Below are 54,276 nucleotides of genomic sequence, written 5' to 3' on the forward strand. Positions count from 1 at the left end.
AAAGTATGTAAAGAAGAGTGAAAAAGACAAAGTAGACAAGATAAAAGAAGAAGGTATAAAGCAGCTTAAGAGGTATAGAGAAAGCAGAGGGCTAAAAGAGAGAAAAGATGTAAAAGAAGCATTGCTTATATTCATAGGAAAAGATGAGTACCAAGTAATTGAAGTGTAGATCAAAACGTATGTTCCAATTTCTCATTAAAATTTCATATGATGGCGTGGCTTTTTATTTTCAAAAAATATTCCACCAAAAGGTGGGAATATTTTTTTAAAGCTATGAAAATTTTCCTCGAAAAAGAAGGAAAAAGTTGTTTTATGTTGAATATTATCAAATAGTCGATAATTAGTCGATAATTTTTGACATATTAGAGCCAAGGTTTATAAGGCTTGATGTTTCCTCAAGCAATAAGGGAAAATATTAAAAGAAAATATGTGTTTGTAAAGATAGATAATAAATAAGGCAAGCATGTTATAGGAGGTACAGAATACAAAATGATTAATGTAGGAATTGTCGGCGGCGGTAAAGGTGGTACAGCTATCCTAAAAGCAATACATGGGTTACCGGAAGTTTCTATTGTTGGAATTGCTGATATAGATGAAAATGCGCCTGGAATAAAATTAGCAAAAGAAAGAGGGATAAAAACCTTTCACGATTGCGTGGATTTATTAAAAATACCAGGACTAGATTTGGTTATCGAGGTAACAGGTAATCCTAAAGTACAAGAAATACTGTATACACAAAAACGACAAGAAACAGTAATAATTGATGCCAATGCTGCTAGACTGATGATGATTATTGTTGAAGCTAAAGAAGATATTGCAAAAAAGCTTTATATACAAGCGCAGGAATTAGCTGGTACAGCTGAAGAACTAAGTAATACTATTAAAGAAATCAAAAATGCAGCTAAAGAAGTCGCTGATGGTGCTGAAGAACTTGCCGCGAGAGGTTTAAACTTAAACGATTCTGCAAGTAGTGCCAGAGATTATGCTAAAAACATAGGCGATGTTCTTGCATTCATCAAAAGAGTAGCTACTGACACAAAACTTTTAGGCTTGAATGCGGCTATTGAAGCAGCACGTGCAGGTGAACAAGGAAGAGGCTTTGCTGTTGTTGCTGATGAAGTTCGTAAATTAGCGGAAGACAGTGCACAAGCTGTGGAACAAATTAGCAATATTTTGCAAAATATTGAGCAATCGGTTGAAAAAATTGTCGAAGAAATTAGTAAAACTGCTCAGGTTACCGAAGTTCAAGCAGGTGCAACACAACAGATTGTAACTGAAATTGTACAATTAGAATATGCTGTCGAAAATTTAAGGAAAGTAGCGCAGCAATTAGTAAACTTAAGCTGATGGCTATTTAACCACAAAAAATTATAAAAAATTTCCTTAAAAAAGAAGGAAAATATTATTTTATGTCGAATATATACTAATTGGATTGGTTTATCCATTTTTTTGACATGATCCGATAGAACTTATGAGGCTGTTTCGGCGCCCATAAGTTCTATCGGTGGTAATATAGATACAGAGAGCGGAGGCGGTGCTTTTTTTAAGCACTTGCGCCCGTAAGGTGTGTTTTTATCTTTTTTATTTCCTGCAGTAGTCAAAAATGATATGATATAATATAGGTGTGAGATATGATGGAAACTGATAAAAATAAAAAGAATTTAAATACTCCTCATGATAAAGGTTATAAATACCTACTTTCTCATAAAAAAGTATTCATACAGCTTTTAAGAAGTTTTGTCAAAAAAGATTGGGTAAACGAAATAGACGAATCTAAAGTAATACGAATAAACAAATCCTTCATATTGCAAGATTTCAAAAATAAAGAGGCTGATTTGGTTTATCAAGTAAAATTGGAGGATAAAGAAGTTTTCTTTTATATATTGTTGGAATTACAATCAAAAGTTGATTTTCAAATGCCATATAGATTGTTATTGTATATAATTGAAGTGTGGAGAGAAATTCTTAAAGATACATCATTAAACCAGCAAAAAAGGAAGGACTATAAATTACCAGCAATTATTCCTATTGTGTTGTATAATGGTGTTAATAGATGGACTGCTTCTTTGAGCTTTAAAGAAACGATAGATTCATATCAATTATTTGGAGTAAATATAATAGACTTTAAATATATTCTCATTGATGTGAATAGATATAGTGAAGAAGAACTTTTACAATTATCTAATCTTATAGGTAGTGTCTTTTTGCTAGACAGAAGGATAGACAGAGAAGAGTTAATAGAAAGATTAAAAAAATTAACAGATGTGCTCAAAAATCTGTCTGAAGAAGAGTTTATATTATTGAGAAACTGGTTTATGTCTATTATATCCAGATTTCTACCCGAAGGCAAAAGAAAAGAGGTAAAGAAAATATTCGAAAAGAGTGAGGGGGTGGAAAAAATGATTTCCAATTTAGAACGTAGTTTAAAAGAGGAATTTAAAAAAACTAGAAAAGAAGGAAAAATAGAAGGAAAAATAGAAGGAAAAATAGAAGGAAAAATAGAAGGAATACGAATGGTGCTACTTGAACAATTGAAAGAAAAGTTTGAAGACATACCTTTTGAATATATACGTGGACTTGAAAAGTTAGATGACAAAGCATTACTTGCTTTAGCAAGAGATATTTTGAAAATTGAAAAATTAGATGACTTAAAGAAGTATATAAATTAGTTTTACGAGGCATGGCCTTTTATTTTTTGGCGTAATAATGGACTAATTGTACGAAATCATAATTTCGTATAATTGGGTGGATAGGGGTTTTTTTTATTTTTATGAAAATCAATTTAATAATCTGACAGAGGAGAGAGAGAAATTGAGCACAAACAAGGGAATGAAAATAGTAATTGTTGGCACAGGCTATGTCGGTTTAACGACAGCTGTTATGCTTGCTTATATAGGGCATAACGTTGTTGGAGTAGATATTGATGAAAAAAAGATAGAACTGCTCAAAAAAGGGAAAAGTCCAATACATGAGGCTGGTGTAGAAGAACTATTAACTAGTTTAAAAAATAATATTACTTTCACTACCGATTTAAAATCTAATGTAGGCGATGCAGATATTATTATGATTGCTGTTGGTACTCCAGCAAAAGCTAATGGAGAAGCAAATACACATTATGTAGAAGAAGCTGCTTGTACCGTTGCAGAAGGGCTAATAGATGGGCGTAAATATACTGTTGTTGTAAAGTCTACTGTGCCAATTGGCACTAATAGGCGTGTAGCCCATGTAATTAAAAAAACACTAGAAGAAAGAAATGTTAAAGCTACTGTATATGTTGCTTCAAATCCTGAATTCTTACGTGAAGGAATGGCGCTTTATGATAGCTTTTATCCAGACAGGATTGTTATTGGATCAGAAGATCCAGAAGCTATTGAAATGCTCAGAAGAATGTACAGACCAATTTTAGAACAAACTTTTGATCCACCTCAAGCTATTCCTAAGCGTGATGGTTATAGCCTTCCACCCCTTATCACAACTGATCCTGTAAGTGCTGAAATGATAAAATACGCTGCTAATGCCTTTTTAGCGCTAAAGATAAGCTTTATCAATGAAATTGCTGGCCTTTGTGAAAAAGTGGGCGCTGATGTTACTGAAGTTGCTCGTGGCATCGGATTAGATACGCGTATTGGAGCCCGTTTTTTAAACGCAGGTATAGGATGGGGAGGGAGCTGTTTTCCAAAAGACACTGCTGCCCTAATTGCTGTAGGCAGAGAATACAACTATGAGATGCCTATTGTGGAAGCAGCACGGAGAGTCAATCAGCTTCAGAGGGAGCGCACTGTTGAAAAATTACAGTCAGTGTTAAAAGGTGTACGAGGGCGTACAATTGCAATTTTAGGTCTATCTTTTAAACCAGGAACTGACGATGTAAGAGAATCTCCGGCAATTGATATTATTAGATTACTCATAGAAAGGGGAGCACATATTCGTGCACATGACCCTGTTGCCATAGAAAATGCGCGTAAAGCTTTTACTACTGAAGAACTTCAAGAAATAACCTTTGTAGATGATCCATACCTAGCAGCAGAAGGAGCAGATGCTGTAGTAGTTGCAACGGAATGGCAGCTTTATCGTAAGATTGATTTAAAACGCCTAGCTTATGTGATGCGCACCCCCATATTACTTGATGGGAGAAATATTTATGCACCCAAAGAAGCAAGAGGAGCAGGATTTATATACATGGGGGTGGGCAGATGAAACATGCTTTAGTTACTGGAGGAGCAGGGTTTATTGGAAGCCATTTGGTGGACAGGCTATTAAAAGAAGGATGGCAAGTCACTGTAGTGGACAATTTTGACCCATTTTATGACCCTGCCATCAAAAGAAAAAACATTTCTGCTCATTTTGATTATAAGACGTATCGGCTATTTGAAATAGATATAAGAGATATGGAAGCACTTCACGAAAAATTAACTGATGACTATGATGTTATCGTTCATTTAGCGGCAAAAGCGGGGGTACGCCCATCAATTCAAGATCCAATTGGCTATCAGGAAGTAAATGTTAGAGGAACGCAAAACCTTTTAGAATTTGCACGGCATAGAGGAATAAAGCAGTTCGTTTTTGCTTCTTCCTCTAGTGTTTATGGTATAAATCATAATGTTCCTTGGAAAGAAGATGACTGTGTGTTAAAGCCAATTAGCCCTTATGCCTCTACAAAAGTGAGTGGTGAATTATTAGGCCATGTATACAGCCATCTTTATGGGATTCGCTTTATTGCACTCAGATTTTTTACAGTATATGGGCCTAGACAAAGGCCAGATCTAGCTATTCATAAATTTGCTCGATTGATGCTAGAAGGAAAGCCTATACCCATATACGGCGACGGTTCAAGCCGCAGGGATTATACATATATAGACGATATTATTGAAGGTGTACGTAGGGCTATGGATTATACTGCCACATTGTATGAGGTAATTAATCTTGGTAACAATCAAATCGTTAGCTTATTAGAAATGGTGAGAACATTAGAAGAAGCTTTGGGGATAAGGGCTCATCTTGAGTTTTTGCCTTTACAGCCAGGTGACGTGCCGCAGACCTGGGCGGATATGGAGAAAGCAGAAAGGCTTTTAGGGTTTAGGCCGAAGATAGAGTTTAAGAAAGGGATACATAATTTTGTGGAGTGGATAAAGAGGTCTTAGAATAGCTAGAAAAGGATTTAATCAGTTTTTTGGAAATAGAATAATAATTCTGAAAAGGATGAAGGAAATGAAATCTAACTTTGAATTTACCTTTACTGTATTTACTCCGACATTTAATCGAGCTTATGTGCTTGAGAGATTATATAATAGTTTGAAAAAACAAACTTTTCGCGATTTTGAATGGATAATAATAGATGATGGATCAGAGGATGGTACAAAAGAGTTAGTTGATAAATGGAAAAAAGAAGCATGGTTCCCTATCAATTACATATGGCAACCTAATAGCGGAAAACACGTTGCAATAAATAGAGGAGTTGAGGTGGCGAGAGGTTTTTTGTTTTTAATTGTAGATTCAGATGATTGGCTTGGACCTAACGGATTAGAACGTTTGCTTTATTTATGGGAAACAATTCCTGAAGAAGATGCCAATAATTTTGCGGGTGTAGGTGGATTGCTTGCTTTTCCAAATGGTGAAATAATAGGCGATGTTTTCCCAACACAAGTATGGGATTCTAATATGCTTGATCGCTGGCTCAAATGGGGAATAAAAGGTGACAAAATGGAGTGTTTTCGAACTGATGTGCTGAGATTGTATAAGTTTCCTGAGGATATAGGTAAATTCGTTCCAGAAGGAATTGTATGGAATAAAATAGGAAACAAGTATAAAATGCGATATTTTAATGAAATAATTGCTTATACAGAATATTTACCCGATGGTCTATCATCAAAAGGATTATCTTTTGCTATGAAAACTGCATTAGCCCGATGGTTATATTTTAAAGATTTGTGTGCGCTTGTTTCAAAACGAAGGGATGTAAGTTTTTATAAGAAGATTAGATTTTGTGTCAGTTATACACGGTTTGCGTTGCATGCACGGGTGTCAATTGTTAAGCAGTTTCTTGAATCGTCGCTTAAAATATGGTGGATTATATCTTTCCCAGTGGGTTTAGGGGTGTTTATATGGGACCATATAAGAGTAAAAATAATGAATCAAAACTGAAAGAATTTAAAATAGCATTATTTATTCCATCCCTTCGTGGTGGTGGAGCAGAACGGGTTATGTTAAATTTGGCAAGAGGATTTGCTGAAAGAGGGTATAAAGTAGATTTAGTTCTTGCTAAAGCAGAAGGACCTTATCTTTCACAGGTTCCCGATAATATACGAGTGATTGACCTCAAGAGCCGGCGAGTTCTGTATAGTTTACCTGGACTTATTCGCTATTTACGCCAAGAAAGACCAGAGGCTTTACTATCGGCTTTAGATCACGCAAATATTGTAGCCTTGTGGGCTAAAAAACTCTCCCAAGTACCAACACGTGTAGTAGTAAGTGTTCATAGCACTCTCAGTAAAGCTAGTACAAATGCAACGAGTATACGTGCCAGACTTATTCCTTTATGGGTGCGTGTCTTTTACCCCGGGGTAGATGCGGTTGTTGCTGTTTCAAAAGGAGTAGCCGAAGACCTTATACGGCTTACCAATTTACGTCGAGAAAAAGTCCATGTAATATACAACCCAGTAATAACTCCTGAACTTTTTGCTAAAGCTGATGAGCCTTTAGATCATCCTTGGTTTGACCCGAGTGAGCCTCCTGTAGTACTAAGCGTAGGTCGATTGACTCCTGCAAAAGATTATTCTACCCTCATTCGTGCTTTTGCTTTAGTACGCAAAGAGATTCCAGCACGTCTTATGATTTTAGGTGAAGGAGAAGAGAGGCCTAAACTTGAAGCCTTAATTAAAGAACTTAGATTAGAGCAGGATGTTGCTTTACCTGGATTTGTAAATAATCCTTATAAATATATGAGACATGCAACTGTGTTTGTTTTGTCATCTCGATGGGAAGGATTTGGAAATGTGCTTGTGGAGGCGATGGCTTTAGGAACGCCAGTAGTATCAACAGACTGTCCGAGTGGGCCTTCGGAAATATTGGATGGTGGAAAACATGGGAAATTAGTACCCGTTGGAGATCCAAATTTAATGGCTAAAGCTATTTTAGAAACATTAGAAGATAGGAAAAAAGATTTATCTAAAATTAATCTAACACTATTTTCTTTAGAATACGTTATGAACGAGTATGCGAAAATTCTTATAAGCGAGTAATATAGTATAAGGAGTGCTAAAACTAATGAGGAATTCATCTAAAAATTATAATAATCATAATCAGCAGTATTTCGATAAAACTTTGTTATTGCGATTTGATATAACAGGTTATATATTGGGATTTTTCATTATTGCTTCTATTTTGTCGCTAATGGTTCACAACGTATTTAATCAAAATCATACTTATACAAATATTTTCTTTGTTTTTCCTATATTATTAGTATTGTTATTTGTTTTTCTTAGAGAATTAAGATCCATATTCTTAGTACCAGAGCTCAAGATTTTAATCCTTTTTCTGGTGTGGATTTTATTTGTTTATTTTATTCGTATACCTGTAAATACTTAGTCTTTGATAAAGTCTTCAATAAGGCTTTCCTCACTCTTATTTCAAATTTTGTTATATTTTATTTCTTTTAAATACTTTTATCGTAATTCAAAAGGTTTATATCAGATATGGTTATATACAGCAACGTCAAGTATATTTTTTCTGATTATGTCTAATTTTTTTAATCGCAACATAAATGTTTTAGATGTTATAAAAGGAGTTACAAGATACGAAGGTATTTCTGGTCCAAATGCACATGGCATCATTTCTGCGTTAGCAATTATAAGTTTAACAGCACTTTTGACAAATAAAAAAAATATTTTAAAAAAATTTATAATATTTTTCTTTATTAGCTATGCGTCATTTAATTTGTTGATTACTGGCTCTCGCTGGAGTTTATTTATTATCTTTGTTTATATAATGACATATTCTTTTAAAATTAAATATTCACTTTTTGTAATATTCATAACAATTGGTACAGTGTTGCTAATAGGTATTGATGCTTATTTGGGTAGCAGTATGTTAAGAACCGTATTTGTTAGTATTTATCACATGTTTCCCTACTTCCGTTTAAGCGAATATAGTATAATAAGACGCATTGTTCCTTTTATATGGTGGTTTGAAAAGGCAAAGCGAAATTTTTTTATGCCATATGGATTGAATGTGTTTGACAAAGAACTACTAAAGTTACAACCTTTAGACGGAAGTTATCTTGCTTTGTTATTGGAGCTTGGATTACCTGGTTTGATTTTAATATTAGCATTTATCAGGCTAATTGTACTACATGGGAATGAAGTACTTAAAGTGAATATTAAACAAGACGAAGATGATAATTACAAGTTTGTAAAAATAGCGTTAGCAGCTTTTCTTGCCATATCATTACATGGAATAGGGGAAACGTATATTTTTGTTGGGATTCAATTAGGAAACATTTTATTTTGGGTAATAGCAGCTAATTTATCTGCAAATTATTATAAACTGAAATTAAAAAATAAGGGGAGTTTTTACAGTAAAATTTAATTATAATTAACAATTATTTTTCAAATGGAGTGAGTTTTTGTGCTTAAAACTAAGGTAATTACTTTTCTCACTACAGGACTTAATTACGGTGGTGCAGAGACACAGCTTGTGCATTTAGCTACTCGTCTTAAGAAACGAGGCTGGGATGTGCAAGTAATTTCCATGATCCCTCCTGTGGCTTATGTGGAAGAACTTAAGAGAGCAGGAATACATGTTTATTCTTTGGAGATGCGACGAGGTGTGCCGGATCCAAGAGGACTCTTTCGCTTGGTAAAGATTTTGCGACGTGAAAGACCTCAAATTCTTCACTGCCATATGGTTCATGCTAATCTCTTAGGGCGAATTTCTAAAATTTTTGTTAAAACTCCCATACTCATCTGTACAATTCACAGTATTATCGAAGGTGGAAGGCAAAGGGAAATTGCCTATCGTATTACAGATTGGTTATGTGATTTAACCACCCAAGTTAGCCGTGCAGGATTGGAGAGGTATGTACAAATAGGCGCAGTGCCTCGGCATAAAGTAATACATATACCTAATGGGATTGATACTGAAATATTTAAACCTGATTTAGAAGCACGAATTCGTTTAAGAAAGGAATTAGGGATTGAAGACAAATTTGTATGGTTGGCTGTAGGGAGATTTGAGGAGGCTAAAGATTATCCTAATATGTTGAATGCTTTTGCTAAAGTAGTTTCAAAAAGAAATGATTCTGTACTTCTAATTGCAGGGCAAGGCTCTTTAATGGAAAAAGCCAAGCATTTAGTAGACGACCTGAATATTATATCTCATGTTTATTTTTTAGGAGTGCGTAAAGATATTCCTGTTCTAATGAATGCTGCTGATGCATATGTTATGTCCTCTTCTTGGGAAGGTATGCCTCTTGTGCTTTTGGAAGCCTCAGTTGTAGGTTTACCTATAGTAGCTACAGATGTTGGGGGGAATGGAGAAATTGTTATAGATGGAAAATCTGGTTTCCTTGTTCCCCCAAAGAATTCTGAAGCTTTAGCTCAGACTATGTTAAAAATGATGGACTTAGATGAAAATGTCAGAAAAGAGATGGGGAATTATGGGCGGAGGTATATAAAGGAAAATTATGATTTAGAAAGAGTAGTAGATCAGTGGGAAAGTTTATATTTAGAGCTACTTAAAAGTAAGGGGCTAAAAGTTGGAAGTATATAATTTTCTGTGGGATTTTAAAAGGTGTGTAAAAAAGAGGGGTAGTTATGAAATTAAAGCGTGTAGTCATTAAAAACTTCCGCTCAATCAAACATTTAGAATTTGAGTTTCCTGAAAGTAACTTACTTGTACTTGTAGGGCCCAATAATTCAGGAAAGTCAAATATTATACGGGCTATTAATTTAATTTGTGGAGAAGATTGGGTTAGTTCTGAGAGATTACAGGATTATGATTTTTATTTGAGAGACAAAAGTAAGGAAATAAGAATAGAACTTATTTTTGATAATGGTTCTTCTGCTATATTTTCTTCTTCTTCAAGATGGCCTGAGTATAGAGATGTTTTAGGGAATCTTATTCGAGATCAAAACATTAAAGAAGATTTTCCTTCTACTTATCTAGGAGCTGATCGGGCATTTGATCGCCATATATCTTTTTACGATTGGAGTTTATTAGGGAAAATTCGCAAAACATTTCATAAAAGGGCCTACAATCTTTCAGATAAACTTGAAGAAAGATTTAATGAAATTGTTGATCTATTTGACCAAGTTCCTGGTTTTTCAGAATTCAAAAAAGATTTTGGTAAATTTTTTGAAGAACTACAAGCAGATGTTCCACTAAAAATGTCAATAGACTTTAAGCCGTTTACTCCCAGTAATTATTTCAAAACTATGCATATTCTAGCATCTGATCCTAATCAAAATAGGAGAGATATTGATTTAGACGAATTAGGAGAAGGTACACGAAATTTGATTCTTCTTGCTCTTCTTAGAAGTTATGCTGTTAATTTAAGACAATATGGAGAAGAAATAAGAGGTATTTTAGCTCTTGAAGAACCTGAAATTTATTTACACCCTCAGGCACAACGGAATTTATTTCGCATTTTACGTGAGATTGTTAGCACTGGACTCCAGGTTATTATTTCTACACATTCGAATAATTTCGTTGATACGGAATTTTTTGATTCGATCGGTCTAGTGCGAAAAGTTGATGACCCAGAAAATAAAGGTTGTCAGCATACAACTTTAACTTTGGTTTCAAAAGCTGAGCTTGTAGAACATTGTTACAGAACAGGTGTACCAGAAGGAAAAGCTACTATCGAAAATATTACTGAATATTATAAGAGTACTTCAAATTACCGGCTAAACGAAGCTTTTTTTGCTAGATTTCTCATCCTTGTGGAAGGTGAAACTGAAGAATTAGCTTTACCAGAGTACTTAGCTGCGGTGGGCTTGAATTGCGACCAAAAAGGTGTGTCAGTTATTGCAGTGCAGGGCAAAAATCAGATTCCCAAATATTGGCGTTTGTTTGGTAAGTTTAAAATTCCGATGTTAGTGGTTTTTGACAACGACGATGACGGTGTGGATGCAAAAGGTAGTGATAATCAAAAAAGAAAGTCTAATAAAAACTTAGCAAGTTGTTTTGGTTTGCAATTGGAACAAATTTTACATGGAAAAGCGTGGGATGTTGTAACAAGCGAAAATGAGCCTGCAACACCAATCGTAATTCTGGGTAAAGAATTTGAAACAGCTGTAAAACAAGACTATGAAAACACTAGAACGGAACGAACTCCAACTTATGAAAAAATAGAAGAGGAAGCGCATAATATAATCAAACCAGTATCGAAAAACCAAGCAAAAGGGCTTATTGCTCGATACATAGCTCGGCGAATTCATAGTTTTATGCCAGATTATGCACCTCAATTTGTAAAGCGTATAGCTGAGATAGTAAAAGAAGAATTGGGATTCTATTAGAGGATTCATGAAGAAAATTATTTTTGTAAGTTAATCACGATTATGTACTTTACGTGTTATTTGTAAAGGTAAGAGAAGGTATTAAATGGTATCAGTATAAGGTTTTTTGTGCAAGGAGGCAAAGAAATGAAAATAGCCTATATAATTACACGTGCTGATGCTATTGGTGGTGCTCAGGTCCATGTGAAAGATTTGGCTTATTTTTTAAAAAAACAGGGTCATGAAGTAATAGTATTAGTGGGAGGAACAGGGTCTTTTACTGAGAAATTAAAAGAGTTAGATATACCGTATATTGCTCTAAGACATTTAGTTCGTCCTATTAATCCATTTAAGGATTTGCTTGCATTAAAAGAGATTATCGATGTTTTACGTGAAATAAAACCTGATATTATCTCTTTGCATTCATCAAAAGCTGGATGGTTAGGCCGATTGGCTGCAAAGTGGTTGAAAATACCTGTAGTTTTTACAGCCCATGGTTGGGCTTTTACGGAAGGAGTTCCCAAAAGAAAACAGGTGGTTTACAGATGGGCGGAAAAGTTAGTAGGTTCACTCGAAGATAAAATCATTACAGTTTCTAACTATGATCGTGAACTTGCTATAAGGTACAAAATTGCCCATCCAAGCAAAATTGTCACAATTTATAACGGGATGCCTGATATTGATAGTACTCTTTTTGCTAAACCTGAAGTTGAACCAGTACATTTAATTATGGTAGCTCGCTTTGAAGAACAAAAAGATCATATTTTATTGTTAGAAACTCTTGAGGAACTGAAAGATTTACCCTGGACATTAGAATTAGTAGGTGATGGGCCATTGATGGAAATAGTTAGAGAGAGAGCCGAAAAGTTAGGAATTTCAGATAAAGTTCAATTTTCTGGTGCTTGTGATGATGTACCTTCTAGATTGGCAAAAGCACAGATTTTTATTCTAACATCAAAATGGGAAGGATTCCCACGTTCTATTTTAGAAGCAATGCGGGCAGGACTTCCAGTTATAGCTTCTGAGGTAGGAGGAGTAAAAGAGGCGGTTATTGATGGAGTAACAGGATACATTATTCCAAGGAGAGACAAAGAGGAACTGAAAAAACGTTTGAAGGAACTACTATTAGATTCTCATAAGCGTATTAAGTTTGGATTAGCGGGGCGAAAAAGATACGAAGAATTTTTTACTTTTGAACGTATGGCCAAACAGACTATGGAAGTGTATCAAGAAGTCATTGGGCAAAAATCTAGCAAAATGTTATAATTTTTACGAGGAGTAAAGTAAAATGCTAGAAAATTTTAGCAATAGGGAGTTAGCAATTGGCTTTTGGCTACTCATATTATTGGTTTTAGTGATCTATAAAAAAGATACTAGGCACTCGTTATGGGATCTCCTCAAAGCATTTTTTGACAGAAAATTGATTGGTTGGCATATAAGTATGGTTTTATATGTATCATTAACAGTTTTTATATTGTTTAAAATTGGACTCTGGGAGTTTAAATTATTAAAAGATACTATTATATGGTATATAGTTACTGCTATTCCTTCTACTATAAAATCGATAAACGAAGCTAAAGATATGAAATACTTTAAAGAGATGGCAAAAAATAATCTCAGCATAGGTGTTCTGGTGGGATTTATTGTGGATTCATACAACTTTTCATTAATCTGTGAAATTATTTTAATTTCTTTGTTTGTTTTTTTATCTCTTATGGTAGGAATTGCTGAACACAAGGTAGAGTATGAAAATAAAGAGTACGAAGTAACAGCTAATCTGTTGAGACACACGACTGCAGGTGTTGGTTTGTTTTTAATATTTAGTTCATTAAACAGATTTTTAAGTGATATAAAAAATATTGTTCTTTTGGAACTTATAAAAGATTTTATTTTACCAATAACTCTTTCAATGATATTTATTCCATACATATATTTTCTCGTGTTATATTCATCTTATGAAAAACTTTTTATGAGACTGAATTTTAAAAAGACTATTGATGATAAATATAGAACTTTTCTGTATTTGAAGATATTATTGTTCTGTAGATTTAATATTAATAGGGTAAATAATTTTATCGATTATAGTGAAATAATGAAAAGTTATGTCAAAAGCAAAGATGATATAAACCGTTTGTTTAAAAATTATAAGATAAATGCACGTACCCAAAAAGCTTTAAATCTACAACGATAATTCTACCCAAGTGACAAATTATTTTAATAGGTGGTGTCTCTAATGCATACCCATTTTCATAAATTCTTTAAATTAAGCAAATTTATTGTTTTCATTGTAGATTTATTATTAATTCATACAGGATTTATACTTGCGTATACTATCAAATTTGGAACAAATCCGCCAATTGCAAACCTTGAGCCATATTATGAGTTAATTCCTGTGATCACATTGTCTGCTATTATTTTATTTCATATTTATGGTTTGTATACTATCTCACGGAAAAGCTATGGAGATATAGTGTTTTCTTTAATTCTTTCCTTACTGCTGCTGCAGGTTGTAACAGTAGCTTCAACATTTTTTATAAGACAGTTTGCATTTCCACGGAGCATATTTTTTATAGCTTTTGGAATTCAGCTTGTATTGTTGTCCCTGTGGAGATATTTAGTACAAAATGTAAGAAGATATGTGCATGGTGTGAAAAAGGTAATGATTGTAGGAGAAAAAGAAGTAGCAGAAAAATTGGCAAAGAAATTAATTTCAAGTTCCAGAGGTTGGTTTGATATAAGGTACATAATAAGTCCTCAAAGGTATGATGAGATTATTAATCACATTAATGAGATAGATGCGATATACATATGTAGTGGAGTTAGTGAGGACCTTAAGACCACTCTCTTTTACGATTCAATGAAATTTAAAAAACATCTTTTCATCGTTCCAAATTTAAGAGATATCCTTTTAGTGAGATCTCAATTTGTGCAATTTGATGATGTTCCTGCTATAAGTGTGAATTATCCTTCATTGACTAGTGAAGATAAGTTAATTAAAAGGCTTTTCGATATAGTTTTTTCATTTATTGGTATAGTAGTTACTTTGCCTCTAATGGTAATAATTGCTATGTTGATTAAAGCGACTTCACCCGGTCCAGTGATTTATAAGCAGTTAAGAGTAACAGAGAAAGGCAAGAAGTTTAATGTATATAAATTTAGGACAATGGTCAAAGATGCTGAAAAAATGACAGGACCTGTTTTGGCTACAGAGGATGATCCAAGGATTACAAAAGTGGGTAAGATATTAAGGGCAACTAGGCTTGATGAACTGCCCCAATTATTTAATGTTTTGAAGGGCGATATGAGCTTTGTAGGCCCCAGACCTGAAAGGCCATATTTTGTAGAACAATTTGAAAAACAATATCCTTCATACAAGTACAGGCATAATGTAAAGGCAGGGATAACAGGTCTTGCACAAGTATTTGGAAAGTATACGACAGATGTTGATGATAAGTTGAGATTGGACCTTATATATATCACAAATTATTCTTTGTGGCTTGATATTAAGATAATATTATTGACCCTAAAAACCATATTCATAAAAGAAGCATCTTCTGGTGTGAAAAGAGAGATGGAATTAGAAGAATTATTGAAATCTTTGAATTATAATGTCTACAGTGAGTTAGGAATTACGAAAATAGATAAGTGAGGAGATACATGTAATGAAAGTTTTAGTTACAGGTGGTGCAGGTTTTATAGGTTCAAACATAGCAGATTTGTTTATTGAAAATGGATATGAAGTCGTAATAGTGGATAATCTTTCAACAGGAAAAGAAGAATTTATAAATAAAAAGGCCATTTTTTATAAAAAAGACATCACAGATGACGACTTATGTGGAATATTTGAAAAAGAAAAACCTGATTATGTGATACATCAGGCAGCTCAAATAGATGTACAGAAATCAATTGATAATCCTGTATTTGATGCGAAAGTAAATGTACTGGGGACAGTAAATTTACTGGAATGCTGCAGAAAAAGTGGTGTTAAAAAGATTATATACGCTTCATCAGCGGCAGTATATGGAAATCCTGAGTATCTTCCCATTGATGAAGGACATAGAATAAACCCCATATCTTACTATGGCATATCAAAGCACACACCAGAGCATTATTTTGAGGTATACAGGCAATTGTATGGATTGAAATATACAATTTTACGTTATGCAAATGTATATGGAATAAGACAGGACCCAAAAGGAGAAGGTGGGGTAATATCTATTTTTATAGATAAAATGCTTAAAGGAGAAAGACCTGTTATTTTTGGAGATGGAAACCAAACGCGTGATTTTGTTTATGTAAAAGATGTGGCAAAAGCCAATCTTCTAGCACTGGAGAGAGGAGATAATGAGGTTGTAAATATAAGCACAGGTAAGCCTACAAGTATAAATGAGCTTGTTGAAATGATGAATAAAATCATGAATACCTCTTTGAAGCCTATTTATACAGAGCCTCGCAAAGGGGATATAATGCATAGTTATCTTGATAATAAAAAAGCATTGGATGTGCTTGGATGGAAACCGGAGTATAGTTTAGAAGAGGGATTAAAAGAGACAATTGAGTATTACAAAATGAAATATGCTGAGAATGGAGTTACGGTGACAAATGAATATAAGGAATAAGTTTAATTTTCAAAATGTGATAAAGAATATATATTCTTTTTGGATAGAATATCCAGAATTTTTTGAAGATGTTTTAGCTGTAACAAAAAAATATGAGGATGATAGATTTAAACTTTCTGGTTATTCATTAAATTATAGAAATTTATATAGAATACTGAGTGAAAGAGAAAGAGAGCCAGAATATATAAGTCTAGAAGAATATGAAAGAATGCAACTTGATGTTTATAATTTAAGAATTAAAGATCCAGAAGCATTTGATAAATTCTCTCGATTAATTAGGAAATATGTTGTTTTTGAAGAACATGGCCTTAACTATAGTGATTTTGTAAACTGTCTATATAAAGCGAATGAATGGATTAGTCAAAAATCAAGAAGTATAACAAGTAAGTTGTTAGATGCAATGAAAATAAATGATATTGAATTATTAGAAAATGCTATAATAAACTTTAATTCTACAAAAAGAGAACAATCCTAACTTATTGATTAAAATAATCAAACTTAAAGAATAAAGGCTAGAAGTTATTCCTAAAAAGTAGATTGAAGATGTCAAAAACGGAAAAAAGCAGATATTAAAATATTAAAAACGAAAATAGAAAAAGCAAAAGCAGGAGACAATCTTGTTACAATAGGTGTACTTGAAATAGATTTTTGGGGGATTATAAATTATGAATGATGATCTAACAAAAGGAATTGATGAATATCTGGGTAAGCATTTACCATCATTGAAAGGAAAAAAGTTTATAATTTATAATGGTGATTTAGAGATAAAAGACAAGGATAAAAATACATTATATACATTAAATAATGGAAGTGTTTATCTATCGTTATTACCTAGGCCTAAAATGCATTTTAAAGGAAATGTTGTAAAAGGTGAATTTGATCTAGTTTTGAATTCACAAGAGTTGTACTTGTATTTACCGGATTTCGATCCTGCTAAAGTTTTAATAACAAACTTCAAATTTTCATCCAATAGTGGCTCGTCATTAAGTGGCATAATTACAAAAACCATTGAAAAACCTAAGCAAGAAGTTGATAGACTATATTTTTATATATTGAATTTTGATGATACATTGGGCAGAAGTATCAGAGATGAAAATAGGTTTTATCTGGGCAGAATAGTCTTAAATTATGATATATGGAAAATAACTATTGATAAAAGACCAGATCATAAATCTATATTCAATTGGCTAAGAAATACAGGCTTGTATGAGATAACCCATGTAGGGGTGATTGAACGTACTGATAAACAGCTATTCAAGCCACAGGATGTTGATTTTTTGTTTGATGCATTGTTCTGGTTACTTTCATTTGCCAGGGGTAGATATGTAGGTTTAGATGTTATATTGGGCTTCAAAAATAGCTCATGTATATGGGAAAAAATCCAGGGTTGTAGGGTCTCAAATTGGGAAAAAGGAAAAATTACTTGGTTTTCAAAACAACATCCAGAGATGCTGGAGAAAATATTTCCTTTATTTGTGGATAAACTAAAAGATCCTCTATGGGAAGAGCCTTTAATAATGGCATTAGAATGGTATATAGATAGTTTAGAAGCTGATTTGATGGAAGAAGCGTTTATATGGGTTAGTACTGCTCTGGAATTAATATCATGGGTAAGATTTACTCAAGAAGAATTTATAATATCAAAAAGTAAATATGACAAGTTACGTGAATCGGATAAATTTCGCTTATTATTGCATTATTTTGGAATACCGTCTGAGATACCTTTTAGTACCAGTTCTGGATATGAAGATGGACCGCATTTGTTTACGGAGATTAGAAATAGTATTGTTCATCCGGTAAAAAAAGAAAAAGTCAAAGCTTTATCTTTTGAAGATAGGTGGAAAGCCCATGAATTAGGGTTATGGTATTTAGAATTAACAATATTATGTTTATTAGGGTACGATGGTGATTATGTAAACAGACTCAAGTCAATTGATCATGGTTTATGGGAAGGGAGCGTTGAAAAAGTGCCGTGGAGTAGGGAGAAGGGTGCAAAATTAGCTGCTTCTAGGCCTTGCAGCACTTCATACAGAAAGGCTTGATAAAGATTCTATAATGGTTGTTGTTCCTTCTGACCATGTCATAAAAGACGAGGAAGCATATATTGAAGTATTAAAAACAGCAATAGAGAAGGCAGAATCAGGAGATAATCTTGTGACAATAGGTGTTAAACCTACACGTCCTGAGACAGGATATGGTTATATAAAATTCAGGAAAGTAACGAGAGAAATAATAAATAAAAATCCTGTACATAAAGTAGAAAGATTTGTAGAAAAGCCTGATTATGATACCGCAGTAAAATATGTAGAAAGCGGAGATTATCTTTGGAATAGTGGCATGTTTATATGGAAGACATCATCAATATTAAACGCTATACAAAAATACATGCCTGAGTTATATAAAGCATTGGAGAATATAAGGAAAAATTTTGATGCGGATGATGTAGAAAAAGTGTTATACGATGAATACTCAAAACTTGAAAGCATATCAATAGATTATGGCGTAATGGAAAAAGCAAAAAATGCATATGTGGTACCAGGAGATTTTGGTTGGGACGATGTAGGAAGCTGGACATCTATTGAAAGGCTTTATGAAAAAGATGATAATGGCAATGTCATAAAAGGCAATGTAGTAAGTGTAGATACAAAGAAATGCATAATAACCGGTAACGAAAGGCTCATTGCGACATTGGGTATAGAAGATGTAATAATTGTTGACACCGAAGATGCACTTTTAATTTGTTCAAAAGATAAGGCACAGAATGTGAAAGAGATATTGAAGGAGTTGAAAGAGAAAAAGAGAGAATATTTGTAGGAGGTTAGAATAAGACTATTTTTGGAAAAAGCAGGAGGGTTATCTCTTGTTTTTATTTTTGTCGAAATATATCGAAATTTTCACAAGATTTATATTGATTTTTCAGGAAATAAAATGGTAAAATGAAGATGAAAGTAGAAACAGGGCAGATAAGTAAATTAAGGAACCAAAGTATATATGAACAAAACAATATAGGAAACTTGAGAAATTAAGAAGAAACAGCTTTACTACCAATGTTGGAGGGAGTAAATATATTCGAAAAATAAAGTTCAATAATTTTGATGCTTGCAAAATAATTTAGAAATACTAATGAAGACGCCCCCACTGTAATAATGGGAAAAATGATTCCGGTAAAACTTTCTCAGTTGATGTTATTAAAATAGCACTACAGTAAAAGGAAATTGAACTAGAGGATTTTGGCCATGGGGTTGGTGAAATGGTTTTTAGTTGTTTCAAAAATTAACTTAAGAAGTATAAAGAAAAGATTAAGGAAAACAAATTTAGGGTTTTAATTTGACTTGCAATTCAATTAGCTGGAGGTAATAAAAATGTTTAACTTGAGGGTTAAAACTCCTATTTGGACAGGAAACATTGATACGAAAAGCGATATACTTCAATCTACGAATATTATGGGCTCTATCAGATGGTGGTTTGAAGCAATAATAAGAGGACTGGACAAATATGCTTGTGATCCAACAGGTTATGGGAGATGCCCTAGGGAAGGCAAAGACAGAGGGGAAAAATATTACTGTCCTGTATGTATTGTCTTTGGTGCTACAGGAATGAGGAGGATGTTTAAATTGATCGTGGATGGAGGTGAGAAGGTATTTGGGGGAAGTTCAATAAACATCAAACCATCCGGAAGGAACAGGGGTTGGTATCTTGGGAGCGGGATTAAAGGCGAAATGAAAATGAATATAATAGCCTTAGATAAAGACTTTGACAAAAGTCTAATCTTAACTCCTTTGATTATTGCATCAAAATGGGGAGGAATAGGAGCTAAAATTCAGCATGGATATGGAGTTGTAGAAATAGAAAATTTTCCAGAGATTAATTTTAACGAATTCACAGATGCAGTTGAGAAAATCACAGAAGAAAGGCCCTCTAAATTAGGGATAATACTAAGACATGAAAATGATAATGGACTTCCTAATCTTAAAGAGATGTTTTTTGCTAAAGTTCAGTTTAAAGTAACCAATGATAATTGGTGGAAAAGTGTAGATGGGCTTGGTGCCTGTGCAAATGACCAGAGAATGATTGAATGGATAAGCTCAGGTTCTGTTCCTATTGCTCCGGCAATTAAAAACTGGCTGAGATATGGAAATGGAAGAGAATTATGGGAAAACAATAATAAAAATCAAGATAAAGGAATAGAAAACTTCTTGTTTGGAACAACAAATAGAGTTTGCCATAGTTGTTATGGGAAAGTACAAAAGGATAGGGACAATCCCCAAAATTTCTGGTGTCCAAATTGTAGAAAATCTATTAAAAAAGAAGAAACTTTTGAAAAGATAGCCTCGAAAATCAATATCTCCTGTGCTTATAGGGTGGGTGAGAACCTTTGGGAATTCAAAATCTGGGGATGGATTCCAAAGAACGACTTACCTGCAGAATTTGATAGAGATAGTTTTCTGGACAATTTTAAACAATCATTAACTGGTAATGATATTAAACAAACATCAACCGATAGTGGTTCCATATCAATTCCTTGGAATAACCTCTTAGGTAATCAAACAAAAAATCATGAGCTAAAAGTCTGGAGAGAGTTTGATTCTTTAAGGGATACAGTAAAACCTAATGAAAATAACATAAAGAATTATCTTCAAAGCCTTTTAAAAGGTGAAGGAGGATAAAAATGATTTATGATTTTTATGCAAGTTTCAGAATTGAAAGTAAGGATGATGTGGATGACCTCACAAGCGGTTCCGGCAAATACAAAGAAATTAGGAATGTATTACCAAGAATACTGCTTTTAGACACGGCCTATGGAGTCAAGGGGAAGTTTCCAGATAGACAAGGCAGACCTGATAAAATTGATCCTGATGTTTATGCTAAAGTTGGGGAAACGGATTACCCAATGGGCTTAAAGGCTCTTGTTCACTCAAACGGAAATTATAACGACTATATTGCTTGTAGGTTATCTGAGCTTGGTTTGTTGGGCATAAACTCCTCAGTAGACTTAAATGCACTCCCAAAAGGGAGCTGGATTCTTGAATTTTCAATTACTTTAAAAGAACCTTTTTTATCGCAGGATGATATTCCACTTTACATTATTGATATCCCCGTGAGGAAGGACAAAGTTTTTGGTGTTCCTTTCACATCAGCAATGGCATGGAAAGGGAATTTAAGATGGGCCATGATGAAGATATTTCTTGAACCAAAAGTAAATCAGCCAAATGAATTTGCAGAAGCACGATTTCAACATACTCTTTTATTTGGAACAGAAAAAGGGTGGGAGGAAAAGCCAACAGGATGGACAAGTCATTTGGACAACCTTTGCCCTGATGCAAAGTTACTTTATAGAGGGAAATTTAGAGAAGGGAAATTTAAGGAATTCTTTGGAAGGGAAAAAGCAGAAGATGTGCACCTTGAAGGTATGCTTTATTTCTATCCAACCTTCTGGGATAAAATAGACATGATGGTCATAAACCCACACGACAGAAAAACCAAGACTGGTAGAAATCCTATTTATTTTGAGGCTGTGCCAGCTAGTGCGAAGGGCGTTTTCAGACTTGTTTACGTTCCTTTTTACTATTACTGGTTTGACTTATCTGAAGATGAGTTTAAGAAAAGGGTTATTGAGGATTTAAAAGATATTATAGCTGGAGTTCGGGAAATGATGCTGACCTATGGGTTTTCAGCAAAGAAATCCTTGGGCTTTGGAGTGATTAAAGATGGTTGGAATAAGGAGGAAAGCAGAGTTGAGATAAGAGGATTTTATAATGCTCAAAAGTTCGGTAATTTTAAAGAGCTTGAGGAAGTGGTGAAAACTTGGAGGGGTGAAAGTGGATAGCATGCTTGATAAGCTTAAAGAAAACAGAACACCAATTCTCCTTGCCGAGATAGGGGCTTATTTACATTTAATCGGAAGATTTTCAGAGGATTTTATACGTGCCAATGCAGATGATACTGAAGATGCGGAGAAAAGCTTTAGCTATCAGAAGGTATGTAAGAATCAAGCTTTCTTTGAAGATACGGGGCTTGTCGAGTTGTTAAATGATGATAGTTGGGAGAAACTTATAAACGATTTCAAAAATTTAGGTAATGCTGGAGAATTATCAAGTAATAGAATAAAAAATTTCTGTGACTTTATTGAAAAACATACATGGGGAAATGATCCAAAGGGTCTTTGTAGAATTCTTGCCGATGCTCATGGCATTATATCTGGGATAGATAAGGGGTTGGCAGGGAGAGGAGAATCAGGGAAGCAGAAAAAAGCTTATACTTTCAGGGCCACAGCTTTTGGATGCGAAAAGGTAATAGAATTGATAGGTTCTAGAAATTTGAATAAAGTGGACAATGTTCAAGTGAAAGAAATCAAAAAAGAATTCTTCAAAACGGTTAAAGAGATTCTTGAAAATATAAAGCAAAGTGGAGTTGTATCTTTTGAAAATTATCTTGTGTTTACTTCTAAAGTAAAAGAATATTATCCCAAAACCATAGGCGAAACGAGAAGACCTATTAACGAAGTCTCTCTTTACGATTACGCACATACCATTGCGTCTCTTGTGAAATCTAATTTTGCCAAAATGGTTATTGATGGATGGTACGAGCCAAAAGGAAAATCGAAGTGGAGAATTTTAAGGATAAACGTAGATGTTCTTGGACTTTTATCAAAGGGTTTAAAGGTGGGGGACATTCTTGGCTATAAAAAGGAATTAGAAGAAACATACCACAAAATTAAGGAAGTCATAGAGTTTGAGCATCCTTTGGGAAATGAAATATATAGGGATTCCACGGGTATCTATTTCTCATGTCCTGATGTTGACGATATAGGCAAGTTAAAATCAGAAATAATCGAGAAATTAAAAGGCTTAAACAGGCTTGATTTCAGTTTGCAGATAGAAATTTCTGATAGCAGCAGAAGTATAGTTATTTTGGCAAGTGAGATAGAAAAATCTTTAAAGAGAATTTCTTATCCCCATATTGGTGATACGGAGAATCTAAAAAAAGAATTTGAAGAATCTCAAAACGCTGGTGGGGAAGATATCTGCCCTGTTTGTAGAATCAGGCTTAAGCCAGAGGAAGAAGACAGATGTGAAAAGTGCAAGGATAGATACGTGAAACGGGCTAAAACTTGGCTGAATGAAGAAAAAGCTCTAAGAGAAACCATGTGGTTGGATGAGGTAGCGGACAAGAATGATCGCATTGCATTGATAGTTGGACAGTTTGACCTGAGAAAATGGCTTTCCGGGGAGTTTATCGATACTTTTGTTTCCCAAACTTTTGATGAATGGAGAGATTCCTTATCTAAGGGAAATAGAAACTTTTTAGAAAAAAATATGAAAATTCAAACAACGGACGACTTAGAGACTTTTTTTAGAGATTTATTTTCTAATAATGTTAAACTTGTGGAGAAAACCTTAGAAATTATAGATAAACTTATATTCATAGAAGACGAAGAGGTTGCAGAAAAAATAAAAGACCCCAAAAATCCCAATCGCATCATAACAAAATACCATCCAGATAAATTTGATGCGAATAAACACATGTGGAATCCTATAGCCGAAAGAGATGCTACTGGAAAAGCGCTAACACTGACAAACAATTCTGAAAAAGCAAAACATCTTGTTAGGTTGTTATTTAGAAAACATCCGTCTCTCGCCCGTATTTTCCGTATCTGGAAGACAACACAGGAATTTATCAATGAGACAATTTTTAAAAAGATCTTAAAGAAATATGATTGGGATTCAGAACCAAGAAGACAGCGCATCCAGTTCAAAATAGAACCAAATCCAGACATTCCAGAAGGCTCAACATGTGATATAGATGTTGATGGTGTAAAGTTCAGCCCTGTCTGCATTGACAGACAAAACGGAATTTTTGTAAGCACGATAAACCTTGAGATTCTGAAAAAATTTGGGAACTCCGTTGACAGTATATCAAAGAATCTAAATGAAAGAGGAATGAAAGTAAAAACTGAAAGAGATAAAACCTGGAAAAACGAAAAGAATGGACAAGCTTTCAAAATAACTGAAGCAAAACCGGCTGACGAGAAGTACCAAGAATACTTGCCTTTTGTAAAAATCTATGATTTTCCTGACCAATTCATGGTGCTTGTACCTGCTTATGAAGCCCTTGATATTGCTGAGCAGATTTTAAATGAATATGAGATACAATTTTCAAAGGTGAGGGATAGATTACCTTTCCACCTTGGTATCATAGCCTTTCACAGAAGAACGCCTCTCTATGTTGTGATGGATGCGGGAAGAAGACTTTTAGAAGCTTTTAATCAAAAAACTCAAACTGTGGATGCCGAAGTGATTAAGATTAGAGAGAATAAAGATGAAAAGAGCATAGAATTGAAGATTAAAGCAGAGACCTACGCTTCTAGCCCATTCAAATGGAAAGTCTCTTACTCTACCGGTGATCCCGAACAGGAAGACCTCTGGCATCCTTATGTTAGATTTAAGGGTAGCAATCCTGGTAGAACTTTTTCTTTCGACTATACTGGGAATGGTAATTTTGTTGTGCATATTAAAGAAATTAGACCAGGAGATGTAATAGAAATTGAACCATCCTACTTCAAGTTACTTTACCTTGAAAATGCTGCTAATAGGTTTAATGTTGGCGATGATTTGAGACTTCTTCACGATATAACACGACTTCAAGAACTCTGGGAAGAAATAGAAAAAAGATTATCTTCAAAGACTCAGAATATAACTCAAAACTGGAATATGTCTCAAATCTATGCTTTCTGGGAAGATGTGAGGAAAAGACGAGATTATGGAAAAGATGAGTTCGAGAGATTTGTGAAATCTGATTTAGTCAATATTCTAAAAATCTATCCGCAAAGCGGTGAAAAAGCTGAAGAATTGTTTGACGATTTTTTGCAGGCAACAAAAGATGGCTTATTAGACTTATGTCTTCATTGGAATCTTCAAATCAGGAAGGTAAAGCCAATAAAGGAGGGAAAAAAATGTGTGAAAATTTGTATGAGGTAAAAACATATTATGCAATAGCCCTTGACCCCATACATGTGGGGGCTGGTGGGGCAAGGCTCGAAAGGGTAGATCTGCCGATAATCAGGGAACCAGGAACAAACATCCCCAAAATACCAGGCACAAGTTTGAGTGGATCTGCTAGAGCATATACGGCTATGAAGACAGAGAGGTACAGATGGAAAGATAGCGAGGGTAAAGAATACTCCTGTGCTGGAAGAGGTGGAGAAGGCGGAGAAAAACATTGTGGGAAAGTGAATCCCGCTTGTCCTGTCTGCGTCCCTTATGGTTTTTCAAGGGGAACAGGATCTAGTATGCAGGGTTTAGCTCAATTTTTTGATGCTCACATTCTATTTTTCCCAGTTGCGTCAATAGTAGGTCCCGTGTGGGTAACTTCTCCTTTAGCACGGGAGGGTTTGAGATTAGAGACTGATTTTCAGGTTCAGGATGAGGGATTTTATCCTTTAGGACAACAACTTCAAAATGAACAAAGATTAAATTTTGGCTGGCTAATGTTGAATAAAGGACAGGGCAGAGGAAACATAGATTCCCTTCCAATACCTGAAAAGATTAAACAAAGAGCAGTGCTTGTTTCTGACAAGGTTTTTTCATTCATTGTGAATAGCAACCTTGAAGTTAGAACTTCTGTAAGCATAGATCCTGCTACAGGAACAGCAGAAGAAGGTGCTCTTTTTACCTATGAGGCAATACCAAGAGGAACAGTTTTCAGATTTGATGTAGTTTACAACTCTGGCAAGTATTTCAATATTGGCGGTCAGGAACTGAAAACGGAAGGGGACGGCGATGTAGGGATTCAATGGGTAAAGGCTCAGGTAGAAAAGGGGTTAAAACTTTTTGAAACCCTTGGAATTGGCGGAATGGGAACAAGAGGAATGGGAAGACTTAAAGTGCTTAATCTCCAAAAGGGGGACTGTTAAAATGGAGAGCTTAGACCAACTCTGTGCAGAATATGGATATAAATTTGCAGAACAGGTTAGTCAAAGACTTGGTAATCCTAAAACTGCCGAAACACTTATTACTAAAGCATTGGGTGTTCTACAAGAACAGGGATTGTATGCATTTATATTATTTTGTGAGTCAAGAGGGAATGATGAGAAGCACGGTGCAGAGGAAATAAAAAGGTTGGCGAAGGAAGTGTTGAAGGATAAACTACAGCTTATTAGTAATGGAGATATTCTTGAAGAAGTAAGGAAGAAAGACGGACTTGCATCAAGACTGTATGATTTAATGCTTGCTGTTCAGGTGCTTGAGAAATCGCTGATCTATGCCAGATTTCATGCGAAAGCGATGAAAAAAGCGGGTGAGGAATAAATGAGCTGGCATCTTTATTCATTAACCTTTAGACTCAAATCCCCTTTGCATTTAGGTTTTCATAAGGTGATGCATCTTTTCAGGACAAGAGAGTATGTTACTGCAAAAGCCTTTTGGGGTGCTTTGACAGCTAAACTTACGCGTGGATTAGCTTTGGCAGATTATGAAAAAGTTGGGGAGTTTTTAAAAGCAGCTATGAGGTTTGGTTATTTTTATTTATATGATAGAGATAAAAATATAGTCTTTACTCCAAAGTATACAGATGATGGCTTGAAATTTGGTAATTCGGAAGAAAAGGGAATATCACAAAACGAATTTGAAAAAAGGTACATAAGTTCCTTGGCATCTACTTCCATTGAAGCATATTCTTTCACAGCAGAAGAAGGAATGCTACATGAAGTTGAATTCATCAGCCCTTATACTATGGATGAAGGAGAACCTATTTTCCTGAGAGGCTTACTGTGGGTATCGGAAATTTCGGATAATGAATTATCCGTTGTTGGTTTTGAAGAAAATGATTTTTCTATTGTGTACGGCAAAAGGCAAGTAAAGTTTTCTGAGCTAATAGATACTTTACAGGTTGGTGGTGAAAGAAGATATGGATTTGGACTGCTAAAAAGAGAGGGAAAACCTAAAAAGGAGGAAGATAGCGACTTAAGTAAATTAGGTTTTTGGGGAAGATGGGAAGGAAGAGAGAATGAAATTTACTTGGAGATTGAAAAAGATATCCCTATATGGTCTCATGTTAAATACACTTCTGATCTAAAGATAAAAGGGAGCATAGAACCCGTTGTAGGCAGAGATTGGAGTAACAAAGGTGCTGGTAGAGAATTGAGTACTTATGGTTTATGTTGGTCCCCAGGTTCAATTCTTATAGAAGAAGAAACATTCAAAGTGATGCAGGATTTTGGCATCTGGGTAAAAGAGTAAATTTTCGTGAATGTGAATATCCTGCGATACTTTGTACCTTGGCCTCTATTCTAAACCAAGATAGTTTTGATCGTATGTGGGTACTCTTATAGGAGAAATTTTGATATGAGAGAGAAAGAATTAAAGAGAAAAGATGAAAAAGTTGGCTTCAGAGAAAAATTGCAAATATAGGGTACTAATTTAAGAGCATTATTGGAAAAAACCTTTTTAAAAAATTTTAGAAACCATGAAGAGGAAGCATTAAATATAAAATTGTTACTGCTTTTATTTTTATCAAAATATGTCGTAATATTTTTAATATTTATGTTGTTTTTAAAGTACAAACTCAACATACGAGTCAATCTCAAAAAATTGAATATAACTTCTATTTTGTTAGTTAATATTGAGAATTTGCTTTGGAGGGATTCATGTTGAAAAAAGTAATAATTTTAGTTATGGTTCTCACTTTGCTAGCCATGAATTCTTCTGCTTTTGCATTTGTGAAGGAAGAAGGGATAATGAGCAAAGGGATAGTTGACTCACCTGCTGACCCGAAATTTGAAAAGAACGTGGAAAATGCAGTTAAAGCCCTTGAATATTTGAATGGTGTTGTAGTAAAACCTGGAGAAATATTTTCTTTTAATAAAGCAGTAGGGAAAAGGACAATCAAAAGGGGATTTGTGATAGGGTTGTATGGTTGGGGGATTACTATTATCCTGATGTGGGAGGTGGCGTATGTCAAACTGCTACAGGAGTGTATAGAGTGGCACTTAATGCGGGATTTAAAATCATAGAAAGACACAAGCATGTGTACGGTGCAATCTATGCTCCCAAAGGGGATGATGCAGCAGTAGACTGGGATGCTAAATGGGACTTAAAATTTAAAACATTTCTCCTTATGCGATTGTCATTCGCACTTATACGGCACCGGATAATAAAGCTATTGTTATAGAATTTATTAGGCAGAGGGATATTTCTGCTATGCCACCAAAAAGTTATAAAGTTAAAATCACTGCAAATGGCACTGATATTAATTACAACCAGGATACGGGTTTGGCATTTATATTAGGCGAGAGAACTTATGAACCTGTTAGAGCTACAATGGAGCATCTAGGAGCAGAAGTGAAGTGGAGCAAAGAAGAAAATATTGTAGAAGTAATTTACAATGGCAAAACAGTTAAATTTTTAATAGGAGAAGACCGTTATTTTGTCAATGAAGAGGAAAACATCTTGGATGCAGCTCCATTTATTTCTCCAGCAGATGGAAGGGTTTATCTGCCTTTAAGATTTTTAGCTGAAACACTGGGATTTCAAGTTAAAGTGGATATGATGGAAGACATGATACATATAGGGCTTGAAAATGCACAGAGTGCAGAAAATAGGAGTGAAGAAAATAGTTGAAAATAATAAGAATCTTGCCTTTTGTTCTAAGTTCATGTATCATGATAATTAGAGTTACTCTCTAGGATTGTTTATCTCCTTCTCTTCCTTTCTTGGATGTTTTTAGGTTATAAGGGATATTTTAACAGAAATATGGGTGGTTCTTCTTCGTCATTCCTAGAACGATTGTGTATAGCTAGTGATATGAGGGGAGTGTTTAATGTAGTATGGATGAAAACTACAATGTCAAATACGAAATAAAAAAGGATTGGTGGTTAATTGGCATTATCATATTAATATGGATTTTTACATTTGCCATTTTTGGACGTTTACCGGCTAAAATTCCAATGCATTGGAATATTTATGGTCAAGTAGATAGGTTTGGATCAAAACATGATATATTTATTTTGCCTGTCATTATTACAGTAATATACCTTATGATGCTGTTTATACCGCTTATTGACCCTAAAAGAGCTAATTACGGCAAATTTGCTGGAGCTTATAGGGTAGTAAGGGCGGTTATGGTAATTATTTTCATGGCAGTATATTTTGCTTCTGCATATTCTGCATTAGGTTATAGAATTGATGTAAATAGAATGGGCAATCTTATTATTCCTTTTATGTTGATTGGTTTTGGGAGTGTTATGGGTAAGCTTTATCATAATTATTTTGTAGGTATAAGAACTCCCTGGACGTTAGCAGATGAAGAGGTATGGAATAATACACATCAGCTAGCTGAGAAACTATGGCTCATTGCAGGTATTATTGGCTTATTTGCTTCCTTTTTCAAAGGTACATGGGTGACTGTTTTTATGTTTGTGCTGTTAATTACTGCTGTTATAGTACCGGTTGTGTATTCTTATATAATTTTTAAAAACAAAGGAGAGTAGAGGATGGATGAGATTAACAGTAAAGTTTTTTATGATATGGTTATAAGGGTAAGGGGACACAGGGACTTGTCTGAGAAAATTGAGATAAATAGAATTTTTATGTAGATTGGTGTGATAGGCTATGTTAATACAATGTACAAAAAAGTTGTTGGATGTGATAGAGAGAAAACCCGTTGCGTATGAAGAAGAAAATTTGTTATTTTCTTGGCATGCGGATTTGATCACCTTAAATCGAAGAAAGACTGTAGTCCTTGTAAATAAAATGAAAAATGAGATACCATAAAAGATATTGAAGCAGAATTTGCCTTAGGTATTTTTTTGGATGTAAGAGCTTTGCCACTTTGGTAAATAATTATAAAAAGAGGTCAACGCAAAAACACTGTTAAAAATTTATGCACCCAAATAGCTTATATCCGGTATACGCTCTTTTTTATAGGGGCTGCAGCATTTTTAATGTCAATATACTATAACAATTATTTTTAATTAATTTTTATTGTATTTATGGGAATACTGTTTAGGAATTACCGGAGAAGAGGGGGAACCTGCTAATTCATGGTGTGGAGAGTGCACAACAGTTATACTATTCATTATTATCTCTATCTCTTCCTCATTATCTTTTATCTTTTTTCTAAGCTCAACTCTTGGGACTACTACTGTTACTTCATGTGGAATATTGATATTTGTTTTTCTCTCGACACTTATATTAAGACCATAAAGGCTCAGTGTTATTTTATCGATGCCCTTACTTTTATTTTTCCAAATACCTTTTATGATGTTTGCTAATTTACCAAAACACATTATAGATATCCCCCTATATACATATTATGCATCAATATATATATGTGCTTCACAATAGGGGTCAAGTCTAAATTTTTGTAAAAATTTCTCTGGATAAAAGTAGGTAAAACATTACGCTTGATAAAATACGGATTTTACTTTGTATTGAAGGAACTGAAAGAGAGAATTTTTATTTTTGATAACATATGTTGGAGTCCGTAAGTGAACAGCAAAAACAAGCTACAAAGAAACACTAAATTCCTATGAAACCTTCGGAGAATATGCAGTAGATTTCAAATATATACTAATAGATGTAAATAGGTATACGAAAGAAGAATTATTAAAGTTGGAGAATTTAATAGCTTCTGTATTTTTATTAGAACAAAAAGTAGAAAAAGAGCGAGAAAATATAGAGAAAATAATAGATGAAAACAAGGAGGTGGATATAATGATATCAAATCTTGAAAAAACCATATTACAAGAAATGAAAGAACGTGAAAAGAAGGGAATAAAGAAGGGCATAAAGAATGGGATAGAAAAAGGAATTGAAGAAACGGTTATTAAATTATTGAAGAAAAAGTTTGGAGATGTTCCGGAAGAATATGTAAAGAAAATAGATGGTGCAAACAGAGAAACATTGATGGCTATTGTTGATAATATATTTGAGATAAATAAAATAGAGGATTTAGAAAGGTTTGTGAAGTAGAGGTACTCTTTATTTTTGTTGATATATTGATATAATTTTGCAAACAGAATTATTCCTGTTTTTATTTTTGCCGAGTAATGTCGAAATATTTTTAATGTTTATGTTGCTTTTTGAGGGATGAAATGGTAAAATAAGAAATGGATAAAAGCGCATTTTTGATTTTAAAGAAGAATTGTAACAGTTCTACATAAGAGGAGAATTTTTCGACGATAGGTAAAGGCACTTGAGGACTTTTACTGACCTCTGCTATAGAAAATATTGTTATATCTAAGATTATTTTGTGATATAAACCTTTATATGAGCTTATATTTATATAACGAACAAAAAAAGGAGAGGGGACTATGAAGGTTATAAAAAGGGACGGTAGATTACAGGAGTTTGATTTGGACAAAATTGTGAGAAGTATTGGGGCTGCATCAGATGATGCTGGGAAACCTTTAAATACATCGGATTTACATAATATAGCAAGGGATATAGAAAAAAGCATTAAAAAACTTGGAAAAGAACAAATTTCTTTTGATGAGATTAGGACAATTGTTATAGATACGCTTGAAAAAAATGGATTTAAAGATGTTGCAAAGGCATATATGAATTTTTAATGTTTTATAGTGCTTGTAAGATAAGTGGGGCTATTTTTTATATTTTAAAAATCTTTTACGAAAATTTTAAATATAAAATGCCTCAATTTTTATTGTTGTTAGGATATGTATAACCCTGGCTCTTTTGCCAGGGAACTTTTATATAATTTATTCTTTTTTTAGTTTTGCCTAAATATATCGGAATATTTTTAATTTTTGTATTGGATTTTAGGTAACAGAATGGTAAAATTAAAAAGAGAAAAAAGTGGAATTAATCTGAAAACATGGGGGTGAGTAAAAGCCATCCTAAATATGTAGACTTTATAGTATGGGGAACAATAGGGGGATATAGGGATTTTGATATTGAGATGATAAATAGAGAATTAAAAACGCTGTGGCCTTAGAGGGGACAAATTTTGGGTAAGATATCAAAAGCATTGGAGGTGATATTTTATGAAAATTGGTGTTATAAGTGATACTCATGGAGATTATAAGTCATGGATAAAAGCATGGAATTTTTTAAAAGATTCGGACATTATTTTACATGCAGGAGATGTATTATATCATGGACCACGTAATCCAATTCCCGATGGATATGACCCTAAAAAACTTGCTGAGGCGATAAATGCTTGTCCTGTTCCTCTTTTGATTGCGGAAGGGAATTGTGATGCTTATGTTGACCAAATGATGCTTGAGGTGCCTATACAAACACCCTATGTCTTTGCTTTCATTGAAGGGAAGAGATTTATGATTAATCATGGTCACAGTATTTCTGACGAAGATATACATAAGTTGATTATGAAGTATAAATTGGATTATTTTATAATGGGACATACACACATTCCTTTAATAAAGAAGATTGAAAATTGTGTGGTGATTAATCCGGGTTCTACATCTCTTAGCAAAAGGGAAGATAAGATTAATTCAGTAGGGTTTATTGAAGTTGAAAGTGGAAGTGTTCATATAATTGATTTGGAAACTGGAGTAGTTATATAAAATTTTTCCTTTTTTAGATAATAATATTAAGAATGGGGGATGAAGTATCATGATAATTTTGCATATTGCAAAACGCAAAGACTGGGAAGATGGCTTAGAAAAAGGCGAATATAGTCCTAGAAGTTTATCTTTCGAAGGTTTTATACACTGTTCCACAGCTGAACAAATAATAAATATAGCAAATGCTAATTTTAAAAACGAAAAAGGACTGGTTTTATTATGCATTGATTCGTCCAAAGTTAAAGCTGAAATTCATTTTGAGAAAGGTGGGCGTGAATATTACCCGCACATCTATGGACCACTTAATCTTGATGCAGTTGTAAAAACGTGTGAGTTCGAGCCTGGTTTGGATGGTAATTTTTCTCTTCCAGCAGGCGTAGAAGAACTTGTTAGATTATTCAAATAACGTAATTGTATTAAAAATGAAAATCACATAGAGAAATTACTGTACCTGTTACTCAATTTGTGCCTCTTGCAGTTGTAAAAGGTGCAGATTAAAATTTTAAGATGAGGTGAACAAATGATTACAAAAGTCAAAAATTTATTTAAAGGTAATCATCGCCCTAAACTTATGGCTTTAGATTTTATTAAATACATAGGACCCGGATTACTGGTTACTGTTGGTTTTATTGACCCGGGAAATTGGGCTTCTAATGTTGCTGCAGGGTCATCCTATGGTTACAAGCTCTTATGGATGGTAACTTTATCGACCATTATGCTTATTATACTTCAGCACAATGCTGCGCATCTGGGAATTGCTACTGGATACTGCATGTCTGAAGCTGCAACTAAATATTTAAAGCCTTTTACTTCGAGGTTAGTTCTTGTCTCAGCTGTCTTTGCAGCTATTTTGACAGCGATGGCGGAAATTTTAGGAGCTTCTATAGCTCTTCAAATGCTTTTTAATATTCCTATAAAAATAGGGAGTTTGATTACTGCTTTATTTGTATCATGGATGCTTTATACAAATTCCTACAAAAAGTTAGAAAAATGGATTATAGGTTTTGTATCTCTTATTGGCATTTCTTTTATATTTGAGCTTTCGCTAGTTGATGTGAAATGGGCAGAGGTAGCTTCAAGCTGGGTGAAACCAGAATTTCCAGGAGGTTCTATGCCTATAATTATGAGTGTACTTGGTGCTGTTGTTATGCCCCACAATTTGTTTTTGCACTCGGAGATAATACAAAGCAGGCAGTGGAATTTAGAAGATGAAAAAGTTATTGTAAAACAGCTTAATTATGAGTATTTTGATACTATCTTTTCTATGATAATAGGGTGGGGAATAAACAGTGCTATGATTATTGTTGCAGCATCGGCTTTTTTTACCAATAATGTAACTGTAACGGAGCTTAATCAGGCACAGCAGATGTTGAAACCTCTTTTGGGAAATGCATCAGCAGTGGTTTTTGCTTTGGCTCTTCTTTTTGCAGGAATTTCTTCGTCTATTACAGCTGGTATGGCAGGAGGAAGTATTTTTGCGGGGATATATGGAGAACCTTATGATATACAGGATGCACATACAAAAGTTGGTGTAGGAATTACATATATTTTTGCAGTGCTAATAATATTCTTTGTAAAAAGCCCCTTTCAAGGACTGGTTTATTCGCAGATGTTTTTAAGTGTACAGCTTCCCATTACAATTTTTTTGCTCATTTATTTGACTTCTTCAAAGAAGATAATGGGAAAGTTTGCAAATACATTGCTTTATAAGGTATTGTTGTGGACTATAGGAATAATAGTGACGGTTTTAAATGTGATGCTTCTTATGAGTTTTGTTGGATGATTGATATAAATGCTATAAAATGGTGGAATATATGTAAAGAATTTTGTGGGGTGAGGAAGATGAGTATTACTGATGAAGAGAAAAAGAAAATACGTGAAAATTGGCGGTTAAAGAGTGAAAAAGAGAAAGAAATGCTAGAAATACGAAAAAAGGATGCATTAGATAAAGCGCATAAGATTGCTAAATTTTTAAAAGAAAAATATAATGTGAGTAAAGTTGTCTTGTATGGATCACTGGCAAGGGGATTTGATTTTTGGGAATTTTCGGATATTGATATTTTTGTAGATGATTGGGATGATGATAAGTTTAACTACTGGACAATGTTTGTTGAGATAGAGAGGATTGCAAGGCCTTATAAAGTGAGTATAGTTACACAACGGGATGTTACGGGGGCTTTGTTAAAGGAAATAGAGAAAGAGGGGAGGGAAATAGGGTAGTGGATGTGGGTAAGGTAAATAATACTAATTGTGTTAAAATAATAATTTTGGTGGGGTGATAGTATGAAAGTTAAGTTTACTGTAGTTATTCAAAAAGAAGAAAATTGGTATGTAGCAAAGTGTATTGAAAACAGTGTTGCATCTCAGGGGAAAACTATAGAGGAGGCCTTAGATAATCTAAAAGAAGCGTTAGAGTTGTATTATGAAAATGGAGAGCTTGACCTGGAAGAAAAGCCGCTATTTATAACAACAGTGGAGGTAGCAATATAATGGGATCGAAATATCCAGTTAGTTATTGTACCGTTCCATTATGAGATAGCTAAAGGAACGTTAAAAAGTATTCTCGAACAGGCAGGAATATCATTAGAGGAATTTAAAAAACATTTATGATGGTTTATTATTGGAAAGGAGTGAGATTTATGCCAATTGTAAATTTAATTACAAAAGAAAAAATTGTGCCAGAAAATAAGGAAGTTTTAAAGAAAGAATTTGCCGATGTGATGTATGAAGTTGCAGGGAAAAGTGAAAATTGGCTTATGGTAAGATTTACTGAAGAAGAGGATATATTTTTCCATGGACAACCTCTTGAAGAGGGTGGCATTGTAGAGATAAAGCTTGTTGGCAAACTTCAAAGGGGACAAAAGGAAGAAATATCAAAAAGAATTTGTGATGTTCTAAATAAGGTTTTGGGTTATAGAAAAGACAACATTTATATAGTTATCCAAGAGGTAGAAGGACAGAATTGGGGTTATAATGGAGTTACTTTTTAAGAATGGAATCTTAAAAGTGAAAATGATGTGAAGATTTTTTGAATCCTTATTATTTCCATAAATTTGGGAAGTGATAAGGATTTTTGTTTTAAAGAGTCAAAAAATAAATTGAAATGATGGAGTATTAAGTTTACAATATATTATGAAATATAGATGCAAGGTGAAGTGTTATGGAAGATAAACTTGATTTGAATGTGATAAAACCGATTGAAGAGGTAAAGTATTTGTCTGCGGAAAATGCTTCGCGATATCGCCTCATCATGAGGTATTTTTATGAGCAGTACCAGAAATTTAAGTATTGGCTGTACAAAGAGGATGTATATGAGTATGTAAGTCAATTTGATGTGTTTTCCGACTATACAATGGAAAAATGTGAGCAGGATTTAAAAGCACTTACTGAATGGAAAAACCTTATTGCGACACAAGATACCAGTAAAGCTTCTACGATTGACGAATTTAAAAACAAAAAATTCAGGTATCAATTAAGTCCATATTCTATTGAGATAGAGAGAATGACTATAAGGCTGGAAAGCATCGTCGGTTATGGTGGGTCACTACAGCCGTCTTTATTTGAAAGGATTTACCGCAATTTAATAAAGATAAATGAAATGGCGAAAAAAGAGGATTTACAGGAAATAAACAGATGGTGGGAAGACCTCAATACCGACTTTGAAAATATATATCACAATGCGACAGATTACATTGCAAGTCTTCAAAGCTCTAACGCTGATGAACTTATGAAGTCAGAACAGTTTATCATTTACAAAGACAAACTTATAGAATATTTAAGAGATTTTATAAAAGACCTTCAGAGATTTTCTGTTGCCATAGAGAGCTTTTTGAAAAAGGTGAGTCCGGAGGTTGTCAATTCCGTTGTAGATAAGTTATGCCAATATGAAATGAGTATCCCAAGAATTGACAGGGTTTTAAATGAAGAGAAAGTAAAAGAAGATTTGATGGATAAGTGGAATAACATATCTTTTTGGTTTACAGGTCATAATTTTGAAGACAGCGAGGCAGTAAGGCTTCTTAATATATCAAACGAAATAATCAGAAAAATAACAATGTATGCGGCGAGAATAGCAGAAAACAGGATGAAAGCTGCCAGTAGAAAGAATGAATATATTGCTCTTTCTAAAATGTTTGCAAAAGCAGGTAGTATTAAAGAAGCACACCTTTTGTCTGCGGCGGTTTTCGGTTGCTTTTACACAAGGCACATAAAGGGTGATTTTGAAAGAAAGACAGAAAGTGTAAACCAGAGTGTATGGGAAGAACCGCCCTTTAAAGTGATTATAAAGCCAAAAACAAGGAGCTACGGTAATTATGTTAAGACAAATGCGATTATTGATAGAAGTGCTGACAAGACGGAGATGCTGATGGAGTATCTCAATCAGAAAAATATAGAAGATGAAATAATAGCAAGTTGCATTGTTGGCAATAGAATAAGGATAAAGGATTTACCTGTTGTAAAACCTTTTGTGAGGGCAACGATACTTAAATGGATAGGAAAAGCGATGGCAAGAAATGGCTTTACAGGAAAAACAGAAGATGGAAGAACATACAGGCTTCATATACCAAAGAATGGAGAGAGAGCAATACTAAAATGCACGGATGGTAATCTTGATATGCCTGATATTGTAATTGAATTTGTGGATTGAAGGTGAAAATATGGAAGAACTTCAGATGCTTCTTGAAAATTTTTGGATATTGAGAGATGATAGGGAAAATTTCAACAAAATAAGAGATGCTGAGAATAAAATAAAACCTTTTGTTGAAGAGAAGTTAGGATATAGATTGATTATAAACCCATATATTATTAAGTTAGAAAAAGTGCCGTCAGATGTTGAAGAGTGGATGGGGATAGATGCATTTCAAATGCCTATGGATTATGCATTTTTGTGTTTGCTCTTAGCTTTTTTGGAGGATAAAGGACCTGAAGACCAGTTTGTACTGTCTAATATAACGGAATATATAGAGGCGCAGTATGATGGACCTGATAAAGTAGATTGGACGCTTTTTCAGCACAGAAAGTCACTTGTGCGGGTGCTCAATTTTGCTGTAGATATTGGCATAATTAAAATAGATGATGGTGACCACGAGAGGTTTTCAGAAAGTGAAGATACTGAAGTTCTTTACGAAAACACAGGCATTTCAAGGTATTTTTTGAGGTCTTTTAACAGAGAAATTACAGAAGACATGAAGATTGAGGATTTTTTGCAGGAGGATTTAAATCTTTCAAACCCCAAAGATGCGGTTATACAGAGAAGGCACAGGGCGTACCGAAAACTTATTCTTTCACCCGCTGTGTATAGTGAAGGACCTGATGACCAAGACTTCATGTATATAAAAAATTACAGAAATACCATAGCGAAAGATTTAGAGGAGTATCTTGATGCAAAACTTCACCTTCACAAAACTTCTGCTTTTGTTCTCTTTAATGACAACAAATATTTAAAGTCCTATTTTCCCGACAAAAACAAAAACATATCTGATATAATGCTGCAGGTAAGTAAAATTATAAGACAAATGATTGGAGATGGAAAACTCGCCTATAATCCTGATGATACTATAGATATAACTGAAGCAGAATTTATAAATATTATTTTGAAAGTAAAGGAAAGATTTAGTGATGGTTGGTATAAGTCTTACAGGGAAATGAGTGAAAAGCAGCTTATAGAAGAGGTCATTGAAAACATGGAAAGCTTTAAGATGATAAAAAGAGTTGAGGAATTGCATTCTATTAAAATATTGCCTATGGCGGCAAAGTTAATTGGGGAATATCCTCCAGATTTTGAAAAAGGAGAAGGTGCAGATGAGTGAAAAATTAGCCGAAAGATGGATGATTAACAGGATTGGGCTTCTTAATTTTTGGTATTATGATGATGAAATATTTGAGTTTGCAGATGGAAGGCTTCTTTTAAGAGGTGCTAATGGTTCTGGAAAGTCAGTGACAATGCAGAGTTTCATACCTTTAGTATTAGATGGCAACAAAAGTCCTGAAAGACTTGATCCCTTTGGCTCAAAGGCGAGAAAGCTTGAGGACTATCTTCTTGGGGAAGAAGAGGTAAGTGGGCTTGATGAAAGAACTGGCTATCTTTTCATGGAATTTAAAAAAGAAAAAAAAGACAGTTACATTACAATAGGCATTGGACTAAAAGCGAAAAGGCATCAAAATATGGACTTTTGGGGCTTTGTAATACTTGACGGCAGGCGTATAGGTATCGACTTCTTTTTACACAAAATGGAAATAGGCGATGACGGCAAAAGAGTAAAAGTCCCACTTACCAAAAAAGAACTTAAAAATAGAATAGGTGAAGGCGGAGAAGTAGTTGAAAGCCAAAAAGAGTACATGGAAATGGTCAATAAATACATTTTTGGCTTTAGTTCTATTGAGGAATACGACGAGCTCATAAAACTGCTGATACAGCTTAGAAGTCCAAAGCTTTCCAAAGACTTCAGGCCTACTGTGATATATGAAATTATGAAGGCTTCACTGCCTTCACTCACAGATGATGATTTGAGGCCTCTCTCAGAAACCATAGAAAACATGGACCAGATTAAGATGCACCTTGATGTTCTTTACAGGAATATGGCTGCAGTAAAAAAGCTTAAAAACGAGTACGACAACTACAACAAATACATTCTTTATGAAAAGGCTGGGGATTTAGTAAAGGCATACAGCGATTTATACGCATCAAAAAAAGAATACGATAATTTAACTAAAGATATTGAAAATTACAGAAGTACAATAGCAAACTTAGGAAATGACATCATTTCTCTTGAAAGTGAAAGAGAAGCCTTAAAGAAAAAGGAAGAACAGCTTTCAAGTGGTGATGCTAAAAGAACCCAAAAAGAATTATTAGAAGAAGAGGATCGATATAAGCAGTATTTGGAGGATAAGTCTAAAAAAGAAGAAGAACTCCGTAATAAACAAGATAAATATTATGGTTTAGAAAGAAAGATAAAAAACATTGAGGAACAAAAATACAAACTGGAGAAAGAACTACAGGATAAATTAGAGGATATATCTTCAATTGCACAGGATATAGATTTCATGGAACATGAGTTTTCTGTAAATGAACTTAAAAAAGTGTATGGAAAAGAATTTGATTTTACTTATTGGAAAAATGAATTAAAAAAGCATAAAGATAAAATAAAGCGTGCAATGAGTGCATTGAGAGAAGAAATAGAAGCAAATAAAAGGTATGATGCCGCACTTAAAGAGCAGGAAAGGCTTAAAAAAGAAAGAGAAGAAAGGGCTAAAAAGCTTAATGAGGCAGAAAGGCTTTTTGACGAACAAAAAAGAGAATATGTTGAAAGAGTTTATAGTTGGTCACAGGGCAATGCAGAGCTTAAGCTTTTAAGTAGCCAATTGGAAGGCTTAAGCCGTGTCATACTGGCGTATGGAGAGGATAAAGGATTTGACGATATTTTGGCTTTTGTGAGAAAACCCTATGAGGAAATACTAAATGGAATTCAGCAAGAAATTTTAAGATTAGAAAATCAAAGAGAGGTAAAAGAAAATCAGCTTCATGAGAAAGAAAAGTTATTGGAGGAATGGAAAAACAAAAAAGATCCTGAGCCTGAAAGAGATGAACAAGTCATAAACAACAGAAAAAGGCTTAAAGAAGCTGGAATTCCTTACATTCCTCTTTACATGGCGATTGATTTTAAAGAGGATGTGGATGAAGAGACAAGAGGCAATATAGAAGCTGCGATAGAAGACATGGGGCTTTTGGATGCTCTTATCGTGCCAAAAGAATATTTTGAAAAAGCTCTTCAAATGGACAGCAATATGGCGGATAAATATGTTATGCCTGGAAGCTTTAATATGATGCTAAATGTATCTCAATATTTTAGAGTAGTTGACAATGAAGAAGGAGTTTCACCAGAAGATATTTCAAATGCTTTAAGCAATATATTTGTATCAGAAGAAGGCGGGACAACCTATATCGATTCAAATGGCGCATATGGAATAGGAGTAATAAAAGGGAAAGCACGGGATAAAGTTAAATCAAAGTACATCGGGAGTGAGTCTAGAAAGCGCTACAGAGAAGAGCTTATTAAATCTATACAAGAAGAAATACAGGCTATAAAAGCTGAAATATCTGCAATCGATGAGGAAATAAATGCAAAAAAATTAAGGATACAGAGGCTGGATTACGAATATTCGGCATTTCCCGGGAAAGAAGATATTGAAGAAGCATATAGATATTTAAAAACGGCAAAGGCTGATTACGAATACACCTCTCATAAACTGGATGAACAGCTTTTCACAGTTAAAAACTGTTTTGAGGACCTTCAGAAAAAGAAAGCTGTTGTAAGAGAATTGACATCTGGCATAAACATACATCCAGATATTGATACCTATTCTTCTGCCTATGAATATGCGGAAGAATACGCTTCAGGGCTTAATGAAGTAGAAATACTATACAATAAATATGTTTTGCAAATTTCAAACGAAGAAATGTTATTGCAGCAAAAACAAGATTTAGAATACGATATTGATAACTTAAAGTACGAAATAGACGTACTGGAAAACAAAATACAGAGTTCTAATAAGAAAATTGAGATGCTAAAAGAGACATTAAAAGAACTTGGACTTGAAGAAATCGAAAAAGAACTGGAGATTTGCCTAAAAAGGCTGGAGGAAATACCTAAAGAGATTACAAATAAATCAGCCGAAAAAGCAAAACTTGAGGAGAGGCTACAGAGAAGCTTAAAAGACCTTTTAAACATTGAAGAAGAGATTAATCTTAAAGAGAAAATTTACAATATTGTTGAAGAGGGTTTAAAAAAGGAATTAGCACTTGGCTTTGTCAAGCAAGACGTTGAAATGGAGGATATGTTAAAATTAAGTAAAAGCATTCTTTCTGAATACAAAGGCTTTTTTGACAAAGCGGGCTTTGACAGAGAAAAGTTTACAGAGAGACTTCAAAATGTGTATTTTGAAACTCGCAACGAACTTTTGGAATATGGGCTTTCAATTGGCAATATCTTTGACGAAGCTTGTAAGGGAGACAATGAAAGAATAAAAGAGGCAAAGAATAAGCAGAGAAGGCTCAATATTACGGCAAATATAAATGGTAAAATTGTGTCTTTATATACGCTTTATTCTAATATTGAAGAAGATATAATGGCGAATGAAAGCCTTTTAAGAGAGACTGATAAGATTCTTTTTGAAGAGATTATAATGCACAATGTGGGAATTAAGATAAGAGCAAAGATTTTTAAAGCAGAAGAATGGGTAAAGAAAATGAACAAACTCATGTCTGAAAGGGATACTTCCAGCGGACTTAAGTTCTCTATTGAGTGGAGAAGCATTCCTGCTTCTAATGAAGAAGAACTTGATACAAAGGAACTTGTGGATATTTTAAAATCTGATGCTGATATGCTGAAAAAGGAAGTCTTCGATAAAGTTGTAAATCATTTTAGGTCAAAAGTAGAAAGAGCCAGGAGGGCAATGGAGGAAAAAAACAATACAGAAACTTTTCACAAGATTATGAAAGAAATATTAGATTACAGAGATTGGTTTGAATTTAAGCTTTACTACAGAAAAGAAGGGGAAAGCCGCAAGGAGCTTACTGATAATGCTTTTAATAAGTTGAGCGGCGGAGAAAAAGCGATGGCCATGTATATACCTTTATTTTCCGCGGTTTATTCAAGATATGAGGGAGCATCGCCGACTGCACCTCGCATAATATCTCTAGATGAAGCATTTGCAGGAGTTGATGACACAAACATAAGGGATATGTTTAAACTGATTGAAGATCTAAGGTTTAATTATATAATGAATTCGCAGGTTTTGTGGGGAGATTATGATACTGTTCCCAAGCTTTCAATTTATGAACTTGTAAGGCCAAAAAATGCAAAGGCTGTATTGGTCATGAAGTATTTGTGGGATGGAAAAGTAAAGCACCTTATACTTCCTGAGAAAGAGGAGGTTGCTGCTCTTGAGGTGGGTGCTATAAATGAATAAAGAAGAACTTAGATATTTTAAAGAAAAAAAGGGATACAAGAGGATTTTTGAAGGTATACGGGAAAAGTACAGAAGTTTAGGACGGCTTGGAGGCGTTGTAAAGCTTGATAATCTTACGGAAGATGAAAAAGAAGTACTTACAAACCATTTTAAAAAAGACTATAGGACAAAAAAATCTGCATCCATTGATGTAGCAAAGTTTGAAGAGTCGCTAAAAAATACGCGATTTGAGGAGTATACGCTAAAAGACATACTGGAATACTATTTTGGCGAAAAACTCACCAGCAAAAAAGAGGATATGGAAATATTGGCAAAAGAAAGAGAAGAGTTCTTTAAAGAGCTCTTCTCTAAATACCAGGAATGTAAGTGCATTGATTGGCTAAAAAGTTTGTATGAAGGAACCGCTGTAGGGGTAAGGGCAGTAAATCAGAGGTATTTAAATGATAAGGACGGATTAAAAAAAGATATAATGTACGTATGCGATGCCATAAACAATTTGCCTGTTTATAAAGGAGAAAAGAAAAGACTGCCGGTGTTTTCTTCCCAGATTGCACGTAATCCTCACTATTTTGATTCAAATACAGAAGCTGGAAGTATGTTTATAAACGCCTTATGCACTTTGTTGGGGCTGAATGAAGTAAAAGGAAGTGAAGAAATATCAGAACTTTATTACAACGTTGGTATTTTGATAGATGAAATATCCAATTATGTCACACTCTCAGGACTTTTGGCATATGAGGGCGATACGGAAAATCAAGTATTTAAGGCTGCTTATGAAAGCAATCAAGTCTTGCAAGTTCCTCTTTTAAATTTGAGTAAAATTGAGAGGGTCATAAGCCCTTCTAAGAAAGTGTATGTTGTAGAGAATCCTTCAGTTTTTACATCTTTAATAGATGCCACAAGCAAAGTATTTCCTCTTGTATGCACATATGGCCAGCCAAAACTTTCTTCTCTCCTGCTCTTGGACATGCTTTATAAAGAAGGGACAGAGATATATTACTCAGGAGATTTTGACCCAGAGGGGCTTATGATAGCAGATAGATTGTACAAAAGGTATAAAGACAAGTTTCACTTTTTAAGGTACGGTGTAGAAGATTATTTAAAATCTCTTTCAAATGAAGTCATAAATGATGTAAGGCTTAGTAAGCTAAATAAGATTGAATCACCTTTACTTTTTGATGTGGCAAAAGAGATGAAAATAATAAAAAAAGCAGGGTATCAGGAGCTTATAATAGATGATATTATAAATGATATAAGATTGATTGAAGAAGGTAAGGGGGGTGGTAAAATTAAGGTAATAAGTATGCCTTCTTAAAGAGGTGTCTGTAGTGGTTCAGAGTTGCGGTACTTTTAGGGAATGGATATGATCCTATGGACAAACTTGCTTTAATTGGCGATTTGGTTTCAATATTTAAAAGAAATGATATAGATTTGGTAGTATTAAATTCTGCAAATCCAGTGCTTAAGCATCAAGTAATAAAGCACGGCAAACTTATTTTTGAAGAAAATGAAGATGTAAAGGTGGAATTTGAGGTTAAAACTCTAAGAGAATATATGGACATGGAATATTTTAGAAAAGTGCAGATGGATGTTATTAAAGAATGGGTAAAAAGTGTTGTAGGTGATAATAGAATTTAAGGTACAAACGGGAGATATTTATGAGGTCATTTCTAGTTAGAAGTGTAAGAAAGAAGGGGATAGAGGTGTATAAGGCAAGATTAAAATGTGAAGTAATAACGCCTGTGTTTATGGCGGGGGCAGATGGAAGGACACCAGAATTAAGGCCTTCTGAGTTTAAAGGGATGATGCGCTTTTGGTGGAGAGCGGTAAAAGCAGAGGATGATATTGCTAAACTTAAAAAAGAAGAAAATGGAATTTTTGGTGGGACAGGAGAAGGAGAGGGAAAGAGCAAGGTAACAGTAAAAGTTTTCTGTGACAAAATTTTTTGGGAAAAGGCTTTACGAGTGAAAGAAGCAGGTATAAAATATCTTTTATATTCTACTATATTGCCAAATAGGGAGAGAGGATACATAAAAGAAGGCTCTACTTTTTATATTGAGATTAGTACCTTTGAAGAAAAGTATTTAAATCATGCTTTGGCTTCACTATGGTTTGCCATATATTTCGGAGGTTTTGGAACACGAAATAGAAGAGGAGGAGGCAATATCATAGTAACAGAGGTGGACGAGCACGTTTCTATTGATTTTATTCCTAAAGGGAAAAATTCTGATGAAGTGGCAGAATGGTTGGTAAAAAATTTTGAGATAGCGAAAAAGATTATCAATGGTTCAGACAAGACCTATTTTGCTTCAAAGTATAGCAATCTAAGTATCTCGCGGCTTATAATAAGTAACATTGGCTTTACTTCATGGAAAGATGCACTTAATGATATTGGGACTATATTTAAAAATTTCAGGGTAAGGACTGAGGGACAAGTATTTGAAAGCGCTGTTTTTGGTCTTCCTGTAAGGCATCGCAGTGGTGGAACAGTTATTGGTGTAAAAATTGAGAAGAAGTCAAAAGAAAAATTCCAAAGAAGAACTTCTCCCATTATAATAAAGCTTATTAAGGTGGAAGGAAAGTATTATTGGAGTGTAATAAGGCTTGCTGGTCAGTTTTTACCAGAGGGTGCTGTGTTAAAATTTAATGATAAAACTCAAAAACCAGAGTATGCTCTTATTGAGGAGTTTTGGGCTCAATTGAAGGAGAGAGGGGAAGAAAAAATATTATCTATTCCCGATTCTATGAAAGAGATAGTAGACAAGATAAAGGAAAACATTGATCCCGAAAAGATATATTTGTATGGATCAAGAGCAAGAGGAGATTTTAATAAGAAGTCTGATATTGATATAGCAGTTGAGTCAGACAAAAGTGTGGAGGCCATGGATATGATTGGACCTTTTGACATTGTCAATCTGAAAAAAGTCAATAAAGAATTTAGAGAAAAGATATATAGAGAAGGAGTTTTACTTTATGAGAGAAAGGGTTGAGAAATTTTTTAACGATTTTGCAAAAGCTTTTGAAAATCTTAAAAAAGCGACGGAAGTAGCAAAGGATGACTTGGATATAGATGGAACTATTAAAAGATTTGAGCTTTGCCATGAGTTGGCTTGGAAGTTGATGAAAGAGTATCTTGCAGATTTAGGAATAATCGTAAAAAGCCCTCGTGAGGCCTTTAAACAGGCTTTTATTAACGATCTTATTGAAAATGAGGAAGTTTGGCTAAAAATGATTGAGGATAGAAATTTACTTGTTCACACTTATACTCATGAGCAGTCAAGGGATATTTTTCAGCGAATAAAAGATGAACACGTCGCTGAATTGGGGGAATTTTACAAATCGATACAACAAAAAATTGAAAATGATGAATTCTAAAGGTGATTTTTGTAGAATAAAATGGTATAATTATGAATATAATAGCAAAATTGTTTTGTTCTTGCAAAAGGAGAGAGGGAGATGGAAAGCGAAGGGATATTGTCAAATAGTGAAATCGAAAAGAAAATAAAAGAAAAAGTAGAAATTTGGGAAACGAAACCAGCAAAAGAAGCAGAAGATTATTATTACCAGGAAATATTTCCTTTGGTAGTAAAAAAGTTTCATTTAGAAACTGATGTTTCCTTTAAAGAAAAATATGAAAATTTGATTTTGTCATTAGGATTTTCTTTTGAACCTCTCGTGCTTACAATTTCTTTTATTAAGCCCAAGCAAGTCTTGTTTTTATACACAAAAGACTCAAGAGAGAATCTTGACAAAGTAATCCAATGGGCGGGATTGCTTCCTTCCCAATACGTTGCCGAAGAGATTGAAAAAGACAATCCGGTAGATATCTACCGAGTTTTAAAGAAAATTTATGTAGAAAAATGGAATAAACCCGATAAAACTGCCATTGATTTTACAGGTGGTACTAAAGCTATGTCTGCGGGGATGGCAATGGCAGGAGCCTATTTGAAAATCGATTTGATTTATGTTGCTAGTGAATACAATAATAAAATGCGAAAGCCATGGCCAGGTACAGAAAAGTTAAAGGTCGTAGAAGACCCTTATGAAGTTTTTGGGGACTTGGAAAAGGACAAAGCTATAGCACTTTTTAATAAAGGCGATTTTGCTTCAGCGTATAAAATTTTTTCTGAGTTAGAAGAAAGAGTTGCTTATAGAGATTATACTTTCTACAAAATGTTATCACAAATCTATTCTTGTTGGGATAACCTTTCTTTTAATGAAGCCATTGAGGGATTTGAAAAACTCTTTAAAATTTTAAAAAGTTGGAAACCAATTGATAAAGATATAATTGGCTATAAATATGAAGAAATATTGTACAAGCAGCATGAACTCATTAAACCACTAAAAGAGATTGACTTAAAAGATAAAAATAAGGAATGGGAGTACGTTACAAATAAGCATGTATATATACCTCTTCTTTTTTCAATTTATACTAATGCTTTAAGGCGAAGTTATGAAGGAAAATATGATGTGGCAATTCTACTATTGTATCGCATTTTAGAGCTAATCGCACAGGTCAGACTTGCAAGTTATGGTTTTTCTGTTTCTCTTCCAGATTATTCAAAATTGCCCGTTGGTGGAAATGAATTATTAGAAAAAATGAATGAAAATATTAAACCTTTTAGAAAGCGTTCCAAAAATTTTAAAAACTATTCCGAACTTCCACAAAGCAGTATTTCATTATTTGATGCTTATGTTTTATTAAAAGCTATTGAAGACAAATTGGTAAAAGATATAGAACTAGGTTTGATATATCGTAAAGTTAAACTGAGGAATAAATCAATTTTTGCTCATGGATTTGGCATTTTAATGGAGAAGGACTTTAATGATTTTCATGAAACAGTAAAAAAGATTCTTATTCGTTTTTGTGAAATAGAGAGAATAGAATTTGAAAAGGTATGTAAGGACTACAAATTTGTTCTATTAGAATGAATCAAATTTAAAGGAAAGGGTGGTTATATATGTTTAAAAAAGCTAAGCCATTTTTTATTTACACTGAAACTCCTACCCATGTGGGAAGTGGTTCGGAGTTAGGATATGTTGACCTTCCAATTCAAAGAGAGAAACATTCTGGATTCCCTAAAATTGAATCCTCAGGGTTAAAAGGGGCTTTGAGAAGCGCTTTTAAAGGGGATGAATCTTTAAGAGAAAATGTTGAGCATATATTTGGGCCAAAAGATGGTGACCTTTATGCAGGAGCTATAGGCTTTTTAGATGCTAGAATTTTGTTGTTTCCTATAAAGTCGGCAAGAGGAATTTTTGGTTGGATTACTTGCCCCTATGTTCTTTCAAGGTTTAAAGAGGAAATAAGTTTGTGCGATAGAAATGAGCTAAAGGAATTAGAAGGTATTGAGACTATAGAGCCTAATTCTATAGTTGAAGGTTCTAATCTTAAGCTCCAAAATAAGGGAAATAACAATGTAGTTATATTAGAAGAATATTCTTTTAAAGTAAAATCAAATAATAAATTGCAACAATTTTCTGAATGGCTAGCAGATACTCTTTTTCCCAAAAGTCAAAATGGACAAAATGATTTCTACAGTGTTTTTAGAGAAAAGATGAAAAAAGATATAATAGTAATTTCAGATGATGATTTTAGAGATTTTACAGAGATGTCTACAGAAGTTATAACTAGAACAAGAATTAATCCAGGCAAAGGCACTGTTGAAAATGGAGCTCTTTTTAATGAAGAATATGTTCCGGAAAATACACTATTTTATTCGTTGGCATTGGCTTCTATGCTATTTATAGATGAGGCCGAAAAAGAAAAAATAAAAAAAGAAGAAAAATCAAAACCAGATGAGGATTTTATACTGGATTATTTCCTTAATGGAATAAGGAAACATGAAATTATTCAAATTGGCGGTAATGCTACTATAGGAAAAGGTATTGTCAGAATTGGTGCCTTAGATAGGAGTGATATTAAATGACCGACAAGGATTCTATAAAGACAACAGTAAATGAGAGGGCAAAGTTTGCCTATGAATGTGTTAAAAAAGTAGCTACTTATGAAAAAGAAGAGTTTAAAAATAATTATAAATCCTATGCAAAAAAATTAATGGCAATAATAAAAACAAATGGTCTTGGTGCTACTTTGGCATTTATGAAAGCAAAAGGTAGTAGTGCATATCAAGAACTATATAACAATATAGATAGTTGGCTTAAGTCTGAAAATTGTCCAGTCAGTAGTTTATATAGTAATTCAACAGCAGATATGGTAGAAAAAATTATATCACTTGAAAGTGATGCCTATCGAGCTATTACAAAAGAAGTCATGGAATTTATAAATTGGATAAGAAGGTTTGCTGAAGGGATGATTCCCGATGATAAATAGTAATAGATTAAAAATACCTTTCGATACGAGCTATTACTTGAAAAATGCTATGGAAAAGGTTGAAAATTTTAACTTATTATTCAACAAATACATAGAATTTAATAAAAAGAGCGAAGTAGAGAAAAAGAGAATACCTGAAGCAAAAAAAGAATTTTTTGATAGCTGTATTCAATTTACAAGGAAGCAAAAATACATTATAGATAAATATAAATTGCAAGGGTATGAAGTAGCTACTTATGAGTTTAGACCTTATGATAAAATTGTTGTTGGGCTAGGGCAAGAGTCTGTCAGAGAGGTTTCTATGACTCTTCACTGGATATATGGAATTCCTTATATTCCGGGACAAGCTATAAAAGGGGTAATATCTAACTGGATTAAGTTCAGGGATAAGGAAAATAGTAATGATGATAATTTTAAGAAAATCTTTGGTACTGAGGGTGAAAAAGGAAAAGTAATTTTCATGGATTCATATCTTGTAAATGATGATTTTTATTTAAAACAGGATATAATGAATCCTCATTATTTCGAATATTATTCGCAAAGCAAAAATCCTTCAGCTCCTTCTGATTGGCAAAATCCCAAACCTATTTTCTTTTTAATAGTTGAAAATGCCATTTTTCATATTTCCCTAATTTTTTTAGAAAAGGAAACGAAGGATTTAAAAATAGCAAACAAGACTATGGAAGAATGGATGATAGAGGCATTTAGATATGGGGGAATTGGAGCAAAGACATCACTGGGTTACGGCACAGGAGAATTAACTTTAATTAGGGAAAACGAGAGAAATGCATAGAGTGGAGTTATGATCTTAATTGGAGATTAATTTGGACAATTTTAGAAGTAGAGCAAGAAGAGGAGCAGATAAAATAGTTTTTGGATAGAAATAGCAAAAGATAATGGTGGTGAGTGCTTTTTTAATTTTGGTAGGAGGGAATTACCAATGAGTAAGAAAGAAGAGTTATTTGAAAATAAATTGAAAGCATATTTTCATGATTCTCCAGATAAGCCATTTATTTTGTTAACAGGTGAAAGCCATGAGAAAAGAGCTAAGGAAATATCTAAAAAAATAGATATTCCTTACCACAAAACTATTGCTTCAGATGTTTTAGCTTCATCTATGGAAAGATATTATATACCTAAAGATGCCAGTAAAAATAAAAATTTACAAGTTGTTTTTGAAGAACAACCTGAGTTTGTTCATCCTCTTGCAGCTAATCGATATAATAATTTTGTTATAGAAAAAGAAGTGTTTAAAAAGGCTGTAGATGAAGCAGTAGATGAGTTATCAAAACTAGACTTTAAAGATAGTTATAAAAAATTTGTGTATTTATGGCGTTATTTGAAAGAGCTTTTAAAGAAACATACGCCAAGTGAATATAGAAAATATTGGGATTTAGCTCCTGCTGATACTCGATTTCCTAATCACACAATATTTGAGCATTTGAAATTGGCATCTGCGGTGAATGCATATTTTTATAATGAATTGAATTTAAACAATATGACACTATTTATTTTTACAATAGGTCCTGTTCAAGAATATATTGTGCAGGCAAGGAAGACACAAGACTTGTATTGGGGAAGTTATATTTTGTCTTATTTAACATGGGTAGCAATAGAAAAAGTTATAGAAGCTTATGGACCAGATTCTATAATATTCCCTGAACTTAAAGAACAGCCTTTGTGCGATTTTTGGATAGCAAAGCTATTTAATAACAGTGCAACTACGACTAAAGACCTTAAAACTCCTACTCTTCCCAACAGATTTTTTGCAATTTTACCAACAAAAAATGTAGAAGAAATTAGGTTACTAAATCTTAAAAAAACAGTAAAAGATGAATATATAAAAATCGGGGAATATGTTTTTAGTCATCTTGTAAAAAGCAATGATGAGCAAAAAAAATTGCTTTTACGCCAATTATCAAACTTTCCAGATGTGTATTGGGTGGCGTTGCCTTTAGAAAATGGGGATGTAAACAGGCCTGATTGGGAAATCCAATTGGATAAGATAAAGGATTATTTTAACAGTGATGAGGTGGAAGAGATAAAGGATTTATTGAGATATATTAAAGATAAAGGTGAATACGGGCCTAACATTGGTAATATTTATGGGTTACTTTATTCTTTTATGGAGAAAATGATGGGGACAAGAAAAGGCATAAGAAACTTCAATCAATATGAAGAAATAGGGCGAAAATGTTCTATATGCGGTGAGCACAATGTTATTATCTACAGGTGTACGAGAGAAGAAGATGAAAAGATAGAAAAAGGGAAAGAAAGTTATAAGATTAAACTTCTTAGAGAACAAAATGCAATAATCAAAAAAAGTGATGATAAAAGTATTACTTATAAGTATTTAGCACAAGGAGAAGGGTTGTGCAGCAGATGCCTGACAAAAAGGGCGGCAGAAATATATTTTAAAGATATGTTTGGGAAAAACAACATAGAAGAAAGTTTTCCCTCTACTGCAGAGATAGCATTACTAGATATAATTAACAATTCAGATAATGACCTAAAAACAAATATAAAAAGATACAAAGAAGTATTCAAAAAGTGGTGCGGTGATAACTTTGATTATGAATTGTTGTATGAGGAAAATCTCAATGAAAATTATTTTAAAACTTATGATTTTAATTCAAAAAGATTAGGCAAACTTAAAGAATTATTAAAGAGTATTGATAAAAGAATTAAAGACATAAGACTGAATAAAAAGAAATATTATGCCGTTATAAAGCTTGATGGCGATAACATGGGGAAATGGTTAGCAGGAGAATTGGCACCCTATATGTTAGAAATGTACCACAGTAAATTGCAGGGTTTTTTACCAGAAGATTTTAAAGAAAAAATCAAGGATAAAAAGCGACTAATGACACCAGCTGTTCACTCTTTAATTAGTGAGGCACTTAAGAACTATTCTTTGAAATATGTAAAAGAAATAGTGGAAGAGACAAGAGCAGGAAAAGTAATATATTCTGGCGGAGATGATGTATTTGCAATAGTAAATCTTAATTATTTATTAGATGTTATGGTAAAACTTAGGGCGGCTTTCAGTGGGCACTTAATTGTTAATAATGAGATAATTCCAGATTTTACAATAGATGCCGGATTTGTGGAACGAAAAGAGGAAATTGATGTGATGATGGGAAACAAAGCCACGGCGTCAATGGGGGTAGTTATAGCTCATTATAAAGAAGATTTAAAAAATGTTATAGCTTCTGTAGATGAGGTAGAGGAAGAATATGCAAAAAAAGTAGAAGGAAAGGATGCCTTTGCAATAAAACTTATTTTGCATTCTGGTGAGAATTACATTGCCAGAGCCAAGTGGAATTATGATGATGCAAGAAATAAAGAAGGAACAATAGGTTTATTAAAAGATATAAATTCCTTTTTTAAAGAAGACAAATTAAGTATTTCTTTTGTTGGAAAATTAAAAGCAGCTTTGGAAAGGCTAGATGTAGATTCTCTTCCACAAGGCATTTTTATTAGTGAGCTCAAAAGAAATATTAAACGTTCATTGAATGAGAACTTAAGTAAAGATGAAAAAGAAAAAGTTGAAAGAGATTTATACATTTTACTATATTCTCTGTATAAAGAGGTAAAATACGACAATTTTATTAGCCTCTTAACGATATTAGCTTTTTTGAATCGAGGAGGTGAGAAATAAATTATGCTTTTTGAAGTATCCCCTTTGGATAATGTATATTTTGGCAAAGGACATCCTTTTAGTGCCGGATTTGAAGGTATCGGTAGTGGCATATTTCCTCCAGCACCTTCAGTTTTTTATGGCGCTTTTGCTACTTATTACCTTTCGTTGAATGGTATAAATCCACAAAATTTAGAGTTTGTTCAAAAAAATTTAAAAATAAAAGGAATATATTATAAAAATGGCGAAGCGTGGTATACATTAGTACCAATGGATTTAGTAAAAAATAAGGAAGATAAAGAGGAGAATAAACTTGAATTTCTTAGGGTAGGTAAACCTCTTGTTGAAACTGATTTAGGCGATGGACAAATAAATTTGTTATATTCGCCGAATAAAGTGGAAAATGTCAAAGGGCTAATTGATGATTTAGCTATGAGTAATTATTTAAAAGGAATAAAAGAAAACATATTTTTTAAACCTTTCAATGATTTTGTTACAAAGGAAAATAAAATAGGAATAAAAATAGATTATGATAAACGTTCCAGTAAAAAGGGATATTTATATAAGACAGATTATATAAAAATGGCGAAAGATATAAAGAATTCATTGGAGTTTGTTGTGGATGTGGAATGCAAGGATTTCTCTTTTCCTGATACAGGACTGGTGAAATTAGGGGGGGAAGGTAAAGCTGCGAAGGTAAGCCGGGTAAATGATATACCAAAGTTTTTAGAAGAAAAGTTTACTGAGGAGGTAAAAGAAATTATTACAAAAACAGGAAAATTTAAGTTGATATTAGTAACTCCTTCTATATTTCAAAATGGATGGAAACCAGACTTTTCTAAGTTGAATATAAAGGTAAAGCTTATTGCTGCTGCTATAGGTAAACCAATTAGTATTGGTGGATGGGATATGAAAAATAAAAGACCTAAAGTCATGTCAAAAGCAGTTCCTGCTGGCAGTGTATATTATTATGAGATATTAGAGGGGCCAATCGATAGCCTAATAGAAAAAATATATGAATGTGGAATTTCTGATGCCAGAGCTAATGAAGGATTTGGAAGATGTTTGATGGGGGAATATGATTGGTTAAATTAATTACTACTGTTGCTATATCACTTTTTAACAACTATAGCAAGGAAAAAAGTATATAGATGTGTTTATTGAACTGGAGCCATATATTGTAATAACGACTATAGGATTAGCGAAAAGTACATTTTATGCTGTGTTTATTATCTACAACAATGGTAATAAATTTGTCGTCGATCCCTAATAGTGCAAAAACATCTAGGGATAGACGACATTTTTATTTTGCAAGTTTTCATAAAATAATTGATTTCATTAGATATTATGGTATAATAAAGTCAGGAAACTTGACATGAATTAAAAAAGTGTAAATTATTAATGTGCTATTTATGCATGTTATAATGGGTTTTTAGCCTACCTATAAGGAATTGAAACTGAGCATATCTCCTTTGTACAGCTTGCACTTCACTGTTTTTAGCCTACCTATAAGGAATTGAAACAATATATACCTTATATTTTTTTGTAACGTTAAGAATGTTTTTAGCCTACCTATAAGGAATTGAAACACGTATTATTCCCAGAACTAACAAAAGATGATCTGAGTTTTTAGCCTACCTATAAGGAATTGAAACAGCTCCTTCAAGAACTGGAGGGAA

43 protein-coding genes and 6 pseudogenes are annotated in these 54,276 nt (G+C 33.6%); 48 read left to right on the forward strand and 1 reads right to left on the reverse strand.

What is annotated here, in order from left to right; translation table 11 throughout:
• Window positions 1–786: 786 nt before the first annotated feature.
• The 26 genes and pseudogenes from I4N53_RS06510 to I4N53_RS06635 all read left to right on the forward strand — a co-directional run.
• Window positions 787–1,347, forward strand: a complete 561-nt coding sequence (locus I4N53_RS06510; protein ID WP_370623306.1) for a methyl-accepting chemotaxis protein — start codon at window positions 787–789, stop codon at window positions 1,345–1,347.
• Between the two features lie 284 nt (window positions 1,348–1,631).
• Window positions 1,632–2,669 (forward strand): Rpn family recombination-promoting nuclease/putative transposase, encoded by a 1,038-nt coding sequence (locus I4N53_RS06515; RefSeq protein WP_214495881.1) that lies wholly within the window; start codon window positions 1,632–1,634, stop codon window positions 2,667–2,669.
• A gap of 160 nt (window positions 2,670–2,829) precedes the next feature.
• On the forward strand, window positions 2,830–4,197 hold the full coding sequence (locus I4N53_RS06520) for a UDP-glucose/GDP-mannose dehydrogenase family protein (RefSeq protein ID WP_214495927.1): 1,368 nt from the start codon (window positions 2,830–2,832) through the stop codon (window positions 4,195–4,197).
• The gene (locus I4N53_RS06525; RefSeq protein ID WP_009610136.1) at window positions 4,194–5,141 is read left to right on the forward strand and encodes an NAD-dependent epimerase/dehydratase family protein; all 948 of its coding nucleotides are present in this window, start codon (window positions 4,194–4,196) and stop codon (window positions 5,139–5,141) included. The genes I4N53_RS06520 and I4N53_RS06525 overlap by 4 nt, the downstream gene beginning before the upstream one ends.
• 67 nt (window positions 5,142–5,208) lie before the next feature.
• Window positions 5,209–6,141 carry a glycosyltransferase family 2 protein gene (locus tag I4N53_RS06530; RefSeq protein WP_043883924.1) on the forward strand — a complete coding sequence of 311 codons (933 nt, stop codon included), beginning with the start codon at window positions 5,209–5,211 and terminating at the stop codon, window positions 6,139–6,141.
• Complete coding sequence (locus I4N53_RS06535) at window positions 6,102–7,238, forward strand: glycosyltransferase (protein WP_009610146.1); 1,137 nt, start codon at window positions 6,102–6,104, stop codon at window positions 7,236–7,238. Before I4N53_RS06530 ends, I4N53_RS06535 begins: the two co-directional genes overlap by 40 nt.
• Window positions 7,239–7,731: 493 nt before the next feature.
• Entirely contained in the window at window positions 7,732–8,583 is an 852-nt protein-coding gene (locus I4N53_RS06540) for a hypothetical protein (protein WP_214495882.1), read from the forward strand.
• A gap of 39 nt (window positions 8,584–8,622) precedes the next feature.
• Window positions 8,623–9,765, forward strand: coding sequence for a glycosyltransferase (locus I4N53_RS06545; protein WP_029687780.1), 1,143 nt, complete (start codon window positions 8,623–8,625; stop codon window positions 9,763–9,765).
• Window positions 9,766–9,809: 44 nt separating this feature from the next.
• The gene (locus I4N53_RS06550) at window positions 9,810–11,513 is read left to right on the forward strand and encodes an ATP-dependent endonuclease (protein WP_029687779.1); all 1,704 of its coding nucleotides are present in this window, start codon (window positions 9,810–9,812) and stop codon (window positions 11,511–11,513) included.
• Window positions 11,514–11,639: 126 nt separating this feature from the next.
• A complete protein-coding gene (locus I4N53_RS06555; protein WP_043883923.1) occupies window positions 11,640–12,758 on the forward strand; it encodes a glycosyltransferase family 4 protein in 1,119 nt (372 codons plus the stop codon).
• A gap of 22 nt (window positions 12,759–12,780) precedes the next feature.
• Window positions 12,781–13,683: a hypothetical protein gene (locus I4N53_RS06560; RefSeq protein ID WP_029687777.1), complete on the forward strand. Its 903-nt coding sequence runs from the start codon at window positions 12,781–12,783 to the stop codon at window positions 13,681–13,683.
• Window positions 13,684–13,725: 42 nt separating this feature from the next.
• The gene (locus I4N53_RS06565) at window positions 13,726–15,141 is read left to right on the forward strand and encodes a sugar transferase (RefSeq protein WP_214495883.1); all 1,416 of its coding nucleotides are present in this window, start codon (window positions 13,726–13,728) and stop codon (window positions 15,139–15,141) included.
• Window positions 15,142–15,154: 13 nt separating this feature from the next.
• Window positions 15,155–16,111 carry an SDR family oxidoreductase gene (locus tag I4N53_RS06570; protein WP_214495884.1) on the forward strand — a complete coding sequence of 319 codons (957 nt, stop codon included), beginning with the start codon at window positions 15,155–15,157 and terminating at the stop codon, window positions 16,109–16,111.
• Window positions 16,095–16,586: a hypothetical protein gene (locus I4N53_RS06575; RefSeq protein ID WP_214495885.1), complete on the forward strand. Its 492-nt coding sequence runs from the start codon at window positions 16,095–16,097 to the stop codon at window positions 16,584–16,586. Before I4N53_RS06570 ends, I4N53_RS06575 begins: the two co-directional genes overlap by 17 nt.
• Before the next feature lie 190 nt (window positions 16,587–16,776).
• Window positions 16,777–18,153 (forward strand): hypothetical protein, encoded by a 1,377-nt coding sequence (locus I4N53_RS12385; protein WP_255549769.1) that lies wholly within the window; start codon window positions 16,777–16,779, stop codon window positions 18,151–18,153.
• Window positions 18,119–18,925 (forward strand): annotated as a pseudogene (locus tag I4N53_RS06580) (mannose-1-phosphate guanylyltransferase); the annotation flags it as partial. The gene I4N53_RS12385 and the pseudogene I4N53_RS06580, both read left to right, overlap by 35 nt.
• Before the next feature lie 548 nt (window positions 18,926–19,473).
• A complete protein-coding gene (gene cmr1 / locus I4N53_RS06585; RefSeq protein WP_214495886.1) occupies window positions 19,474–20,778 on the forward strand; it encodes a type III-B CRISPR module RAMP protein Cmr1 in 1,305 nt (434 codons plus the stop codon).
• Between the two features lie 2 nt (window positions 20,779–20,780).
• Window positions 20,781–21,938 (forward strand): RAMP superfamily CRISPR-associated protein, encoded by a 1,158-nt coding sequence (locus I4N53_RS06590; RefSeq protein WP_214495887.1) that lies wholly within the window; start codon window positions 20,781–20,783, stop codon window positions 21,936–21,938.
• Between the two features lies 1 nt (window position 21,939).
• Window positions 21,940–25,089: a CRISPR-associated protein Csx11 gene (locus I4N53_RS06595; protein ID WP_255549776.1), complete on the forward strand. Its 3,150-nt coding sequence runs from the start codon at window positions 21,940–21,942 to the stop codon at window positions 25,087–25,089.
• Window positions 25,065–26,024 (forward strand): RAMP superfamily CRISPR-associated protein, encoded by a 960-nt coding sequence (locus I4N53_RS06600; RefSeq protein ID WP_214495889.1) that lies wholly within the window; start codon window positions 25,065–25,067, stop codon window positions 26,022–26,024. The genes I4N53_RS06595 and I4N53_RS06600 overlap by 25 nt, the downstream gene beginning before the upstream one ends.
• A 1-nt stretch (window position 26,025) precedes the next feature.
• Window positions 26,026–26,418, forward strand: coding sequence for a hypothetical protein (locus tag I4N53_RS06605; RefSeq protein ID WP_214495890.1), 393 nt, complete (start codon window positions 26,026–26,028; stop codon window positions 26,416–26,418).
• Complete coding sequence (locus tag I4N53_RS06610; protein WP_214495891.1) at window positions 26,419–27,348, forward strand: RAMP superfamily CRISPR-associated protein; 930 nt, start codon at window positions 26,419–26,421, stop codon at window positions 27,346–27,348.
• A gap of 497 nt (window positions 27,349–27,845) precedes the next feature.
• Window positions 27,846–28,279: pseudogene (locus I4N53_RS12390) on the forward strand (VanW family protein).
• A gap of 29 nt (window positions 28,280–28,308) precedes the next feature.
• Entirely contained in the window at window positions 28,309–28,728 is a 420-nt protein-coding gene (locus tag I4N53_RS06625) for a copper amine oxidase N-terminal domain-containing protein (RefSeq protein ID WP_214495894.1), read from the forward strand.
• A gap of 206 nt (window positions 28,729–28,934) precedes the next feature.
• Window positions 28,935–29,597, forward strand: coding sequence for an SdpI family protein (locus tag I4N53_RS06630; RefSeq protein ID WP_214495895.1), 663 nt, complete (start codon window positions 28,935–28,937; stop codon window positions 29,595–29,597).
• A 121-nt stretch (window positions 29,598–29,718) separates the two neighbouring features.
• Window positions 29,719–29,856: pseudogene (locus I4N53_RS06635) on the forward strand (plasmid pRiA4b ORF-3 family protein); the annotation flags it as partial.
• 224 nt (window positions 29,857–30,080) lie between these two features.
• Here I4N53_RS06635 and I4N53_RS06640 read toward each other — a convergent pair.
• Window positions 30,081–30,395 carry a hypothetical protein gene (locus tag I4N53_RS06640; RefSeq protein WP_012994780.1) on the reverse strand — a complete coding sequence of 105 codons (315 nt, stop codon included), beginning with the start codon at window positions 30,393–30,395 and terminating at the stop codon, window positions 30,081–30,083.
• A 205-nt stretch (window positions 30,396–30,600) separates the two neighbouring features.
• Between I4N53_RS06640 and I4N53_RS06645 the strand changes: the two are divergent.
• The 22 genes and pseudogenes from I4N53_RS06645 to cmr3 form a co-directional block, all read left to right on the forward strand.
• Window positions 30,601–31,080: pseudogene (locus I4N53_RS06645) on the forward strand (DUF4351 domain-containing protein); the annotation flags it as partial.
• Between the two features lie 341 nt (window positions 31,081–31,421).
• A complete protein-coding gene (locus I4N53_RS06650; protein ID WP_012994781.1) occupies window positions 31,422–31,679 on the forward strand; it encodes an ATP cone domain-containing protein in 258 nt (85 codons plus the stop codon).
• Between the two features lie 432 nt (window positions 31,680–32,111).
• A complete protein-coding gene (gene yfcE / locus I4N53_RS06655) occupies window positions 32,112–32,654 on the forward strand; it encodes a phosphodiesterase (RefSeq protein ID WP_214495896.1) in 543 nt (180 codons plus the stop codon).
• 49 nt (window positions 32,655–32,703) lie between these two features.
• Window positions 32,704–33,060: a DUF952 domain-containing protein gene (locus I4N53_RS06660; RefSeq protein ID WP_012994783.1), complete on the forward strand. Its 357-nt coding sequence runs from the start codon at window positions 32,704–32,706 to the stop codon at window positions 33,058–33,060.
• A gap of 114 nt (window positions 33,061–33,174) precedes the next feature.
• Complete coding sequence (locus tag I4N53_RS06665; RefSeq protein WP_214495897.1) at window positions 33,175–34,437, forward strand: Nramp family divalent metal transporter; 1,263 nt, start codon at window positions 33,175–33,177, stop codon at window positions 34,435–34,437.
• A gap of 59 nt (window positions 34,438–34,496) precedes the next feature.
• Window positions 34,497–34,874 (forward strand): nucleotidyltransferase family protein, encoded by a 378-nt coding sequence (locus I4N53_RS06670; RefSeq protein WP_012994785.1) that lies wholly within the window; start codon window positions 34,497–34,499, stop codon window positions 34,872–34,874.
• A 63-nt stretch (window positions 34,875–34,937) separates the two neighbouring features.
• Window positions 34,938–35,144, forward strand: a complete 207-nt coding sequence (locus I4N53_RS06675) for a type II toxin-antitoxin system HicB family antitoxin (protein ID WP_006570141.1) — start codon at window positions 34,938–34,940, stop codon at window positions 35,142–35,144.
• Window positions 35,145–35,159: 15 nt separating this feature from the next.
• Window positions 35,160–35,264: pseudogene (locus I4N53_RS06680) on the forward strand (type II toxin-antitoxin system HicA family toxin); the annotation flags it as partial.
• A 29-nt stretch (window positions 35,265–35,293) separates the two neighbouring features.
• Window positions 35,294–35,644 (forward strand): phenylpyruvate tautomerase MIF-related protein, encoded by a 351-nt coding sequence (locus I4N53_RS06685; RefSeq protein ID WP_013150021.1) that lies wholly within the window; start codon window positions 35,294–35,296, stop codon window positions 35,642–35,644.
• A gap of 170 nt (window positions 35,645–35,814) precedes the next feature.
• Entirely contained in the window at window positions 35,815–37,302 is a 1,488-nt protein-coding gene (locus I4N53_RS06690; protein WP_214495898.1) for a TIGR02677 family protein, read from the forward strand.
• Window positions 37,303–37,312: 10 nt separating this feature from the next.
• Entirely contained in the window at window positions 37,313–38,464 is a 1,152-nt protein-coding gene (locus I4N53_RS06695; RefSeq protein ID WP_214495899.1) for a TIGR02678 family protein, read from the forward strand.
• A complete protein-coding gene (locus I4N53_RS06700) occupies window positions 38,457–42,623 on the forward strand; it encodes a TIGR02680 family protein (RefSeq protein WP_214495900.1) in 4,167 nt (1,388 codons plus the stop codon). The genes I4N53_RS06695 and I4N53_RS06700 overlap by 8 nt, the downstream gene beginning before the upstream one ends.
• The gene (locus tag I4N53_RS06705) at window positions 42,616–43,938 is read left to right on the forward strand and encodes a TIGR02679 family protein (RefSeq protein WP_214495901.1); all 1,323 of its coding nucleotides are present in this window, start codon (window positions 42,616–42,618) and stop codon (window positions 43,936–43,938) included. Before I4N53_RS06700 ends, I4N53_RS06705 begins: the two co-directional genes overlap by 8 nt.
• A gap of 23 nt (window positions 43,939–43,961) precedes the next feature.
• Window positions 43,962–44,261: pseudogene (locus I4N53_RS06710) on the forward strand (nucleotidyltransferase domain-containing protein); the annotation flags it as partial.
• A gap of 20 nt (window positions 44,262–44,281) precedes the next feature.
• Entirely contained in the window at window positions 44,282–45,613 is a 1,332-nt protein-coding gene (cmr1, locus tag I4N53_RS06715; RefSeq protein WP_012994791.1) for a type III-B CRISPR module RAMP protein Cmr1, read from the forward strand.
• A complete protein-coding gene (locus I4N53_RS06720) occupies window positions 45,597–45,998 on the forward strand; it encodes an HI0074 family nucleotidyltransferase substrate-binding subunit (RefSeq protein ID WP_214495902.1) in 402 nt (133 codons plus the stop codon). The genes cmr1 (I4N53_RS06715) and I4N53_RS06720 overlap by 17 nt, the downstream gene beginning before the upstream one ends.
• 81 nt (window positions 45,999–46,079) lie before the next feature.
• Entirely contained in the window at window positions 46,080–47,555 is a 1,476-nt protein-coding gene (locus I4N53_RS06725) for a TIGR02710 family CRISPR-associated CARF protein (RefSeq protein ID WP_012994793.1), read from the forward strand.
• Window positions 47,556–47,584: 29 nt separating this feature from the next.
• Entirely contained in the window at window positions 47,585–48,553 is a 969-nt protein-coding gene (gene cmr4, locus I4N53_RS06730; protein ID WP_214495903.1) for a type III-B CRISPR module RAMP protein Cmr4, read from the forward strand.
• The gene (gene cmr5 / locus I4N53_RS06735; protein ID WP_012994795.1) at window positions 48,550–48,957 is read left to right on the forward strand and encodes a type III-B CRISPR module-associated protein Cmr5; all 408 of its coding nucleotides are present in this window, start codon (window positions 48,550–48,552) and stop codon (window positions 48,955–48,957) included. Before cmr4 ends, cmr5 begins: the two co-directional genes overlap by 4 nt.
• Window positions 48,947–49,750: a type III-B CRISPR module RAMP protein Cmr6 gene (gene cmr6 / locus I4N53_RS06740; RefSeq protein ID WP_214495904.1), complete on the forward strand. Its 804-nt coding sequence runs from the start codon at window positions 48,947–48,949 to the stop codon at window positions 49,748–49,750. The genes cmr5 and cmr6 overlap by 11 nt, the downstream gene beginning before the upstream one ends.
• Before the next feature lie 147 nt (window positions 49,751–49,897).
• The gene (gene cas10 / locus I4N53_RS06745; protein WP_214495905.1) at window positions 49,898–52,618 is read left to right on the forward strand and encodes a type III-B CRISPR-associated protein Cas10/Cmr2; all 2,721 of its coding nucleotides are present in this window, start codon (window positions 49,898–49,900) and stop codon (window positions 52,616–52,618) included.
• Between the two features lie 3 nt (window positions 52,619–52,621).
• Window positions 52,622–53,692 (forward strand): type III-B CRISPR module-associated protein Cmr3, encoded by a 1,071-nt coding sequence (cmr3, locus tag I4N53_RS06750; RefSeq protein ID WP_012994798.1) that lies wholly within the window; start codon window positions 52,622–52,624, stop codon window positions 53,690–53,692.
• Window positions 53,693–54,276: the final 584 nt, after the last annotated feature.

This window comes from Thermoanaerobacter sp. CM-CNRG TB177, from assembly GCF_018588165.1.
In the GTDB taxonomy this organism is placed as follows: domain Bacteria; phylum Bacillota; class Thermoanaerobacteria; order Thermoanaerobacterales; family Thermoanaerobacteraceae; genus Thermoanaerobacter; species Thermoanaerobacter thermocopriae.

Excerpts from the sequence above, each read along its gene's own strand:
- I4N53_RS06690 (WP_214495898.1), top strand. The coding sequence starts at position 35,815 with ATGGAAGATAAACTTGATTTGAATGTGATAAAACCGATTGAAGAGGTA.
- I4N53_RS06670 (WP_012994785.1), top strand. The coding sequence starts at position 34,497 with ATGAGTATTACTGATGAAGAGAAAAAGAAAATACGTGAAAATTGGCGG.
- cas10 (WP_214495905.1), top strand. The coding sequence starts at position 49,898 with ATGAGTAAGAAAGAAGAGTTATTTGAAAATAAATTGAAAGCATATTTT.
- I4N53_RS06575 (WP_214495885.1), top strand. The coding sequence starts at position 16,095 with ATGAATATAAGGAATAAGTTTAATTTTCAAAATGTGATAAAGAATATA.
- I4N53_RS06695 (WP_214495899.1), top strand. The coding sequence starts at position 37,313 with ATGGAAGAACTTCAGATGCTTCTTGAAAATTTTTGGATATTGAGAGAT.
- I4N53_RS06630 (WP_214495895.1), top strand. The coding sequence starts at position 28,935 with ATGGATGAAAACTACAATGTCAAATACGAAATAAAAAAGGATTGGTGG.
- I4N53_RS06640 (WP_012994780.1), bottom strand. The coding sequence starts at position 30,395 with ATGTGTTTTGGTAAATTAGCAAACATCATAAAAGGTATTTGGAAAAAT.
- I4N53_RS06570 (WP_214495884.1), top strand. The coding sequence starts at position 15,155 with ATGAAAGTTTTAGTTACAGGTGGTGCAGGTTTTATAGGTTCAAACATA.
- I4N53_RS06520 (WP_214495927.1), top strand. The coding sequence starts at position 2,830 with ATGAAAATAGTAATTGTTGGCACAGGCTATGTCGGTTTAACGACAGCT.
- I4N53_RS06515 (WP_214495881.1), top strand. The coding sequence starts at position 1,632 with ATGATGGAAACTGATAAAAATAAAAAGAATTTAAATACTCCTCATGAT.
- I4N53_RS06590 (WP_214495887.1), top strand. The coding sequence starts at position 20,781 with ATGATTTATGATTTTTATGCAAGTTTCAGAATTGAAAGTAAGGATGAT.
- I4N53_RS06595 (WP_255549776.1), top strand. The coding sequence starts at position 21,940 with ATGCTTGATAAGCTTAAAGAAAACAGAACACCAATTCTCCTTGCCGAG.
- cmr1 (WP_012994791.1), top strand. The coding sequence starts at position 44,282 with ATGAGGTCATTTCTAGTTAGAAGTGTAAGAAAGAAGGGGATAGAGGTG.
- I4N53_RS06725 (WP_012994793.1), top strand. The coding sequence starts at position 46,080 with ATGGAAAGCGAAGGGATATTGTCAAATAGTGAAATCGAAAAGAAAATA.
- I4N53_RS06535 (WP_009610146.1), top strand. The coding sequence starts at position 6,102 with ATGGGACCATATAAGAGTAAAAATAATGAATCAAAACTGAAAGAATTT.
- I4N53_RS06605 (WP_214495890.1), top strand. The coding sequence starts at position 26,026 with ATGGAGAGCTTAGACCAACTCTGTGCAGAATATGGATATAAATTTGCA.
- cmr5 (WP_012994795.1), top strand. The coding sequence starts at position 48,550 with ATGACCGACAAGGATTCTATAAAGACAACAGTAAATGAGAGGGCAAAG.
- I4N53_RS06560 (WP_029687777.1), top strand. The coding sequence starts at position 12,781 with ATGCTAGAAAATTTTAGCAATAGGGAGTTAGCAATTGGCTTTTGGCTA.
- cmr1 (WP_214495886.1), top strand. The coding sequence starts at position 19,474 with ATGTTTAACTTGAGGGTTAAAACTCCTATTTGGACAGGAAACATTGAT.
- I4N53_RS06660 (WP_012994783.1), top strand. The coding sequence starts at position 32,704 with ATGATAATTTTGCATATTGCAAAACGCAAAGACTGGGAAGATGGCTTA.
- cmr6 (WP_214495904.1), top strand. The coding sequence starts at position 48,947 with ATGATAAATAGTAATAGATTAAAAATACCTTTCGATACGAGCTATTAC.
- I4N53_RS06625 (WP_214495894.1), top strand. The coding sequence starts at position 28,309 with ATGCCACCAAAAAGTTATAAAGTTAAAATCACTGCAAATGGCACTGAT.
- I4N53_RS06650 (WP_012994781.1), top strand. The coding sequence starts at position 31,422 with ATGAAGGTTATAAAAAGGGACGGTAGATTACAGGAGTTTGATTTGGAC.
- I4N53_RS06565 (WP_214495883.1), top strand. The coding sequence starts at position 13,726 with ATGCATACCCATTTTCATAAATTCTTTAAATTAAGCAAATTTATTGTT.
- I4N53_RS06675 (WP_006570141.1), top strand. The coding sequence starts at position 34,938 with ATGAAAGTTAAGTTTACTGTAGTTATTCAAAAAGAAGAAAATTGGTAT.
- I4N53_RS06600 (WP_214495889.1), top strand. The coding sequence starts at position 25,065 with ATGTGTGAAAATTTGTATGAGGTAAAAACATATTATGCAATAGCCCTT.
- I4N53_RS06720 (WP_214495902.1), top strand. The coding sequence starts at position 45,597 with ATGAGAGAAAGGGTTGAGAAATTTTTTAACGATTTTGCAAAAGCTTTT.
- I4N53_RS06685 (WP_013150021.1), top strand. The coding sequence starts at position 35,294 with ATGCCAATTGTAAATTTAATTACAAAAGAAAAAATTGTGCCAGAAAAT.
- cmr3 (WP_012994798.1), top strand. The coding sequence starts at position 52,622 with ATGCTTTTTGAAGTATCCCCTTTGGATAATGTATATTTTGGCAAAGGA.
- I4N53_RS06510 (WP_370623306.1), top strand. The coding sequence starts at position 787 with ATGATTATTGTTGAAGCTAAAGAAGATATTGCAAAAAAGCTTTATATA.
- I4N53_RS06525 (WP_009610136.1), top strand. The coding sequence starts at position 4,194 with ATGAAACATGCTTTAGTTACTGGAGGAGCAGGGTTTATTGGAAGCCAT.
- I4N53_RS06700 (WP_214495900.1), top strand. The coding sequence starts at position 38,457 with ATGAGTGAAAAATTAGCCGAAAGATGGATGATTAACAGGATTGGGCTT.
- I4N53_RS06530 (WP_043883924.1), top strand. The coding sequence starts at position 5,209 with ATGAAATCTAACTTTGAATTTACCTTTACTGTATTTACTCCGACATTT.
- I4N53_RS06540 (WP_214495882.1), top strand. The coding sequence starts at position 7,732 with ATGTCTAATTTTTTTAATCGCAACATAAATGTTTTAGATGTTATAAAA.
- I4N53_RS12385 (WP_255549769.1), top strand. The coding sequence starts at position 16,777 with ATGAATGATGATCTAACAAAAGGAATTGATGAATATCTGGGTAAGCAT.
- I4N53_RS06555 (WP_043883923.1), top strand. The coding sequence starts at position 11,640 with ATGAAAATAGCCTATATAATTACACGTGCTGATGCTATTGGTGGTGCT.
- I4N53_RS06705 (WP_214495901.1), top strand. The coding sequence starts at position 42,616 with ATGAATAAAGAAGAACTTAGATATTTTAAAGAAAAAAAGGGATACAAG.
- I4N53_RS06550 (WP_029687779.1), top strand. The coding sequence starts at position 9,810 with ATGAAATTAAAGCGTGTAGTCATTAAAAACTTCCGCTCAATCAAACAT.
- I4N53_RS06665 (WP_214495897.1), top strand. The coding sequence starts at position 33,175 with ATGATTACAAAAGTCAAAAATTTATTTAAAGGTAATCATCGCCCTAAA.
- yfcE (WP_214495896.1), top strand. The coding sequence starts at position 32,112 with ATGAAAATTGGTGTTATAAGTGATACTCATGGAGATTATAAGTCATGG.
- cmr4 (WP_214495903.1), top strand. The coding sequence starts at position 47,585 with ATGTTTAAAAAAGCTAAGCCATTTTTTATTTACACTGAAACTCCTACC.
- I4N53_RS06610 (WP_214495891.1), top strand. The coding sequence starts at position 26,419 with ATGAGCTGGCATCTTTATTCATTAACCTTTAGACTCAAATCCCCTTTG.